This window comes from Kurthia sp. Dielmo, from assembly GCF_000307285.2.
GTDB lineage: Bacteria > Bacillota > Bacilli > Bacillales_A > Planococcaceae > Kurthia > Kurthia populi.
Map to the genome: position 1 here is coordinate 296,520 of NZ_HE578957.1, position 40,447 is coordinate 336,966.

Below are 40,447 nucleotides of genomic sequence, written 5' to 3' on the forward strand. Positions count from 1 at the left end.
GCTCGCACTGCAATTTGATACAGAGCCAGACCTTGTATCATTCACAACATTTATGACAACGATTGTTAGTATTATTAGCATTCCGGTTGTACTCTTTTTCCTTGGTGTATAGCAGCAGCTGCTGTTGTACACTTTTTATTAGCTTAAAAGGAGGATGTTCATTGAAAGCAATTCCACCATCACTATTATTACTAACCGCCACCTTATTATGGGGTGGAAATTTTGTTATCGGGAAAGCTGTCGCTACTAACTTGCCACCATTCACGCTTGCATTTCTTCGCTGGTGTGTGGCCCTTATCATCTTTTTACCGATCGTTTGGAAGCCCTTAAAGCGTGATTTCAAACAAATCATTCAGCACTGGCCAATTTTACTCCTACTAGGATTTACTGGTGTCGCCGCCTTTAATACACTCGTCTATATTGGCGTTCACTATACGACATCGATTAATGCTTCACTTATGAATATGTTAACGCCGGTGTTCATTTATTTATTAAGTTTTATCTTTTTAAAGGAGCATTTAAATCGCTTTCAGTTAATCGGCACGGCCATGTCATTCATCGGCGTCTGCTTAATTATTTCACATGGTTCTCTTGTATCACTGCTTCATTTCACGTTTAATAAGGGCGACGTTATCGTCATTATTGCGGTCATTTTGTGGAGTATTTATTCACTTCTAGTTAAACAATACGCAACGCGCCTTCCCGGACAAGCGACCTTTTTTCTGTCGATTGTCATCGGCACGATGATGCTCGCACCATTTTTCATTTATGAGCAAATAACTGTCACAGCACCAATTGTCTGGAATGGCTTAAGCTTTTTTGCGATCTTTTACACCGGTATTTTCGCATCAATCATTGCCTTTTTAGCATGGAATACTGGTGTCGTTCGTTACGGAGCGAACCGCGCTGGTATTTATTTAAACTTCATTCCGGTATTTGCATCTATTTTCGCTGTGGCTTTTTTAGATGAATCCCTACTATGGTCCCAAATCGCTGGTGGCTTGTTTGTTATCGCAGGCGTTTATACAACGAGCTTGCATCTTAAAAAATCTTTCGCATCTTCTGAAAAATAATTTTTACCGCGCAAACCACCGCCCTACATACATTTGATGATTTTTCGCAAAAAAAATTTTCTATTATACAAACTTTTCATCGTGCCAAAACGTTTAATTATTACAAGAAAAGGTTATGAATAACTATAAGACAAGCATGACCTACAAGGAGGCGTTTAAGATGAAAAAAATGACAAAAACATTCGGTACTATCGCATTATCGCTAGGATTACTTTCAACGACCATCGCGACAGGCACTGCGAATGCAGCAACGTATGATACCGCATCAATTAAAGATTTCCGTACTGTACATACGCAGACTTCGGTATATTCTAAACCATCGCAAACAGCCAAAAAAGTAGGCTCACTTCGTTCAACGGAAGCAGTTGTTATTAACAAAAATGTGGCAAATGGTTGGACGAAAATCCGTTTCGGTTTTGAGACAGGATATGTGAAAACATCCGCGCTAAAAAAAGCGGCTGCGAACACGTCTACATCATACGCAAAAAATATTTCAAAAAAATATACGTATGCAATGCCACAAAACAAAGGCTCTGAATTCACAACACAATATGTTGCACAATTTAAAAAGGCAATGGCGTATAACGACTCATCTGTTAACTTCTGGTTCTATAATTCTGAGCCAGATGCACAAGGGGTAACAGAGTACGATACGGCGAAAGGTTTATACGTTGGGAACGTGGATACAGGCAAGCTAGAGCTAGCTGTCCCATACCCAGTGAAAAAAGGTACATCATTTAAAGGTTTTGATAATAAAAAATCCGTTGTATCTTCAACGACAGCTAACGTCAAATTATATGGTAAAACATATAAAAATGTTGTCATCATTAAAAATGGCGGCCAACAATATTACTACGCACCAAACAAGGGGCTAATCCAATTACGTGAAAATGGGAAGGCACTTGTTAAATTAGTAAAATAACGCAAAAACGTTAAAGAGGCTTGGTTGCGACCAGCCTCTTTTTTTGTTGCGCACGACGCCTCAATTGTACGCGCTGTGGTATAATGAGCACTATGTTTAAAGAAAGGCGTGAACACGTTGAAATTAAAAAATTTACCAAAAAAAATTGGTCACTATGATAAAGTTCACTTAATCTCGCATACAGATTTAGATGGCGTTGGACCCTCAATCGTCTTGCAAGCTTATGGCATTATGCACGAAGCTGATTTTGTTGAAACACGTAAAGTCGATGAAGCAGTCCTTGCTCGTTTAGAGGAGCTTCAAGATAATGAATTATTAATCATTACCGATTTAAGTGTAAGTGAAGAAGTCGCTGAAGCGATTACGAAAGTAAACAAAGAACCAAATGCACGCTTTGTTTGCCTTATTGACCATCATGCCTCTGCTCTTTATTTAAATGATTACTCATGGGCATCTGAGATTCCTCTATTAGATGACATTAAAATGTCTGCTACTACATTAATTTTCAAATACTTAGATGAGGCTGGCTATGTGGTCAATCCTCAGTCTCAAGAAGAAGATGCAGAAGTCATCGATTATAGCCCACAGCAAATTGCTGTATTCTTTGATCGTTTAGCACGCTTCGTTGAAAATGTACGTCTATACGATACATGGGATTGGCACGCATTAAAAATTCAAGAAGCTGCTGACTTAAATACGATTTTCTATGCACGTCGACGCCATGAATTCATTAAAGACCGTTTTAACTACATCTTAACTGGCCAACTATTTACAGAAGCCGATGACACGTACTTAACGTTCTCAAAAGATGAATTACGAAAAGTGTTGAAGAAAAAAGAAAAACAACTCGTTATTGTAAAAGACTATTCATTAGAAGGCCATGACACACCACTTAATATCGGTGTTGTTGAAACCGATTCGTATATTAGCGAACTTGGCAATCATTTAGCGGAAAAATTCGCTGAAGAAATTGATTGCGTCTTTATTGTTAGTCTCGTTAAAAATCGTGTATCCCTTCGTTCAATTGGCAAAGCAGTCAATTTATCAGAAGTAGCGAAGCACTATAATGGTGGCGGACACCCTAATGCATCAGGCTGTGACCTATCAGCACTTGGTATGGACTTTATCGTTGCCATCCAAAATGCACCGAAAGCTATTAAAAAATAGTAATTTTACAAAAAACGTCACTATCCCATTATTTTCATTCACATTTTGGACAAAATTTGATTTTAAGAGAAAACCGCGCTGCAATGCGGTTTTCTCTTATTTTTAGGTAAAATGAAACCGTTTACTTTTGTCAGAAAATAAAAAAATTATATGTTAGGGCTAGCGGAATGTGTCTATTTTGTGTAAAAATGTACGTAGGTAATTGAATTAGGATTTAATTACATCAATACGTGAATTCATCGGATGAATTAGCATATTTAAGTCATCCATCGTGGCATCCATATCTTTATACATAAAGAGGTCCACAGTAATTAATGACCGTGTCATTAAATATCTTTTTTAGGGGGAGTTATTGTGAAAGAACAAATCGCAAAACGCTTAGGCATTAAAGGATTAGAAGAAAAAGTAATGACTGCTAGTGAAGCTGCTGCACTTATCGTAGACGGTACTGTTGTAGGTATGTCAGGCTTCACACGTGCTGGTGACGCGAAAGTCGTTCCTATGGCATTAGTAGAACGCGCTAAAAACGAACAAATTAAAATTGATGTATACACTGGTGCTTCATTAGGTCCAGAAGTTGATAATCACTTAGCTGCTGCTGGTGTTATTAACAAACGTGGTCCTTTCCAAGGTGACCGTGTAATGCGTAACTTAATTAACACTGGTGAAATCACTTATGTCGATGCCCACCTTTCTCACAACGCTGAGTTAGTTCGTCAAGGTGTTATCGGTCCAATTAAACACGCAATCATTGAAGCTGTAGCAATCACTGAAGATGGTTACTTAATCCCAACAACTTCAGTTGGTAACTCACCAATCTTCGCTGATTACGCTGAAAACATCATCGTAGAATTAAACATTACACATCCAGAAACATTAATCGGTATCCACGATATTTATGTTCCAGGTGAACAAGGTAAACGTGAACCATTCCCAATCACAAACGCTGACCAACGTATTGGTACAAAAGGTATCAAAATTGATCCTGCAAAAATCCAAGCAATCGTTATTTCTGAAGAGCCAGATGCACCTTCATTAATCGTTCCTCCAGACGAAGAAACACAAAAAATGGCGGACCAATTATTAGAATTCTTCCAATCTGAAATCGACGCTGGTCGTTTAACAAAAGAATTAATGCCTCTACAATCAGGCGTAGGTTCTGTAGCAAACGCTGTACTTGATGGCTTTGCAAACTCAGATTTCGAAAACTTAGTCGTATCTTCAGAAGTACTTCAAGATGCTGTATTCAATTTAATCGATGCTGGTAAAGTACGCTTTGCAGCAGCAACTTCTATCACATTAACAGAAGAGTTACAAAAGAAAGTTTATGGCAACTTAGAAGCATACGCTGACAAGATCTTACTTCGTCCACAAGAAATCTCAAACCACCCAGAACTTATCCGTCGTTTGGGCTTAATCTCGATCAATACTGCACTTGAGTTAGATATCTACGGTAACGTAAACTCTACGCACGTATCAGGTACAAAAATGATGAACGGTATCGGCGGTTCTGGTGACTTCGCACGTAACGCGCGTCTTGGTATCTTCGTAACGAAATCATACGCTAAAGGCGGCGACGTTTCTTCAATCGTGCCAATGGTTTCTCACGTTGACCACACTGAACATGACGTTGATGTTATCGTTACAGAACAAGGTATCGCAGACTTACGTGGCCTAGCTCCAAAAGAACGCGTTCCATTAATCATCGAAAACTGTGCACACCCAGATTTCAAAGAACAATTATGGGATTACTACAACCGTGCAGTTGAAAAATTAGGTAACGTACAAACGCCTCACATCTTAGAGGAAGCTTTATCTTGGCACGTAAACCTAGCTGAAAACAAAACAATGAAAAAAGAAGTAACAAAATAATTTCTTTTTAGAGAGAAGCTGTCGAAATCGACAGCTTCTTTTTTCATGTACAATCCCCTACTATTTCAAGCGAAACGCTATCTTGAAAACATTGTGCATGTTATAATGGAACCATTGTGAAAAAGGGAGGAACATAACTACATGATTCAAGTAAGTAATGTAGGTCTTCGCTATGGCGATCGTAAGCTATTCGAAGATGTTAATATTAAATTTACACCAGGTAACTGTTACGGTTTAATCGGCGCAAATGGCGCAGGTAAATCAACATTCTTAAAAATTCTTTCTGGCGAAATTGAAGCGCAAGAAGGTAACGTTAGTATGAATCCAGGTGAACGTCTTACTGTTTTAAAACAAAATCACTTTGAATACGAAGAATTTACCGTTTTAGAAACAGTCATGATGGGTCACAAACGATTATATGAAGTTATGCAAGAGAAAAACGCCATCTACATGAAAGATCCATTCACAGATGAAGATGGTATCCGCGCAGCTGAACTTGAAGGCGAATTCGCTGACATGAACGGTTGGGAAGCGGAATCAGATGCCGCTATCCTATTACAAGGTCTTGGTATCTCAGATTCAATGCACTATATGAAAATGGCTGAACTGACTGGTTCTGAAAAAGTTAAAGTGTTATTAGCTCAAGCACTATTCGGCAAACCCGATGTACTGTTACTAGATGAACCTACCAACCACTTGGACTTAAAAGCGATCCAATGGTTAGAAGAATTTTTAATTAACTTTGAAAACACAGTCATCGTCGTATCCCATGACCGTCACTTCTTAAATAAAGTTTGTACACATATCGCTGACCTTGATTACTCAAAAATCCAAATTTACGTTGGTAACTACGATTTCTGGTATGAATCAAGTCAATTAGCACAAAAAATGTTAAACGATCAAAACAAGAAAAAGAAGAAAAATTAAAGAGTTACAAGCATTCGTTGCACGTTTCTCTGCTAATGCTTCTAAATCTAAACAAGCAACATCTCGTAAAAAAATGTTAGACAAAATCGAATTAGACGATATTCGTCCATCAAGCCGCAAATATCCATTCATTAACTTCACAATGGAACGCGAAATTGGGAATGACGTATTAACTGTAGAAGGTTTAGGTAAAACGATTGAAGGCGAGCAACAATTTAAAGATGTCCGCTTATCAATCAACCCTGAAGACAAAGTCATCCTTCTTGGTAATCCAATCGCGAAAACAGCATTCTTAAAAATTATCGCTGGTGAAGACGAAGATTACGAAGGTACATTCAAATGGGGTGTAACGACTTCTCAAAACTACTTCCCTCTTGATAACGAAGAATTCTTCCAAGGTTCTGAAAAAACACTAGTGGAATGGTTACGTCAATTCTCACCAGAAGACGAAACAGAAACATTCTTACGTGGTTTCTTAGGCCGTATGCTATTTAGTGGTGACGAAGTGAAGAAAAATCCTTCTGTTCTTTCAGGTGGCGAAAAAGTACGTTGTATGCTTTCTCGCATGATGCTTTCTCATGCAAACGTATTACTATTAGATGAACCTACTAACCACCTTGATCTTGAATCAATCCAAGCATTAAACGAAGGATTAATTAACTTTAAAGGTGCGATGATCTTTACATCTCATGACCATCAGTTCATCCAAACAATTGCGAATCGTGTAATTGAAATCCGTGAAGACGGTTCAATCTTAGATAAACAATTATCATATGATGATTTCCTTGATTGGAAAGAAGAAAACAAATTAAACTAAACGCTAAAAAAAGCACGTTCAACGCATCTAAACGTTGAACGTGCTTTTTTAATTTGTTATCGGTAGTTAAACTGATAAAAGCTTGGTGTGCGCGTTTCAAGCTCACAGACGCAGTGGTAAGGGTAGGTCACATGTAAAATAGACGCTTCCTCTACTGGTGCTCCATTATTTAATGCATTTAGCTTGCGCTCCATTTCAGCAAATGAACGTTTTACTGATGCTCCGCAATGTTTACAATAAATTTCTACTTCATAAACACCCTGACTTTCATAAAAGGCGGTATCTAAATAGATATTGGAAAAAGTCCCATTGCTTGATACTTTAACGAGTGGATGATTAAAAAATGCTTTCATTTTATTTGTCGTATCTTTAGCGATAGTTTTCACTTTGCTTTTCACTTCTAAGCGCTTCGTTAACTTCTCATCCGGTAATTTAATAAAGGTTACTTTTGAATCGAAGCTCATTTTAATTTCTGACATACAATTCCCCCTAACCATCCTTATTACTCTCATTATATGGAAAAGTAAAATGTTCTACAATGCTCTATACAAAATAAAAAGGAATCGCGTCATAACGCAACTCCTCGAATGATTTATGAAGCACGATGGCTACGACGACCTGTAAATAGATCGATAAAATAAGCCAGTGCAATAAAGCCATGTACAAACCAGCTAACAATCGGAATCCATGTAAATAATGTGGCAATAATCGCTAAAATCGGCACAACCTTTGAATCACCTGTTGCAAAACGGAAGGCTAAAATGACACAGTGAATAATAAATGCTGTTGTAATCGTTGCAAAGCCCGTTCCCCACGTCACGATATCACTCAAAACAGGGATGGCAAAAAAGAATTCATATAAAAAACCGACAATCGTTGGTAATAAAAACATTGCGTTCACTCCTTTTTATTCGCTATACATACTATACGAATGAAGTACTTAAAGGTTTCAATCAATTTCTGTTACAAACCCATATTTTGAAATACCGACGATATGCTCCGTTTCAATGTATTGTTCCACTGTTATGACACCGAGTGCAAGTAGAAACATCATTATGGCAAACATCCCTACTATAATTTTCTTTTTCATTGTTGTTCAACCTCTCTGCCTTAATAAGATAAGCATAGAACAATATTAAGTCTATTATGTGTCAATTGCTGAGAAATTTTGTATACTATTAGTAGAACGTGCAAGGAGGCTATTACAATGGTTCGCATTCAAACAGAACAACGTGAACAAATGCGTCAATTTCGTGTAGAAATGACACGTTTTATGATGGCGTATAAATTTGCGCTTGATGAAATGGATACGAAAGTTCGCATTTTAAAAGAGGAATTTCAGTTAATGCATGAATACAATCCAATCGAACATGTGAATACGCGCTTAAAATCACCCGAAAGTATTTTGAAAAAGGTTGCAAAACGCAATCTTCCTTATACACTAGATGCTATTAAAGAGAGTCTAACCGATATTGCTGGCATACGTATTATTTGCTCATTCGTATCAGATATTTATCGCTTAAAAGAAATGTTTGAGCGTCAAAGTGACTTAGAAATTGTTGAAGTAAAAGACTATATTGCACATCCAAAAGAAAATGGTTACCAAAGTTTACACATGATTTTAAAAGTACCGGTCTTCTTATCTGATCGTGAGGAACATGTCTGTGTAGAACTCCAAATCCGTACCATTGCAATGGATTTTTGGGCATCACTTGAGCATAAAATCTATTATAAATATAATAAGCAAATCCCTAAGCGCTTAACAGATGAATTGAAGGAAGCAGCTATTGCAGCAGCACAACTTGATTATAAAATGGAAAGTTTAAACCAAGAAATTAATATTTTAAAACAACAGGATCATGCAAATGAGGAACCTATCTCTAGTAACGGAGAAGCACTAAAAATTTTATCTGCATTAAAACAAATTGGTCTTTACGAACAAGCATAATAAAACACCGGTATTGTCTATTCAGACGGTGCCGGTGTTTTATTCGTCGTTTCATAAATGAATGGACGTGACGACCATTCTTGTCTATGTAATGCCCCGTCAAGGAGCGAAATCGATGTTATGCTTCCTCTAAAAAACGATAGCCTTGCTCATCCATCGCTTTTTTCAACGTTGTAAATGCTTTTGGTCCAATACCATGTAAACGTTGTAGTTTTGTTGCTGAAATGGACTGTAAATCTTCCAATTTATACAGTTCTGCCGTATGTAACGCACGAATTGCAGGGCGCGCAACACCTTCTGGCCAATGATTCATTGTACGAATATCCTCCTTTAAAATTAGGCATATGCCTACAACCCCAAGCTCAATTCGCAAAAACGTGCATATAAAAACAACGACCTACAAGAGTATGTCGTAAAAGTATATGTTTTTTTAGCTATACGTTAAGTTGAGAAATGAATTATTTAGTAGATAGTTATCTATGGGGATTTAATGGCGTCCACTGTGTTACTAGAACCCATTAAATAATGAATGTGTAGTATAACAAAATACTTCTTACAAGTTCACTATTTTAGCACATTTTTTCTATTTTACGAACAAGAAATGTTGTTTTTTTTGAAAAAAAATGGCTTTTTTTATAAAATGTCAAGATGTGTTCATAATTTTAGTTTTTTTTGGCAATCATTCTATTTTTACGTTCTTTTAGTGAATCCGTGAACTAGATAACAATATGTACACTGTTATTTTTTGACGCATAAGTTATCATTGATTTACACTAAAGAAGATAGAAAAAATTCGCTTCGTCCGTTAATAAATGATTGGAGGCTCCACAGATGAATATTTTTTGGTATGTGAATATTATTGCGATGATTGCTTATATTGCGTTATTTTATTATAAATGGAAAAAACCAGCTGCATTTTCACATAATGTATTGTATCTATTATTAGTTTTCGCAATCGTATCTTATTTTATCGCAGAAGGACCTTATCCACTTGCACGTGCTGTGGCATTTTTCGTATTATTAATACTTGATTTAACCTTATTATTACAGCAAAAGCAGCATAAACAACCATAAGAAAAAGCAGGAATGTACGTTCCTGCTTTTTCTTATGCGAACGCATCTTTAGAACGAATACTTGTAAAATACTTACTTAATTCTTCACTATAATGGGCTGCATCAATATAAGGTACAAATAATTCGTTTGCACGGCGTTTCGTGTCCTTTGTAGCATTTGAGGTAGCAATACATAGCGCATCACGACATTCAAAATAAGCGCGACCTGTTGCAAAATTTTCAATTTCTGTCATCGTCAATATTTGTGTTACGCCACCAAGCATAAAAGCAAAACGTCCTTCATTTGAATTCGCAATTAGATGCACACCATAATCTTCTGAAGGTGGTTTTTCGATATCATTAAAGCCAATTTGCTCTAAATAAAAAATCAACGCTTCAAGTGCCTGTTCATGTGTACAGTTTTCTAGCGATGCACGCATAATCATCAACGGTACTGAAGCATCTTTCTTAGTAGGCTTTGGCTCTTTAGGTAGTTCTTGTTTTTCACGTGATTGTCTCGTGCGAATTGAATTTTTATAAAGAACTCGAAGAGCATCTGCAAATAAATATACACCCGCCACAATAAATAAACTTAAAAGAATACTCGTCCATCGTGTCGTCCATGCATAATGCATTGCCTGCATTATTTTGTGTCCATACGTATTTCCCGACATAAAAAAAGCAAAGAGTAAAGGGCAAATCGCAGCATAGAATATTAATCCAAATGACAGTATTAACTGAAGCCATACTGAATGTAATGGTGTAGCAGCGCGCTTTATTTGCTCATCGCTCGTCAACATTGTTGACTCTTGGTGATGTATTGATTTTTGTTTGTTCATCAAGTTCACCCTTTACTTTATCATCCTCTCAAGTATACAAGACAAAAAATACGGGCTCATGAGATAAACAACTTAATTTTAAGGTTTTTTTAATAGTTATAAAAACATACTTATTTTATATTATTTACTTTTAAATGATACTTTTTAATCATTTTATGTTTTTTTATAAAAGTAACTATTAATAACCACATCATACGTATTCATTTTTTAGTTATTTATACCGTTTTTTAAATAACAGGCTTTTCTACGGTCAATTGCAGTGACTCGATTGTCAGTGGGAATGCATCAACTACTGTTTGTGATAATGTATAATTGGTCGCTACAATTTCTGGTAATTGCAACGCTTCTTCAATGACCTTTACATAATCTAATGGTAATGATGCGATATTTGCGATACTTGCTTGTAAACGCAATTGTTGCTTCGCATCTAAATACTGCTTTGTCATCGGCACAATTGTGGGTAAGAATTGATTTAAAAGGGCCTGTGCCTCACATAATCCATCAAAGCGCTTTAGACGATGAATCGCTTTAAAACGCTTTGTCGGGCCATTCGGAACAGCATAGTTAATCGCTTCTACCCGCTCACTTAAGCTTGCTAGCTCGGCATTTACGACTTCTTGAAGACGTTGCGCTATCAGTGGCAATGCCTCAATAACGGCCTCCTCACGACGTTTTGTACGCTTATAAGCATCAAGCATTTGCGCACGAATCACCGGTAATTCAGCACGAATACGTTGTAAGCGCTCATTATGCTCTTTTGTAAATAAATTCAGCATTAATTTACTGCGCGATTTGCGCTCTAGCGTCTCTAATTCTACCTTTACTTCATTATATTGTTGCTGCACACGGCGATAATAATGAACCGCTTCTAAATAGTCATTACTCACCGTGACAAATTCTAATAAAATATGTTCCTTAATAAATGATTGATGCTTAATAAACTGCACGACTTGGTATAAAGTTTGTGCGTTCATATATTGTGTCACAACTCGACCTGCACGTTGTTTTAATGCATCAAATTCCTCACTATCATGGGAAGGGACTTGTTCTAATTGCGTAATCTCACGCTCTAATTGCTGACGTGCTTCTAAATATGGATCTCGTTGTAATAGATTTGAAATTTCCGTATAAAAGCGTTCTAGCCATTGTAATAGGCGATCGGCTAATTTTACAATACGTATTTTATTGTATTGTTCATTTTCTAGTAATGTTTCTTGAATTTTCGCTGTGTCAGATTCGGCAATAACAGCTCTAAAAGGACTTTCTTCAATTGTTAAAGGTTCTTTACTAATCGCTAGTGGTTGAAAGCCCATTTTTGAAAGGCGCTTTAATAAACGCTTTTCAGACGGTGTCATATCTATCTCTTCTAGTAACCAGTAAATATCATCCGCGCGGCGTAATACACTTGGCGGAATAAATAGCGCATGCTCTTTTGACATCGCTGGCACATCAATGAGCGATACGTGCTCTAATAAATGTTCATTTAAAAAGACATCAACATAATCAAGTGCTTCCTGAAGTAAATGAGCACCTTCACTTGCCATCGATGTAAAGAGCGCTAAATGTCTCAAATCAAATGATGCTACTTGTCCATCTAAAAAATGGGCATCTAAACGCTCCTCTAAGCCAGCGCGAATAATTGAGACACTAACAACAGCGCCCTTCTCAAGTAATAGTGGCATTAACGGACGCTGCAGCTGATTATTAATGAATGTTGCTTGCCGTTCACTATCACTGCTTAGTACTAACACTTTTTTTGGTTGCTTTATATCATCGATAATAATACTTAAAATTTGTGCACTACGCTTTACATAGGATGTTTCTTTAATTAATTGATATAAGTCTTTTAACTGCTTGATGACATTATCAAAAAATTGTTTTTGTTGCTCATATATTGGCATATTTTCCGCGTTTGTTTGTTCAATCTTCATGTGCTATCTCTCCATCCATGCAAATCTCTATCTAATTAGTATGCGTAAATTCTTATTTATTTCGCACTACTTTATATCTACTTTATTTATCGGCATAATACGTCATACTTATTGTTAAAAAATTCATTTGGAACCTATATACCCAAAAAAATATTTTGAAACACGTATATTTTTAGTTCTTTCAAAGTCAAATGGATGTGTTTTTCCCTATTTATTTATTTTTTTATAAATAGAAAAAGAGTAGCAATCATTCTTAGTAGATGATTGCTACTCTTTTATTATTACGCGTGTGCGGGTGTATTTGCATGGAAGTTTGTACCGTCTGTTGTTGCTGTCACAACGCCAATACGAACAACGAAATCACCGAAGTGCTCTCCTTCTTCACGCTCTGTTGCATAACGGTTAAGCAATGTTGTGAGCTCTGCTAAAATACGTTCTTCATCGATATTTTCTAAATACATTTTACTTAGGCGGTCCCCGATGAATGAAGCACCCAAGTACATATTATAACGCCCTGGCCCTTTACCGATAAAGCCAATTTCAGCCATTGCGGCACGAGAGCAGCCATTTGGACAACCTGACATACGAATAACGATTTCCTCTTCGTGAAGACCCGCTTCATCGATGATGGCATCGATTTTCGTAATTAAACCTGGTAAATAGCGCTCTGCCTCTGCCATCGCAAGACCACATGTCGGCAGTGATACACACGCAATCGAATTACGGCGAATCGCTGAGTAGTGCTTACCATCTGTTAAGTTATAATCTTCAATTAATTTTTGAATGACGCGTTTTTTCTGTGGTGTCACGTTCGCAATCATTAAGTTTTGGTTCGCAGTCATACGGAATTCCCCAGTATGTACTTTGGCAATTTCACGAATACCTGTCATCAGTGGGTAACCGTCGACATCTTTAATACGACCATTTTCGATAAATAATGTGAAATGCCATTTACCGTCTGTGCCCTTCGTCCAACCATAATCATCTCCGCGGCTTTCAAATACTGCCTCACGTGTTGGTTCAACGTCATAACCTAAACGACGGTTTAACTCTTCTTTAAACCATTCGATACCTACTCGGTCAATCGTATATTTGAATCGTGCGTTTTTACGGTTTGTACGGTTCCCGTAGTCACGTTGAATCGTTAAGATTTTTTCACATGTATCAACGATTTTTTCTTTTGCCACATAGCCAATCGTACGTGCTAGTTGTGGATACGTTTCTTGTTCACCATGTGTCATCCCCATACCGCCACCGACAGCGATGTTAAAGCCTTGCAACTCACCATCTTCTACGATAGCAATCAAGCCAATATCTTGTGAATAAACATCGACATCATTGCTTGGTGGGACAGCTAAACCGATTTTGAATTTACGTGGTAAGTAATGCTCACCATAAATCGGTTCAATATCTGGTGTACCGGCTACTTTTTCACCGTCTAACCAAATTTCGTGATAGGCCTGTGTACGTGGCAATAAATGCTCACTAATTTGTGCGGCATAATCATAGATTTCTGCGTGTGTTGCGGATTGGTGCGGATTGACGCCATTCATGACGTTACGGTTTACGTCCCCACATGCTGCAAGTGAATCAAGCAATACGGAATCCATTTTTTGCATGAATGTTTTCACATTCCATTTTACAATGCCATGAATTTGGAATGCTTGACGCGTCGTCACTTTCAATGTACCATTCCCGATCGTATTTGCCGCTTCATCCATCATTAACCATTGTTCTGGTGTTGCCGTACCTCCTGGTGTACGTACACGCACCATGAATTGATACGATGGCTCTAATTTTTTCTTTTGACGTGTTAAGCGTTCATCACGGTTGTCTTGCATATAACTACCATGGAATTTGATTAGCTGTGTATCCATCTCTGGAATTTTCCCTGACAATGGCTCTTTAAACGATTGCTCGATTGTTCCACGTAGGAAATTACTTTCGTCTTTAAAAATTTCATTTGCACTCGGTTTGCCTTGCGGTGCTTCTACTTTCTTCGTCATGGTAAAGCCCCCTCTTAATAAACGTCGCGTTGGTAGCGTTTTTGTTGTTGATACTGCACTAATGTCTCTACTGCTTCCTCGCGAGAAATATTGCCTTGTTGTTCAATGATTTGTAACAATGCCTCATGTACATCTTTCGCCATTGCTTTTTCGTCGCCACAAACATAAATGACAGCACCTTGCTGCAGCCATTCGTATACTTCTTGTGCATGTTCTAATAAACGATGTTGCACATAAATTTTTTGTGCTTGGTCACGAGAGAAGGCTACATCCATTTTCGTTAATGTGCCGTCCTGTAAATAATTTAACCACTCTACTTGGTAGAGGAAGTCATAAACGAAGCATTGGTCGCCGAAGAATAACCAAGATTTGCCTTCTGCGCCTGTTTCTGCACGCTCCTCAACAAATGAACGGAACGGTGCAACGCCTGTGCCAGCACCAATCATAATAATCGGTGTATCTGCATCTTGTGGCAATTTAAAGTTTGGATTTTCCTTCGTGAAAATTGATACCGTATCGCCAATTTCTAGGCGTTCTGCAACTTGACCACTTGTAACGCCCGTACGCGCACGACCATTTGCCTCATACGCTACTTTGCCGATTGTTAAATGCACTTCATCTGGATTCGCTGTATAACTAGAGGCAATACTGTATAAACGGTGTGGAATTGCACGAAGCTGTTCAACGAATTGCTGTGGTGTCCAGTCAAATGGGCCATACTCTGTCACAAAATCGATTAGGTCACGGCCGTAGCTATATGCATGGAAATCACCTTCTAAAATCGGTGTAATGTCCGTTTTTGTAAACGCCGCTAGCTTTTGTACAAGCGGTTTTGACACAACCGTAATTTCAAGTGTATTCGTTAACGCTTCAAGTACAGTAACTGTCGTGTCTTGCACTGTTACTTGCGCTGTAGCATCAAAGCCTAAAACTTCTACTAATTGCGCCGCTAGTGCCGGGTCATTTTGTGGAATAATTCCAAGGCTATCACCCGGTTCAAACGTTAATCCTGAGCCTTCTAATGATAATTCGATATGATACGTTTCTTTATTTGAGCCATCCATGTTCAAATTGATTTTTTCTAAAATCTCAGCCTGGAATGGATTCTTTTTATTGTAGGTTGATGTTGGTGCCGGTGCTGTAACGGTCTGAGTGGCTACTTCCGTTTGGCCAGACTGCTTTAACAATGCTTGTTGTACAGTTGTAAGCCACGCTGCTGCATCATCCTCATAATCTACGTCACAGTCTACACGTGGTACGATTGCTGTAGCGCCAAGCTCACTTAGACGTTGATCAAAGTCAGCACCCGTTTTACAGAAGAATTCATATGAGCTATCACCTAGTGCTAGCACAGCATAATTTAGTTGATCTAGTTTCGGTGCGCGTTTACTATGCAAGAAATCATAGAAACCAATCGCATTATCTGGAGCTTCCCCTTCACCATGCGTACTCGCGATAATGAATAAATTATCCAGCTTTTTTAAATCTTTTGGCTTGAAATCGCTCATGGAAGCGACGTTAACATCTACTTGATTTTGTGCTAGTTCAGCACCAAAGCATTCCGCTAATTTTTGACTATTACCTGTTTGTGATGCATAAAGAATCGTTGCTGTAATCGTTTTAGGTTTGCTAACTTGCTGTAGACCTTCTAATACGGCTGTTGCTTGTGCTGCTACAGCCTGTGGTGCGCTTAAATAACCATTCAACCAAATTTTTTGATTATCTGTTAAATTTGGGAGTAGCTCATTTAATAGCTTCACCTGTTGCTCGGTAAATGGACTGTTTTCGACTTGTAAAACCATGAATAATCACCTCATTATTAATGTTGGTAGCATTGACTACCGCTTCATTTGTGCGCTCAACAAGTACGTCTAATACTTTGTTGCCATATCCTAAGCTTTCGCAAATAACGAGCTGTTGCTCAACCTCCGCCTCTGCAATTGTTTTTTCAATATGTTTGCGCAATAACCCTTGGAATAATAAATATGGAACGATAAAAATTTTCTTTGCTCGATTTTGTTGTAAATTTGCAACATAGTCTTCGAATTTTGGTCCATTGCCGTATAAAAAGGCAATATTGACATTGCGTACACCAAAAAACAATTTTAGACGTGTCGCAATTTCTGTAAAATCACGCAATACTGCTGGGTCGCTACTACCACGACCAATTAGCAATACTTCGGAATCTTCTGTTAATTTTTCATGTGATTCTTGAATGCGTTGAAATAGTTGTAAAATCAACCGACGATCAATCCCAAAAGGCTTCCCATATGAAAAGCGTACATGCGGGAAACGGGCTTTTAGCGGCTCAATTGCATCGGGTATATCCTCTTTCGCGTGATTGGCAGTTAACAGTAAAATCGGGACAATCGCAATCGATGTAGCGCCCTGTGCAACACAGTTTGCTACGCCCTGCTCAATTGTCGGCTCCGCAAGCTCTAAAAAGCACATCTCTTGAATCGGCAGACGTATGCGCTTTTTCACACGTTCAACGAATGCCCTCGCTTCCTCAATTCCTGCTGCTACCCTCGTTCCATGTGCTACATATAATACTGCTTGCATGCCTTTTCCTCCTTTACTTTAAAGCGGTTTGTAAAACGGGCTGTTCATTAAACCAAGCAATCTTCTCGCGCATACGAACCACTTCCCCGACGATAATCATGCTTGGATTTTCAATGCCTTCTTCATCGACAATACGTTCAATTGTTTCTAATGTCCCTGTCACGGTGCGCTGCTTATCATATGTTCCCCAATGGATTAGCGCCACCGGTGTTTGTGGACTTTTGCCGAAGCGTCGTAATTGTGAAACGATATATGGTAAATTTTTTACACCCATATAAACGGCTAATGTTTCGATATTCACTAGTGATTCCCATTTTAAATCATCATCTTTGCCTGCTTGGCGATGTCCCGTCACAATAGCAAAGCTGCCGCTTAAGTCACGATGCGTCACAGGAATACCTGCATACGCTGGTGCTGCGATACCTGATGTCACACCAGGTACAATTTCAAATGGAATGTTTTCGTCTGCTAGCACTGCTGCTTCTTCAGCACCACGGCCAAATACGAAAGGATCGCCACCTTTTAAGCGTGTTACGACTTTACCTTCTTTCGCGTAGCGTACGAGCGACTCATTAATATGTTCTTGAATCATCGCATGACGGTTTGGTAGTTTGCCACAAAACACAAGCTCTGCACCTGATTTTGCATATGTTAATAGTTCTTCATTTAATAATCGGTCATATAAAATGACATCTGCTTCTTTAATTGCACGTAAGCCTTTTAACGTAATTAGTTCTACGTCACCAGGACCCGCGCCAACAATGTAAACTTTCGTCATAGCGATTGCTCCTTTTCTATGCTGCAATTATGTAAGTGAACAAAAAAAGCCCTCATTTCTCCCATGGTACATGATTAATATCACATCATAAGTAAAATAAGCGCCTCTAGTTGTCTAGTCAGCTGTTCGATTTTTAATTCCTAGTAAACATGTAAAGATAATAAAATAAACTGTAAACAAAGTCAATAGCTAGGATTTATTTTTGCGTTTTACGTTGCTGTTGAAATCGCTGTTTTTCTACTCGATTAATTTGGACAATTACGCCGTCCTGAATTGTAATTTGCACTTCACCAAATTCAATTCCTTCAATTGCCTTTGCAATTGCTTCTAAACGCTCTGCATGTGTTGGTTGCGCCATGTTCGTGTCCTCCCCTTCAATCCTTAGTAAACGAATAGGTTTTAACAAGAATTGTTTCAATTCTATGCTGTAAGACAATAAATGTCAACTTTTTTTTGAGAATTAACAGAAAATTCATCAAAAAGCAGAGTAGTTTACATTTTTCTATATTGCTACGATAATAGAAGTGGAGGTGTTTACATAATGGATAAATTAGTTATTTTTGGCGCAACAGGTGGCGTAGGTCAGCATGCTGTCCGCCAAGCATTATCAGAGGAATATGAGGTTGTCGCATTCGTGCGCTCTCCTGAAAAATTAACGCTTGAGGATGAACATTTAACGGTCATTCAAGGAGATGCTTTTGATGCAGAGGCAGTCGCACAAGCAATCGAAGGCGCGGATATGGTTGTTTCTACACTTGGTACACCGAAGGATAGTGATATCGAAAATCCAATCTCTGTCATGGTGAAAAATATTGTCGCCGGTATGACTAAGCACAATGTGAAACGCATTGTGTATACAGCGAGTGCGGGTGTCGATGGTGAAATTCAAGGTGAACGTGGTCAACAAGTGATGACGTATTTAAAACCGTATTTAATCGATCATAATAAATCAATTGACGCTATTAAAGAGGCCGGCTTAACATATACGATTATTCGTCCAATGGGCTTAACAGATGATAAGCCTAAACGTCGCTATGCACTATCTTATGATGATGTACCTGAAGCTGCACAATCAATTAGCCGCGATGATGTGGCAAATGCGGTTATCATGGCCATCCCAAATGCCAATTTCATGGGCCAATCAATCGCTGTTTTCAACATCTAATACATGAATCCACACTCCCTAGCATGGTATAGTGAAGCTATATTCATGCTAGGGAGGTTTTTTTATGACAACAGCTTGCGTTATTATTGATGTACAAGGAAAAATTTTATCGGTAATGAATGACCCCGCACAAACATCTGAAAATCTAGTAAAGCTCCTTACGGGTGTCCAAACACTTGGCATCCCGACCATTTTACTTGAGCAATACCCCGATGGTTTAGGTCCAACAGATGAAGCCATTCAAACAGCTCTACCACATGTACAGGCTATTGCAAAAACATCGTTTAGTGCATATCAAAGCGAGGCATTTATTGCCGCACTTCAAGCAGTTGACGGTTTAGAGCGCATTATTTTATGTGGTATTGAAGCACATATTTGCGTTTATCAAACCGCGCGTGATTTACTGGAGGCTGGGTATATTGTCGAAGTCGTGGCAGATGCGGTCGATTCTCGCACAGCGGATAATAAACAAATCGGCATTGATCGGATGGCACAAGAGGGTGCGCTCATTACGAGCGTTGAAATGATTTTGTTTGATGTACTTGGTCATGCAAAGCATCCTCACTTTAAAACGATTAGTAAGTTAATTAAATAATAGAATAAAAAGATTCGGTTATTTCCGAATCTTTTTTAATTTTAATACCAAGTTTACTTGTAGGAATAATATTGTATATGTTATACTGACGCTACAATCATTCGAAAAGGGGTTTTTCACATGGCATTACATCCAGGTTCCGTTGACTATATCGAGGCACATAAAGGCGTACAATATTACGAGCAAACACCTGAAGAAGCACGCCGCGAGCGCGCACTCGCACCAAAATTTAGCGTGCAGGTTGCAGGTATTCAAACGGTTGAAGATCGTGTAATCCCTGTACGTGACGGCGAAATTAATGTGCGAATTTATACACCTGAGGGCCAAGGTCCTTTCCCTGTCATTGTGTATTATCACGGGGGTGGATGGGTATTTGGTAGCCCCGAATATGCAGATGGCGGCTGCCGCTATTTAACTGCTGCAACACAGGCAGTTGTTGTAAGCGTTGATTACCGCTTAGCACCTGAATATCCTTTCCCTACACCTGTAAATGACGCCTATGACGCCCTTGTGTGGGTACATGAGCATGCAGCACAATTACATATTGACCAGGAGAATATTACCGTTAGCGGCGATAGTGCTGGTGGTAATTTGGCTGCGGTTGTTAGTGCATTAAGTGCCGATTATGATGGGCCGCCGATTAAACAGCAGGCACTCATCTACCCAGTACTTGATACTGATTTCACTGTAGCAAGCTATGATACTTTTGGTGAAAACTATGGCTTAGATAAAGAAGGGATGATTTGGTTTACAGAACAATATGTTGATGCCGCAAATCAGAAAAACCCACTCGTTGCACCACTTCAAGCGAAAAATTTTGCACAGCTACCACGTACACTATTAATTGCGGCACAATATGATGTGCTCGTAGATGAAGGAATTCGTTATATTGACAACCTCCAGCAAGCTGGTGTACCGGCACAACGCATTGAACTTGAAGGGCTCATTCATAGCTTCTTTAGTAAAATTGAATTTTTCGATACTGAAACGAAAAAAACAGCCGAGCTAATTGCCAAATTTTTAACACCTTGTTAGTTAAAAGAGACCTGTATATATGCGGTCTCTTTTTTAGTGCAATTCTCATATTTTAATTGATATTGATTATCACTTTCATTTATAATAGAAGAAATTTTTTAAAGGAGGAATTTTTTCTATGTTAGGGATTTTATTTTATGCTTACGGTGCGCCGCAATCCATTGATGATGTGCCCGCTTATTTTGAACACATTATCGGTCGTACACCACCCTCTCCCATGATGGAGAATGTTACACAGCAGTTTAAAGATTTACAAACAGCGGACCCAATCACGCTGTACGCACCACGCATCGCAGAAGCACTTGAAACGGTACTCAACCAAGACGGCGCGAACACGGTGCGTGTCTACAATGCCTATAAGCATACAGCACCATTTACCGATGATGCGATTCAAGCGGCACGTGCTGATGGCTGTACAGAGCTTTTAACGCTGACCGTCAACCCTATTTACTCCGCTTCAGGTGGCGGTAGCTTCCACGAAGAAGTAGCCGAAAAAGTAACAGATATGCCCGTTATACCACTGAAAAATTATTATGAAGCGGCATCCATTGTTGAAATGTATGCACGTCGTGTAAAAGCTGCCTATAATTTCTTACCACGTGATGCAACGAAAAAAGTGTTTTATACCGTACATAGTCAAATTGTTGACCCAGAGCGTAATGCGCCATATGTTGCGGCATTTGAAGCATTCGCGAAACTTGTATCCGAGCAGGCCGATGTGCCCGACTTTGAAGCGGTATATCGTAGCGGTCGTAAGGGTTGGTTAGACCCAGATGTGAAAGAGGCGATTCGTCGCGATACAGCTGCTGGCTTTGATGGCTTTGTGACATGTGAATTATTATCGATTGTTCCAGATATGGAGTCTTTCTTTGAAATCGGACGTGACTGCAAAGTATTATGTGAGGAATTACAAGTTGCTTTCGTTCAAAGTGAATTCATCGGCGATAGTTTTGATGGTATCATGGCCCTTGCCAATGAAATTAAACAGCTTCATTATGCAAAAATTTAGATATTTCAAATAATTAAGTGGTACAATAAAGTGGAATTGATCGTAAAGGGGATTTTAAAATGTCAAAAGATAAAACAAATGTCGAGAGCTTCGACCTAGATCACACAAAAGTGCAAGCGCCCTACGTACGACTTGCTGGTACAAAAACGGGACAGCATGGCGATGTCGTAACGAAATACGACGTGCGCTTCAAGCAGCCAAATAAGGAACATATGGACATGCCTGCACTCCACTCACTTGAGCATTTAACAGCTGACCGTATTCGCAATCATTCGGACCAAATTATCGATTGGTCGCCAATGGGCTGTCAAACAGGCTTTTATGTATCACTCATTAACCACGATGATTATGAAGATGTATTAACAATTTTAGAAGCAACAATGAAAGATGTACTAGAAGCTGACAGTGTGCCTGCTTGTAATGAAGTTCAATGTGGCTGGGCAGCAAGCCATAGCTTAGAAGGCGCAAAACAATTAGCACAGCAATTTTTAGATAAACGCGATGAATGGACACAAGTATTTGCCACTGAATAACGAGCTATCAAAAAGCAGCACGTGCGATTATGCACGTGCTGCTCTTATTTATTTCGGACGTGCGCGTGTAAAAATATCGCCAAGCTTCGCATAATGATTACCTGCTAAACGGCTCACGGCTTGTAGTCCATGCTCATCGACATAGCCTTTTTCCACATCATAATACGCTTCCTCTATATGAAAGCGCTCGACTTTTACGATAAATAAATCAAATGTCGGATATTCATCAAGTGTAACCGCTTTTTCAAGCGTACATTCCATACGAAACGGTGCCTCTAAAATTCCTGGTACATCGATTACCTCACTAGCTACTTCCGTTAAATTCGTCCGCGCAAGCTCACTGTCATTATAGGCTAAACTAGCGGCCGTTTCATTGATCATATCTACATTTTGCTCACTCGTTAAATGCACGACTAATTGCTTTGTCGCATAAATATTACGAGCCGTATCTTTTGGTTGCCCGTCTTTTCGTTGTACGGATATGGAGATTAGCGGCGGATTGGCTGATACAATATTGAAATAGCTAAATGGTGCCGCATTAACAATTCCCTCTGATGATTTTGTTGTTACAAAAGCAATGGGACGCGGAATAATGGCCCCTGTCATTAACTTATAATTTTCGCGTTCTGTACGCTCGTTTGGATTTATTGAAAGCATATCATCACTCCTTTATATCAGCATAACAAAAAAGAAGAGAGACAGCTATTTAGTTGTCCCTCTTCATAATTTTTAAGATAGTTTTTGTAGTTCGCGGCGCAAGATTTTACCGGTTGCATTTTTCGGTAGCTCTTCTAAAAAGGCAACGCGACGTGGCACTTTATATTTTGCTAAATGCTCACGGCAATATGCGATTACTTCTTCTTCCGTCAAAGCATCCTCTGTTTTCACAACATACGCCATAACAATCTCTCCTTGCTCTGGGTCCGGCATCCCGACCGCAGCAGCCTCGGCGATTGCTAGATGCTCATATAATACCTCTTCTACTTCTCGTGGGTAAACATTATACCCACCGACAATAATCACTTCTTTTTTGCGGTCGACAATGTAGAAATAGCCTTCTTCATCACGACGCGCAAGATCGCCCGTATGGAGCCATCCATCTTTTAGGGCCGCAGCTGTTGCATCTGGCATTTTATAATACCCCTTCATGACATTTGGTCCCTTCACGACAAGCTCCCCAACTTGTCCGACCGGCACTTCATGACCATCTGGGTCCACAACACGATTTTCGACATTGACGATTGATAGACCAATTGAACCTGCTTTATTTGGTCGGTCAATTGGATTGAAGCACGTCACCGGAGAAGCTTCTGATAAGCCATAGCCTTCACGAATCTTCACATCATATTTCGCTTCAAAATCATGTAATAATGCGACTGGTAGTGATGACCCGCCTGAAATCCATAAACGAACACTTTGCATATCTTCCTTGGTCGCACCAGGGAATTGATATAAGAAATTAAACATCGTTGGCACACCAGCAAACATTGTCGCATTATATTTTTTAATAATACGCGTCACTTCTGCTGGGCTAAACTGTGGCACAATAAGCAATGTCCCACCTTGAATAAGCGGTGCATTTAATGCCACTGTTAAGCAAAATACGTGGAACATCGGCAGTGTCGTTACAACGCGATCATCATGACGAATATCTAAATATTTCCCAACATCACTTGCGTTAGCATATAAATTATCATGCGTTAGCATCACACCTTTTGGCTTTCCTGTCGTGCCGGATGTGTATAAAATAATTGCCGTATCGTCACCGACTGTCTCGATATATTCTAGTGGATGCGTTTGTTGCATAAATGACATAAACGGAATAAACTTTTCAGCCACTGGACTCGTCGCCCAGCTCGTATCCGGTGTTGTTTCACAAATGATATATGTTTCCATATGCGTGCTATTCTCTAATTTTTCAATAACTGGCACGACACGGTCTAATGCAACAACCACACGTACATCGCCATCATTTAAAATGTATGAAATCTCATCCGCTGTGTAGATGGGATTAATCGGAATGACGGTAATGCCTGCACGGAATGCCCCATATAACGCCACGATATAATGCGGTGAATTCCCTAATAATAGCGCTATATGGTCCCCTTTTTGTAAGCCTAGATGCTGAAGTCCTGCTGCAAAACGACTAATCTGTGCATCAAGCTCTTGATACGTCGTTCCTTGGTCCATAAAAACATACGCATGTTTATCCGCACACTCGCGGGCTGTTTCCGTAAAACGCGTTGATAAATTCATGTTTGTTCCCCCTTATATGGAATGAATGGCTATTCACATTCCATATTATAATCCAATTTACTAAAAAAGGAAAACGAAAAATATGTATTAAAGAGAATTTTTTTGATTATAAAAGAAAAAAACGAGAAATGCATAAAATACAGTCCTCGTTTTTTATTATTTTTCAATTAACTGACGTTGATGCCATTCAAACGTGCAAAAGTCCGATACTAAGTATGTTTTTTCATGGATAGCACGCGCTTCTTTCGTCATGCGCGCTAAATCCTTCGCTAAGAAACGGGCGCTTAAATGATTTAACAACAAGGTACCAACACCTGCTTGCTGCGCAACCGTTGCCGCCTCTATATTCGTCGAATGACCATATTGGCGTGCAAGCTTTGCTGTCGCATGGTCAAATGTCGATTCATGCACCAAGACATCCGCTTGCTGTGCTAATGCTAATGCATTGTCACATTGGCGTGTGTCGCCTAAAATGGTCACAATAAAGCCTGGCTGCGGCTCGCTTAAAACATCGACACTACGAACAGCGGTCCCGTCTTCTAGTACAATGTCTTGCCCAGCTTTTAAGCGGCCAAGTAGCGGCCCCTTTGGGACACCAAGTGCAGTTGCTTTTTTAATATCTAGTGCCCCTGCTAACGGCTTTTGCTCGATACGGTAGCCGAAGCAAGGGACTACGTGATGTAGTGGCATCGCATGTACGATAAATTGCTCGTTTTCAAACACAATACCTTCCTCTACTTCAACAAATTCAAGCGGATAGGTTAAATGCGTGCCAGTGACATCATTTGTCATCTCTACCCATTCTTTCAATCCTTTTGGCCCGTAAATCGTTAGCGGTGTATCACCACCTAAGAAAGAGCGCGAGCCGATAAATCCTGGCAACCCATAAATATGGTCGCCATGTAAATGCGTCACAAAAATCTTATCAATTTTACGTGGCTTAATGGTCGTTTCTAAAATTTGATGCTGGGTTGCTTCGCCACAATCAAATAACCATATCGTTCCTAGTTCATCTAATAATTTCATAACGAGCGCACTTGTCTTACGCTCCTTTGAGGGCATTCCTGCACCTGTCCCTAAAAATTGTAGTTGCATTGTCGTTCCTACTTTCTATGATCATCTAAAAAATCTTTTGAAAAACTCGTTGGTGCATCATATGTCGATTTTTTCACACGTACACCACGCACAATAATATCTTGTCCAAATTTATCGCGTAATTCATTCATAATATTCATAACTGGCTCATCTCGCACATGGTCCGTAAATGTAAATAAATCGAGCTGTTCCATACGTTGCTGACGATTCTCGACCTGGCTAATACTGACGCCAACTAATCGTAGCGGCGCACCATTCCAGTGCTTGGTTGCGAGCTCTTTCGCCTCACGTGCAATATCATGCTGCTCATAAATTGCATTGACGAGCGTCTTACTACGTGTCGTCTGCTTCCAATCGGCGCTACGAAGCTGAATGGATATGGTTTTCCCTGCAAGATTTTTTGCTTGTAGGCGATTGGCTACACGCTGTGATAGCTGTGAAATCACGTCATTTAGCTTGCGCTCAGACAAAATATTTTCTGAAAGTGTTGTCGAATTACCAACAGATTTCGTATCATATATCGAAGTTGGGTCAACTGCACGATTGTCGATACCATATGCCTTTTCACGCATCCGTACACCATTTTTTCCAAACCAAGCACGCATATCTACTTCACTCGTAGCCGCTAAATCCCCAATTGTTTTAATATTGTGTGCCGCGAGCTTTTCTGCTGTACGCTTGCCAACGCCATGCATTTCAATAACTGGCTTAGGCCATAAAACAGCTTCAACTTGACGCTTTCGAAGTACGGTAATGCCCATCGGCTTTTTCATATCGGATGCCATTTTTGCTAAAAATTTATTTGGCGCAATGCCAATTGAACACGGCAAATCAAGCTCCTTTTTCAAGCGCTGTTGAATGTCCTCAGCAAGATTTAACGCATCTGCTCCGTGGACAATCGCCGTCACATCCATATAGCCTTCATCAATCGATACCGGCTCTACCAAATCCGTATACTCCCGTAGTATCGTAAACATCGCATTCGATGCGGCGCGGTACCGCTCAAAATTAGGCTTTAGCATAATCAATTCCGGGCATTGCTTACGCGCTTCTGTTACGCGCATCGTCGTATAAACCCCTCGTGCACGCGCTTCATAGGAACATGTCACAACAACTCCTCGCCGCTCTTTTGGGTCACCACCAACTGCAATCGGTTTGCCTTTTAGCGCTGGATTAATTGCTTGTTCAACCGATGCATAAAAACAGTTCATATCAATATGGAATAAAATGGCCATAGAGATTCCTCCCGAACTTTTGTTCTTATTTTTATTATAACATTTGAAACTGCTTCGGTGTAATATCATATGCTTCTTTGAATTTTTGAATAAAATAGCTTGCACTTGAAAAACCAATTTCTAGTGCAATATCCGTTACGGCTTCATCTGTATGCTGCAGTAATTCCCTACTTTTCTCTAAACGATACTTTAAAATATATTGAAAAGGGGTCATCTGAAGCGATTTCTTGAAGAGACGAATCGTTTCACTAGTGCTTAAATACACGACGCCCGCAAGTTCATTAAGCGTTAGCTTCTCCGTATAATGGATATGAATATACGCTAGTAGTTCTTTTAAGCGCTCATCAAATGCCGGCTTTGTCACGCCTTTTTCAGCATGTGTACAGAGCAAATGAGCGACTTTAACAAAATCATCGTAAATGGTAAATTCATCGTCGCTCGCCATTGCATGTGCGATGATGGCTAAACATTCCTGTTGCCATCCATCATCTGTTAGTAATACATATCCATGCTTTGGCCCACGTTGTTCAAAGCATTGACGTAAAAAACGCGGCAATAAATCTGGTTGAATATTCCAACAGCGGTATCTCGCGTCGTCCGTTAGCGCATACGCTTCATGCACAACGCCTGAATGAATCCACAAACCTTGACCCGCTTCAATCGTATGTACATCTCCTTGAACATGCATTTCGACACTGCCCGCTTCAACAATTTGCATTTGCCATTCATCATGCCAATGAAGTGGTATATAGCCTACGCTATTTGCGACAATCAACGTATTATAAACAATCGATGGAAATTCTGGGTTGTCATACAGTACTTGTTCCTGACCGAAAGGATTAATCGGGATATTACGTCGTTGCATGTTGCTCACCTCAATATCTTGATAGTTTTTGCGGATAAACCGCTATTTTTTCCGTTATCATTCCATTATAGTCGATATATCTTGATAGAAATAGGTGATAATGTGAGGAATCAACGATTTCTTGGTATCGTACTCGCGCTAATTGGCGCAAGCTTATGGGGATTAAATGGTACGGTGTCACAATATTTATTTCAGCATCAGCATGTCGATGTCAACTGGTTTGTGACCGCCCGCTTACTCGGGGCAGGTGTTATTTTACTCGGTTTACAATTAATTCGTAAAAAGCCGATTATGGCGGTTTGGCATTATAAGAAATTCGCACTTCATTTAGTATTTTTTAGTATCGTTGGTATGCTTGGTGTGCAATATTCCTATATGGCGGCAATTGCGTACGGCAACTCTGCTGTCGCAACGCTACTACAATATACGGCACCCGTTTTTATTATCTTGTATTTAATTTTTTCTCGTCAGCAACCTTTTTTACGTATGGATGTTCTGATGATTATCGCTACACTTGTTGGCACATGGCTTTTGTTAACAGGTGGCTCTCTCGCTAATTTTTCGGTGCCGATGTCAGCCATTATTTGGGGCCTTATCTCGGCTGTAACGTTAGCATTTTATACACTGTATGCAAAAACGCTACTCGCGCATTTTTCAGCGCTTGTCGTTATCGGTTGGGCAATGCTCATTGCCGGCATTGGTATGAACTTTATTCATCCGATTTGGGCGGTCGGCACGATCGATTTTACATGGCAAACCAATATTGGCCTGTTCTTTACTATCTTCTTTGGTACAGCCATCGCATTTTGGTTTTTCTTCCAAAGCGTTGGATACTTATCGGCTAAAGAATCTACCTTACTCGGTACAGTAGAACCATTAATGGCGATTTTTAGTAGTATTATTTGGCTTGGTCTCGCATTTTCCGGTCTACAAATGCTCGGTGCGGCTTTAATTCTTGGCATTGTATTAATTATTTCATTAATGCCCAAATAAACTGTAACTTTTTGCTACACTTTCTCGTTAATTACTATATACTTAGTAACGAATGAGTTTTAGGAGGAGAAAGATGAAGAAGCTTGCATTAGCACTTGTCGCCATCGTTCTCGCTCTTGTTGTTTACAGTGTCGTATCAGCTACACAATCGACCGAAGAAGTGAAAAAAACTGTGCCAAAGAAACCAACAACACAAACGGTTTCTGTTACAGCCGATGACATTTCAAAAGGACAGCTTGTACTCATTAATGCCGATCATGAAGTCAATGACAAAGCAGTTCCGGAAGATTTAGTAACCTTATCGAAGCATCCAAAGCTTATTAAAAATTTTACAACAGCAGATGATTCGATTAAGATTTCTCGTGACATGCTAAGCGCTTTTCAGCAGATGATTCACGATGCGAAAAAAGACAATGTCACACACTTTGTTATCAATAGCAGCTATCGTTCGAAAAAGGTTCAAGCAGAACTTTACCGTACGAAAGGTGCAGACATTGCACTACCAGCCGGTGCGAGCGAACATAACTTAGGCTTATCAATGGATATTGGTTCAAGCCTTGGTTTAATGGAAAATGCAGAAGAAGGTAAATGGTTAGCAAAAAATGCCGCAAAATATGGCTTTATCTTGCGCTACCCTAGCGATAAAACGGATATTACAGGCATTCAATATGAAGCTTGGCATTTCCGTTATGTTGGCCTACCACATAGTTTAATTATGCAAAAGCGTGATTGGGTACTAGAAGAGTACATGAACTATTTGAAAAAGCATGACGCATTAAAAACAACAGTAAATGGCATGACGTATACGATTGAACATCATGATGTAAAAGCGACGGGCACAACAACAATTGAAGTGCCACTTGAACAAAGTTACACCGTTTCTGGCGATAACGATCAAGGAGTTATTTTAACTATTTGGAACCCACAAGAAGAACCACAACAACAAGAAGCGGCAAATCAAACAACGACGACAAAGAAACAACAATAAACGCATAAAAAACCCCAGAATCCGCTTCGTTTAGCGACTCCTGGGGTTTTATTTATAATATTTTTCCAAGTAGTTTGCGTTAAAAAATTAGTTTGCAGTTGTTGTTACGTTAACGATTGCTACTAATAAATCAGCTAATTTTTCTAATTCTTCTACTGGAATACGTTCGTTTGTTGTATGAATAAATTCATAACCAACCGCTAAGTTGACTGTTGGAATGCCGTAGCCTGCGATAACGTTTGCATCACTACCGCCACCTGATTGTGCTAATTTTGGTTCGCGACCGATAGCACGAGCTGCTTGTTGTGCAATTTGTACAACAACATCTTGCTCTGTGAAGCGGAAACCAGGGTACATATTTTTCACTTCTACCTCAGCAGCGCCGCCCATTTCTTTAGCTGCCTCTTCAAAAGCAGCTTTCATTGATGCCGCTTGTGCTTCTACTTTGTCTTGATCCAATGAACGACATTCTGCTAATACCGTTGCTTCGTCCGCCACGATATTTGTTGCTTTACCGCCTTCAAAGCGACCGATATTTGCTGTTGTATCGCTATCGATACGACCAAGTTTCATACGTGCAACGGCTTTAGCTGCAATTGTAATTGCTGAAATGCCTTTTTCTGGTTCAACACCAGCATGTGCTGTTTTACCTTTTAATGTGGCAAAGATTTTTGTTTGGTACGGTGCTGCGACAACAATTTCACCAATTTTGCCATCTGAATCAACTGCAAAGCCATATTTTGCATAGACTTTTTCATGGTCTAAGAATTTCGCGCCTTCAAGGCCTGACTCTTCACCAGCTGTAATGACATATTGAATGTCACCATGTGCGATTTTTTGTTCTTGAATGCGACGTGCAAGCTCGATTAATGCAGCAAGACCTGCTTTATCATCAGCACCTAAAATCGTTGTGCCATCTGAATAGATATAGCCGTCTTCTTTAATGATTGGTTTAATTCCAACGCCCGGAACAACAGTGTCCATATGGGCTGTGAAGTAAATCGCATCAATGCCCTCTGTGTTGCCTTTTAATGTCGCGATAATATTACCTGATGCATGGCCGTTTTTCGTATCGGCATCATCTACATAAACATCAAATCCTAGCTCTTTTAAAATGTTTTGTAATACAGGTGAAATTTTTTCTTCATGATACGTTTCTGAATCAATTTGTACTAATTCTAAAAATTGTTCTACGATTCGACTATTCAATGGTAAGACTCCTTTATATTCAACCTAGCATGTCCTGTTAGGCTTGTAGCTATGCTACGTTTCCACGTATCACTATACCACAAAATCCCTATTTTCGTTACTTTTCGCGCCCCATTAAGCGGTTTTTGCTGAGCGCATTTTTAATAATGGCGGTGCATTTCATCATGCCACCGTCTTGTTTACTTTTTTGACGTGTATAATCTTTTGCTAGCGCATGTAAAAATTGACGTACGCGTGGTGAATCCTTGCCTTCTTCGATTTGATGTTCAAAGCAATAATCGTTGAAGAATAAGTTTAAATAGCGCTGATTATTCGCAAAAATGAGCGGCTCTTTTTCACCATATAGGCGCGCATTTTCCTCATTGATAAAATCAATAATGCCTAGGACCGTTGCTGTTGCCCCTTCGTAAAGGGATAAGTAATTACGCAGTCCCTCTTCAAGCGTACATTGTAGGTGATAGACGCGAATCGCCTGTAATGCACGTTCAATATCTACATTCGGGATATAAATATATTTCATGCCCATAATGTGAATATTTTGCTGTTCTTCAACTATCGATTGATTATGCATTAATAACTGATAAATTTGGTCAAATTGCTCATAGGATAATAGCGCATAGGCATCTAAAAAGCGCGCGACATCACCTTGAATATCTTGACTAATTTCTTGCATTTCTTGCGCTAATAAGAAATTATTAAATGTTGTTAACTGTTGTTTTTCTACCGGTAATAGCGTAGGCATTAATAATTTCGTTTCACGAATAAAGCGCATACCCGATAGCTCGACATCGCCTTCATGGAAATAAAAAGCACGTGGTTGACGCGATTCTATTTCTTCTAATGTCATATGTACGTCTGTGATGTCTTCTTGAATGTGATTGTAAATATCAATGGCCACACGTGAGAAAATAAATGTTAGATTACTGCCTTCAAATGGACAGCTTTCATCTTGATAATGTTTATAATAAAAGAACACAATTGTTTGGAAAAAGTCATAGGCATTGCCTAGTGGGACCTTTGTAAACTGTGCAAAAAACTCAATGGCACGTGCATTAAGTGCTCGCTGCTCCTTCGTCTTACCATCTAGCAATTCATTGTAAAAATGAATCGTTTCGATGACATCGATATATGGCTTATCAACGCGAATATCAATATAGCGATGATCGAGCTCAATTGCGATAGCATGTCCTTCTCGTTCAAGCGTTACTTGAGGCTCTTCTTCTTGTAAACGTTTTTGTTTATTCCAAAAGCTCATCCATGCACCTCCTGTTGTCATTCCTTCATTCATCTTTTTCTATTATACAAAATAATACAGTACCTGCCCTCGTTTAATTATATAAAATCATGACTTTTTTCTGTAGCGGGTACTAAGCCACCGCCTGTTGCCCATACGAGATGTTGTGCTGTCGGATAACGTGATGCTAGTAAAACAGCACCTTCAAACCCTGCTGCTGCAGACGGTTCCACATAAATGCGTTCAGTTGTCCATAGTAGCTGTTGTAGCTCGCGCAGTCGTGTATCTGACACTGTTAGCACCCCATCTAGTAGCGGCTCCATTAAACGGCCTACAAAGCGCGATGCACGTCCAACAGCTAAACCATCTGCAATCGTTTGATTTGTTAGGCCAATATCTTCTACACAAATAGCATCATGCTTGCCTGTAGCCATACCAAGCAACATACAAGGCGATTCGACCGGCTCGACCATAAAACATTTCACCGCTGCGCCAAATTGTGCCTTCAAGCCATAAATAACGCCACCTGGCCCGCCACCGACACCACATGGAATATAGACGACAAGTGGTGACGCTGTAGTTGGTTTTTGTGGCAATTGGCTTACGAGCCGACGTGCAGCGACGGCATAGCCTGCAAATAATTGCTGCGAGTTTTCATCATCGATAAAATGACTATATGTGTCGTCCTCTGCTTGCTTGCGCCCTGTTTCAACTGCTACGCTATAATCGCCTGCATGCTCGACGACTTGAACACCTTTTTCTCGCAGCATATCCTTCTTCCACTGCTTAGCATCATGTGACATATGTACAACAACTCGAAAACCTAGCTTCGCACTCATCATACCAATCGATAAGCCAAGATTACCTGTTGATCCGACAACAATCGTATGGTTTGATAGCTCATCAATGATTGCTTGCTCTGCAAAAAGCGTATACGAATCTTTTGTCGTAAGTAGTCCTGCTTGTAGCGCAATGGACTCGGCAAGTACCAATACTTCATGTATACCCCCGCGCGCCTTAATAGAACCACTTACTGGTAAAATATCATCACGTTTTACGAAAAGAGATGCCTTAAACTGGTGTCCGAGCTGTTCGAGCGACGCAAGTGGTGACTCAATGATGCCATTTGTCGCGCTTGTTTCCGGAAAGGCGAGCATAAAATACGGCGCAAAACGCTGTAATCTTCGCTCTGCCTCATCAATTAATGCGGCATCAAATAAAAATGTCGTTGGCTGCTGTTCCACTTGTGGATTGTCCCAAATGACTTGCTGCCGTTGCTGTAATTGTTCAATAATTGTCATAAAACCCCTCCTACTAGTTAGTATACGAAATTTTAATACGCATGTCCTTTTTTACCATATAGACTAGCGAGCTAAATGTTTTATTAATTAAATAAAAAAACATCGAACCTACTAAGAGGCTCGATGTTTTACGGCGATTCGACTTATAGTGGAATATTGCCGTGTTTTTTCGCTGGACGATCTTCTTTTTTGTTGCGTAACATTTCAAGTGATTGCATTAACTTAATACGTGTATCACGTGGATCAATCACGTCATCTACTAAGCCGTAGCTCGCTGCAACGTAAGGATTTGCGAATTTTTCTTTGTATTCTTCGATTTTTTGAGCGCGCAATGCTTCTGGGTCCGCTGATTTCGCGATTTCACTCGCATGGATAATGTTTGCGGCACCTGCGGCACCCATAACAGCGATTTCAGCGTTTGGCCAAGCGAATACCATATCTGCACCGATTGCTTTTGAGTTAAGTGCCACATATGCACCACCGTAAGCTTTACGCAGAATAACAGTAATTTTTGGTACAGTTGCTTCTGAATATGCATAAAGGATTTTCGCACCGTGACGAATAATACCGCCATGCTCTTGTTTAACGCCTGGGAAGAAACCAGATACGTCTTCAAATGTGATGATTGGCACATTGTAGGCGTCACAAGTACGTACAAAGCGTGCTAATTTATCAGATGAATCGATATCTAAACCGCCTGCTAGTACTTTTGGTTGGTTACATACAAGACCTACTGATTCACCATCGATGCGTGCAAAGCCGACTACGATGTTTTTCGCGAAGTCTTTTTGTACTTCCATAAATGTACCTGGGTCAGCTACTTGTTCAACCACTTTACGTACATCATATGCCTTTGTTTGATCCGTTGGTACGATATCTAAAAGCTCTGGACGTTCGTGGTCTTTTTCATTAAATTCAACACGCGGTGCTTTCTCTGTGTTGTTTTGTGGTAAGTAGCTTAATAATTGCTTGATTTGGTCGATTGCTTCTTGTTCGCCAGGAGCTCGGAAGTGAGCATTACCGCTTACTGCATTATGTACTTTCGAACCACCAAGACCTTCAGCAGAAATTTTTTCACCCGTTACTGTTTCAATAACTTTTGGACCTGTGATAAACATTTGAGATGTTTTATCAACCATTAAGATAAAATCTGTGATGGCTGGAGAGTACACTGCACCACCAGCACATGGTCCCATAATTACGGAAATCTGAGGAATCACACCTGAGAAGATTGAGTTGCGGTAGAATACTTTACCGTAACCATCAAGTGATAATACGCCTTCTTGAATACGTGCGCCACCTGAATCGTTAATGCCGATGAATGGTGCGCCATTTTTCGCTGCTAAATCCATTACATTCGCAATTTTGTTGGCGTGCATTTCACCAAGAGCGCCACCAAATACTGTGAAGTCTTGAGAGAATAAATAAACTGGACGGCCGTTTACTTTACCATAACCTGTTACAACACCATCGCCAGGGCCCTCTAAGCCTTGCATACCGAAGTCTACTGTACGGTGTTGTACGAATGGATTGATTTCTACGAAAGTACCTTCGTCTAGTAATAAATCAATACGTTCGCGAGCTGTTAATTTACCTTTAGCATGTTGTTTTTCAATGCGGGCGTCACCGCCACCCATTTCGATTGTGCGTTTTTTATCATATAATTCATTAATTTTATCATACATATCCATAGTTTCTGATTGCTCCTTTTCTTAGCCTCGATCTACTAATTCATAAAGAACACCGAAAGATGATTTCGGGTGAATAAACACTACTTTTGCGCCGCCAGCACCAATTTTAGGTTGTTCTGAAAGGAGGCGTGCACCTTCTGCTTTCATACGTTCCATTTCTTGTTCAATGCCTTTGACTTTTAATGCAATATGGTGAATTCCTTCGCCACGTTTTTCTAGATAGCCGTGAATCGCAGATGACTCAGAAAGCGGTTCCAATAACTCGATATGCGTATTGCCGCCATCAAGAAAAGCAACCTTCACTTGTTCTGATTCTACTTCTTCGACTTTCTCCAAGTTCATGCCTAACACATCAGTGTAATATGCAATACGCTCGTCAATATTTCGAACGGCGATGCCAATGTGATCTACATTCTCCACGAGTCCCCAACTCCTTTTTGTTGTATAACACAAGTGTAACGAATTTCTTTAAAATCCTCTACTGAACCCCTTCATTTGAAAATTGATAGAAAATTTTAAATCATACAAATGTATATCCTTATGTTAGCTTAATTCTAAAAAAAATCTAGTTTTATCGTAAAAAAGAGCATTTTTTGTTTTTTATGCACTATTTTAGAGCCATGTTTTTGCAACATAGCAACCACATGTGCAAATTTTCAGTTTTTTTAATCTGTACTATAACTATTTTCCATCGTTTCTCAAAAGATTTTTTATTTACATTATTTATTATTATTTTCAACTACTTCTTTTCAACAATTAAACTTTGCGAATAAAATAAAGATTTGGTACACTATGGTCAACAGAGTGAAGGAGTCGACGTTATGAGCAATAAGAAATTCCAAAAAGCGGTTATCATTTTAATGGCTGTCATTATGGTCGTATCTACCGTTGCATTCGGTTTAACGATGTTACTGTAATCATTCAAACCCCGCTACTACAAAACACTGGGCCAATAACATCCTATCCCCAGCAAAAAAACATGAGCATAACAAAAGAAGGAACCGCCAACGCGCGGTTCCTTCTTTTTTGTGTGAGCTGATAATCAAACGATTCACCCTTAATTAAAAACAGGTTTGCCCTTTTTAATTTTTAAGCCTTTAAAGTTTTGCTTGATTGATAAATATTGATCCATTTCCTCAAGAAATTGATACAGTGAGGCCATCGCCACAAACTCTTCATGCGTTTGTGGCAGTGGTAGCTCCTGAAATTCTTTCTTCACTTGAGATAACTTTCCACGATATTTTACAGCCGTATTCCCTGAGTGCACATTATTCGATAAATCATCCATAAATTCGGCAATCACATGTGCTTGTGTCACAATTGTTGGCAGATTGGTGATTTTCGGCAAAATACGCTCAATAATTTCAAGCTGCTGCTCTCGAATATCAAAATAGCGATAAAACAAGTTTTCTTTACGTGTGATGTGATTTTCAACATCTTGGTAGGCAAGGGATTTCCCTTTATTGACTGCCTCTGTAGCAAGCAATAACTCACGCCCATTCCAATTCGTATCCCCTTCACGTAAATATTTAGCAATTTCACTAAAAATCGTACTATAATTTTTTTCAATTTCGATACGATATGTATTTAATTCGCGCTCAATATCCGGCATTTGCATATTCACAAGGAAGCCAACCCCAAACCCAACAAGCATAATGAGTAATTCATTTTCAAGCAGTGCCAGTGTAAAATGCTGTTCATTAAAAATATGCAATAAAATAACGGATGATGACACAAAACCGGGCGTTACTTTTAGCATTACCAAAATAGGTAATAGAAATAGCACGAGAAGTCCTAAAACCAATGCGTGGTAGCCTAGAAACGTAAAGAACACATAACTCATCGCGAGCACGAGGAATGAGGCAACAATGCGCGTATAAATCGCATGAATTGATTTACGTTTCGTTGTTTGAATACTTAAGATTGTTAAAATACCTGCGCTCGTATAGTATTCTAAATTTAAAAAAGCAGCGAGCCAAATGGCAAGTGCGACGCCAACTGCTGTTTTGACAGTCCGAAATCCTATTTTAAACTTTCTCATAATCTACCCCTCCTGCATTCAAAATGGCTTCAAACGCACAAAAACCGCGCCTATGCACGGTTTCTGAATTTCGCTCATAATTACATTTCTTCGCAATAATCTTCGAAGTAGCCTTGTAAGTTTGTCACAACATTTACAGGGTCGTGACCTTCGATTTCATGACGAGGAATTTCAGCAACGGCTTGACCATCTTTCATTAAGACAAACGATGGAGATGATGGGATATGGTCCTCACCAAATAGCATACGTGCCATTGCTGTTGCTTCTTTATCTTGACCCGCGAAAACTGTCACAAAGTGATCAGGACGTTTTGGGTAGTTTTGTGAATAAACAGCTGCTGGACGTGCGATACCGCCTGCGCAACCACATACTGAGTTCACCATAAATAATGTTGTTCCCGGTTGTTTTGCTGCTTCGTCCACTTCTTCTGCTGTGCGTAATTCTGTATAACCATTCTCCGTTAACTCTGAACGGCATTGATTAATCATTGATTGATATAATAAATCGTATTCCATTGCCATATTAATTAGCCCCTTTCACTATCTTCATCTTACTATAACAGCCTCTGCACTCGATTTCAAAGGTTCCTACTTGGAATGAGTGTGGTTCTTATTATTTTTATCGTAAAATACCATTGCGACAATAAATAGCGTCATGACAATGAACACAAGTGCCGCATAATGTGGCTGATAACCGTATACCGGATAGCTTACGAAGAGCCCGAGTAATGAGACGACAGCAATCACGGTTAAAATTTTGGCGACATCATGAAATTGCATATGTTTTTTTGTTGTCATCCTTCAAAACTCCTTTAAATTTCTATAAGTGCCTTTATTTTAACATGCTCAAATTCACTTGAAAATGAATGTTTTTTAATTTTTTAAATATTACGAGAATTATTCGAAAATTAAAGGCTTCTACGTTATAATGAACATAAGGTGCATGCACCGATGATTTTGGAATAGAAAGGATGAATTTTATGCAAACACGTATTGAAACGATTGCCGACGAAGTGCTTCGCGGCTTAAACGTTTATGAAGGAAGAATCGCTGATATTTCAGAGCAGTGGCAAGAGCTTGCGGATGTATTAGACGATTATGAAGTAAACACGGATGTACTCTATGGTGTTTGCATTTCATTTACCGAAGATGGCATCGATTATTTAGCAGCTGTCAAAGAGGAAAATATGCCAAAAGAGGTAGAATCAATTGCGGTGCCGATTCCAAGTGGACGCTATCTTGTAGGTACCATTCATCAGCTCAACGAAATTGAGCCGACATTCCAGGCACTCCATAGCCATCAAGACTATACGCATCGCCCAGGTATTAGTTTTGAAAAATACATCGGCAAGAACTTAGACCATATTGAAATTTGGGTCCCCGTTGAATAACGGCCCTAGATAAGGAACAGGCATACTATATGCCTGTTTTTTTACGGTATAAAAGCCGCAATAGAACCTAGTAGGCATGAAAACGTCCTCTAAAAAAAGGAGGGCTTCCGCGTGAAAAAAATAATGCCGATCATCGGCGTACTTTGTTTAGGTATTGCCTTATTTCTGTCTTCCTACGCCTCTGAAACGAGGCCAGATGCCATTCATATGAAACAAATTACGCTAGATAAAGATACGCTAAGTATAAAAGCAAATTATACCGACAACAGCGCGCATTTCAAGCGCTACACGTATCATATCGATGGTGATACACTCTATATCGAAATACAATCGTCGCATTTCGTTGGTGCGGACACCATCGACTTTACACTGAAGGATAAAAAATTAAAAACCATCCACACCGTTTATTTAAAAGATAAGACAAACGAGAAAAAAATTTATGCCAAATAAAAAGAGCTTCTCACAACGTGTTGTAAGAAGCTCTTTTTCTATGGTTTAAACAGTGTCTCAATTCCTTGAGCAACGGTTAAATTCCCTTTTAAAATTTCTTGCTCTAAGCTAGCGACAGTATCCTTACGACCTGCTGTGGCATAAAAATCATCGACTAATTTGTCTAAAATCATTTGGCGGAACCAGTCGGTCGTTTGACTGTTGCGTCGCTCATTCCATACATGGTTTTCAAGCGCCGTTTCCTTAAAATCATCTAGCGTCTTAAACACCTTATCAAAACCAGTCTTTTCATAAGAAGAGGCCGTTAGTGTACGAGTCGTCCAGCCTGGTGTTGCTGGCTGAAGTAGATGCAAGATTTGTTTGTATTCCATTGCTGTTTTCTTAGCATTTCGAAGATTATCACCGTCTGCTTTATGCACTAAAATGCCATCTGCAAGCTCCATAATCCCCTTTTTCATGCCTTGTAATTCATCACCTGCACCGGTTAATACAAGCAATAAGAAGAAATCGACCATATTACGTACAGCCGTCTCACTTTGTCCAACACCCACTGTTTCAATCAAGATAATATCATAGCCTGCTGCCTCACAAAGGAGCATCGTCTCACGTGTTTTGCGGTGCACACCACCGAGCGTACCAGCGGACGGACTTGGACGAATAAACGCATTTTTTTCACGCGATAATTCCTCCATACGTGTCTTATCTCCTAAAATACTGCCGCCTGTGACACTTGATGACGGGTCAATAGCAAGCACCGCTACTTTGTGACCTTCATCACAAAGCATTTTACCAAACGTTTCAATGAACGTACTCTTGCCGGCTCCAGGTACACCGGTAATGCCGATGCGGATACTATTTCCTGTATACGGCAATAAACGTTTTAAGAGCTCTTGACCGAGCACCTTATCGTCTGTATTTGAGCTTTCGAGTAACGTAATGGCTTTCGCTAAACGAATCCGATCGCCTGCACGGATATCCGCTACCGCAGCATCGAAATCAATTTCTTTTTTCTTTCGTCGAACGAATTTACGACGTGTTGTCGCCTGCATGCCATCATGACTAGCTGCAACCCCTGGCTGGACAAATAACGCCGACTTTTTATCGTTCATTATTCAGCCTCGTACCCTAATTGTTCGTAGATTAGCTCAATAATTTTTTGAGAAGCGATTGGCAATACAGTACCAGGGCCGAAGATTGCTTTTGCACCGCTTTCGTATAAGAAATCATAATCTTGTGCTGGCACAACACCACCAACGATGACAATAATATCTTCGCGGCCTAATTTTTTCAGCTCCGCGATTAATTCTGGTACAAGTGTTTTATGACCTGCTGCAAGTGACGATACACCGACAACATGTACGTCATTTTCAACAGCCATAACTGCTGTTTCTTCTGGCGTCATAAATAATGGTGAAATATCGACGTCAAAGCCAAAGTCTGCGTAAGCTGTCGCAACAACTTTCGCAC

General features: G+C 39.7%; 40 protein-coding genes and 3 pseudogenes. 18 read left to right on the forward strand and 25 right to left on the reverse strand.

Annotated features, from left to right (window positions below):
- The 6 genes and pseudogenes from KTHG_RS22260 to KTHG_RS06385 form a co-directional block, all read left to right on the forward strand.
- A pseudogene (locus KTHG_RS22260) lies at window positions 1–112 on the forward strand (AEC family transporter); the annotation flags it as partial.
- A gap of 49 nt (window positions 113–161) precedes the next feature.
- A complete protein-coding gene (locus tag KTHG_RS06365; protein WP_139992285.1) occupies window positions 162–1,073 on the forward strand; it encodes a DMT family transporter in 912 nt (303 codons plus the stop codon).
- Window positions 1,074–1,233: 160 nt separating this feature from the next.
- Complete coding sequence (locus KTHG_RS06370; RefSeq protein WP_139992287.1) at window positions 1,234–1,995, forward strand: SH3 domain-containing protein; 762 nt, start codon at window positions 1,234–1,236, stop codon at window positions 1,993–1,995.
- 108 nt (window positions 1,996–2,103) lie between these two features.
- Entirely contained in the window at window positions 2,104–3,162 is a 1,059-nt protein-coding gene (locus KTHG_RS06375; RefSeq protein WP_233600541.1) for a DHH family phosphoesterase, read from the forward strand.
- A 354-nt stretch (window positions 3,163–3,516) separates the two neighbouring features.
- Entirely contained in the window at window positions 3,517–5,034 is a 1,518-nt protein-coding gene (locus KTHG_RS06380) for a succinyl-CoA:acetate CoA-transferase ScpC (RefSeq protein WP_139992289.1), read from the forward strand.
- 141 nt (window positions 5,035–5,175) lie between these two features.
- A pseudogene (locus tag KTHG_RS06385) lies at window positions 5,176–6,778 on the forward strand (ABC-F family ATP-binding cassette domain-containing protein).
- Between the two features lie 56 nt (window positions 6,779–6,834).
- Here the strand turns inward: KTHG_RS06385 and KTHG_RS06390 are convergent.
- Both KTHG_RS06390 and KTHG_RS06395 read right to left on the reverse strand, forming a co-directional pair.
- On the reverse strand, window positions 6,835–7,257 hold the full coding sequence (locus tag KTHG_RS06390) for a hypothetical protein (protein ID WP_139992291.1): 423 nt from the start codon (window positions 7,255–7,257) through the stop codon (window positions 6,835–6,837).
- A gap of 113 nt (window positions 7,258–7,370) precedes the next feature.
- Window positions 7,371–7,670, reverse strand: a complete 300-nt coding sequence (locus KTHG_RS06395) for a hypothetical protein (protein ID WP_126990209.1) — start codon at window positions 7,668–7,670, stop codon at window positions 7,371–7,373.
- 315 nt (window positions 7,671–7,985) lie between these two features.
- Between KTHG_RS06395 and KTHG_RS06400 the strand changes: the two genes are divergently transcribed.
- Window positions 7,986–8,726 carry a GTP pyrophosphokinase gene (locus tag KTHG_RS06400; protein WP_126990210.1) on the forward strand — a complete coding sequence of 247 codons (741 nt, stop codon included), beginning with the start codon at window positions 7,986–7,988 and terminating at the stop codon, window positions 8,724–8,726.
- A 118-nt stretch (window positions 8,727–8,844) separates the two neighbouring features.
- Here the strand turns inward: KTHG_RS06400 and KTHG_RS06405 are convergent, their stop codons facing one another.
- Window positions 8,845–9,039 (reverse strand): helix-hairpin-helix domain-containing protein, encoded by a 195-nt coding sequence (locus KTHG_RS06405; protein ID WP_126990211.1) that lies wholly within the window; start codon window positions 9,037–9,039, stop codon window positions 8,845–8,847.
- Window positions 9,040–9,557: 518 nt separating this feature from the next.
- Here KTHG_RS06405 and KTHG_RS06410 point away from each other — a divergent pair.
- The gene (locus KTHG_RS06410) at window positions 9,558–9,800 is read left to right on the forward strand and encodes a hypothetical protein (RefSeq protein ID WP_126990212.1); all 243 of its coding nucleotides are present in this window, start codon (window positions 9,558–9,560) and stop codon (window positions 9,798–9,800) included.
- Between the two features lie 32 nt (window positions 9,801–9,832).
- Here KTHG_RS06410 and KTHG_RS06415 read toward each other — a convergent pair whose 3' ends face one another.
- From KTHG_RS06415 to KTHG_RS06445, 7 genes are all read right to left on the reverse strand, one after another.
- Window positions 9,833–10,618: a hypothetical protein gene (locus KTHG_RS06415; RefSeq protein WP_139992292.1), complete on the reverse strand. Its 786-nt coding sequence runs from the start codon at window positions 10,616–10,618 to the stop codon at window positions 9,833–9,835.
- Between the two features lie 227 nt (window positions 10,619–10,845).
- Window positions 10,846–12,549: a hypothetical protein gene (locus KTHG_RS06420; RefSeq protein ID WP_139992294.1), complete on the reverse strand. Its 1,704-nt coding sequence runs from the start codon at window positions 12,547–12,549 to the stop codon at window positions 10,846–10,848.
- 281 nt (window positions 12,550–12,830) lie between these two features.
- The gene (cysI, locus tag KTHG_RS06425; protein ID WP_139992296.1) at window positions 12,831–14,555 is read right to left on the reverse strand and encodes an assimilatory sulfite reductase (NADPH) hemoprotein subunit; all 1,725 of its coding nucleotides are present in this window, start codon (window positions 14,553–14,555) and stop codon (window positions 12,831–12,833) included.
- 14 nt (window positions 14,556–14,569) lie between these two features.
- Entirely contained in the window at window positions 14,570–16,357 is a 1,788-nt protein-coding gene (locus KTHG_RS06430) for an assimilatory sulfite reductase (NADPH) flavoprotein subunit (RefSeq protein ID WP_139992298.1), read from the reverse strand.
- A complete protein-coding gene (locus KTHG_RS06435; protein ID WP_139992301.1) occupies window positions 16,299–17,117 on the reverse strand; it encodes a sirohydrochlorin chelatase in 819 nt (272 codons plus the stop codon). The genes KTHG_RS06430 and KTHG_RS06435 overlap by 59 nt, the downstream gene beginning before the upstream one ends.
- A gap of 13 nt (window positions 17,118–17,130) precedes the next feature.
- A complete protein-coding gene (cobA, locus tag KTHG_RS06440; protein WP_139992303.1) occupies window positions 17,131–17,895 on the reverse strand; it encodes a uroporphyrinogen-III C-methyltransferase in 765 nt (254 codons plus the stop codon).
- A gap of 196 nt (window positions 17,896–18,091) precedes the next feature.
- Window positions 18,092–18,253: a YezD family protein gene (locus KTHG_RS06445; RefSeq protein WP_126990219.1), complete on the reverse strand. Its 162-nt coding sequence runs from the start codon at window positions 18,251–18,253 to the stop codon at window positions 18,092–18,094.
- A gap of 183 nt (window positions 18,254–18,436) precedes the next feature.
- On the opposite strand from KTHG_RS06445, the gene KTHG_RS06450 reads away from it, so the two are divergent.
- The 5 genes from KTHG_RS06450 to KTHG_RS06470 all read left to right on the forward strand — a co-directional run bounded on the left by KTHG_RS06450 (window position 18,437) and on the right by KTHG_RS06470 (window position 22,232).
- Window positions 18,437–19,060, forward strand: a complete 624-nt coding sequence (locus tag KTHG_RS06450) for an NAD(P)-dependent oxidoreductase (protein WP_139992305.1) — start codon at window positions 18,437–18,439, stop codon at window positions 19,058–19,060.
- Between the two features lie 64 nt (window positions 19,061–19,124).
- The gene (locus KTHG_RS06455) at window positions 19,125–19,655 is read left to right on the forward strand and encodes an isochorismatase family protein (protein WP_139992307.1); all 531 of its coding nucleotides are present in this window, start codon (window positions 19,125–19,127) and stop codon (window positions 19,653–19,655) included.
- 120 nt (window positions 19,656–19,775) lie between these two features.
- Window positions 19,776–20,690 (forward strand): alpha/beta hydrolase, encoded by a 915-nt coding sequence (locus tag KTHG_RS06460; RefSeq protein WP_139992309.1) that lies wholly within the window; start codon window positions 19,776–19,778, stop codon window positions 20,688–20,690.
- 118 nt (window positions 20,691–20,808) lie between these two features.
- The gene (locus KTHG_RS06465; protein WP_139992311.1) at window positions 20,809–21,699 is read left to right on the forward strand and encodes a ferrochelatase; all 891 of its coding nucleotides are present in this window, start codon (window positions 20,809–20,811) and stop codon (window positions 21,697–21,699) included.
- Between the two features lie 59 nt (window positions 21,700–21,758).
- Window positions 21,759–22,232 (forward strand): S-ribosylhomocysteine lyase, encoded by a 474-nt coding sequence (locus tag KTHG_RS06470; protein WP_126990224.1) that lies wholly within the window; start codon window positions 21,759–21,761, stop codon window positions 22,230–22,232.
- Between the two features lie 48 nt (window positions 22,233–22,280).
- Here the strand turns inward: KTHG_RS06470 and KTHG_RS06475 are convergent, their stop codons facing one another.
- The 5 genes from KTHG_RS06475 to KTHG_RS06495 all read right to left on the reverse strand — a co-directional run bounded on the left by KTHG_RS06475 (window position 22,281) and on the right by KTHG_RS06495 (window position 27,683).
- Entirely contained in the window at window positions 22,281–22,889 is a 609-nt protein-coding gene (locus KTHG_RS06475) for a flavin reductase family protein (RefSeq protein ID WP_139992313.1), read from the reverse strand.
- A gap of 72 nt (window positions 22,890–22,961) precedes the next feature.
- Entirely contained in the window at window positions 22,962–24,488 is a 1,527-nt protein-coding gene (locus tag KTHG_RS06480) for a fatty acid--CoA ligase family protein (protein WP_139992315.1), read from the reverse strand.
- Between the two features lie 156 nt (window positions 24,489–24,644).
- Window positions 24,645–25,583 (reverse strand): ribonuclease Z, encoded by a 939-nt coding sequence (gene rnz, locus KTHG_RS06485; protein WP_139992317.1) that lies wholly within the window; start codon window positions 25,581–25,583, stop codon window positions 24,645–24,647.
- A gap of 8 nt (window positions 25,584–25,591) precedes the next feature.
- Window positions 25,592–26,818 (reverse strand): DNA polymerase IV, encoded by a 1,227-nt coding sequence (locus KTHG_RS06490; RefSeq protein ID WP_139992319.1) that lies wholly within the window; start codon window positions 26,816–26,818, stop codon window positions 25,592–25,594.
- A gap of 34 nt (window positions 26,819–26,852) precedes the next feature.
- Complete coding sequence (locus KTHG_RS06495; RefSeq protein WP_139992321.1) at window positions 26,853–27,683, reverse strand: helix-turn-helix transcriptional regulator; 831 nt, start codon at window positions 27,681–27,683, stop codon at window positions 26,853–26,855.
- Between the two features lie 102 nt (window positions 27,684–27,785).
- Here KTHG_RS06495 and KTHG_RS06500 point away from each other — a divergent pair, with 102 nt between their 5' ends.
- Together KTHG_RS06500 and KTHG_RS06505 are read left to right on the forward strand one after the other, a co-directional pair.
- On the forward strand, window positions 27,786–28,676 hold the full coding sequence (locus tag KTHG_RS06500; protein ID WP_139992323.1) for a DMT family transporter: 891 nt from the start codon (window positions 27,786–27,788) through the stop codon (window positions 28,674–28,676).
- Window positions 28,677–28,749: 73 nt separating this feature from the next.
- Window positions 28,750–29,442, forward strand: a pseudogene (locus KTHG_RS06505) (M15 family metallopeptidase); the annotation flags it as partial.
- Between the two features lie 309 nt (window positions 29,443–29,751).
- On the opposite strand, the gene KTHG_RS06510 reads toward KTHG_RS06505, so the two are convergent.
- From KTHG_RS06510 to mce, 5 genes are all read right to left on the reverse strand, one after another.
- Window positions 29,752–30,873 carry a M20/M25/M40 family metallo-hydrolase gene (locus KTHG_RS06510; RefSeq protein ID WP_139992327.1) on the reverse strand — a complete coding sequence of 374 codons (1,122 nt, stop codon included), beginning with the start codon at window positions 30,871–30,873 and terminating at the stop codon, window positions 29,752–29,754.
- A 97-nt stretch (window positions 30,874–30,970) separates the two neighbouring features.
- Complete coding sequence (locus KTHG_RS06515) at window positions 30,971–32,128, reverse strand: hypothetical protein (protein WP_126990233.1); 1,158 nt, start codon at window positions 32,126–32,128, stop codon at window positions 30,971–30,973.
- 77 nt (window positions 32,129–32,205) lie between these two features.
- Entirely contained in the window at window positions 32,206–33,408 is a 1,203-nt protein-coding gene (locus KTHG_RS06520) for a D-serine ammonia-lyase (protein WP_139992329.1), read from the reverse strand.
- 143 nt (window positions 33,409–33,551) lie between these two features.
- Window positions 33,552–35,099 (reverse strand): acyl-CoA carboxylase subunit beta, encoded by a 1,548-nt coding sequence (locus KTHG_RS06525; RefSeq protein WP_126990235.1) that lies wholly within the window; start codon window positions 35,097–35,099, stop codon window positions 33,552–33,554.
- A 21-nt stretch (window positions 35,100–35,120) separates the two neighbouring features.
- Window positions 35,121–35,519, reverse strand: a complete 399-nt coding sequence (gene mce, locus KTHG_RS06530; RefSeq protein WP_126990236.1) for a methylmalonyl-CoA epimerase — start codon at window positions 35,517–35,519, stop codon at window positions 35,121–35,123.
- Window positions 35,520–35,920: 401 nt separating this feature from the next.
- On the opposite strand from mce, the gene prli42 reads away from it, so the two are divergent.
- Window positions 35,921–36,016 (forward strand): stressosome-associated protein Prli42, encoded by a 96-nt coding sequence (gene prli42, locus KTHG_RS21110; protein ID WP_158620982.1) that lies wholly within the window; start codon window positions 35,921–35,923, stop codon window positions 36,014–36,016.
- A 140-nt stretch (window positions 36,017–36,156) separates the two neighbouring features.
- Here the strand turns inward: prli42 and KTHG_RS06535 are convergent, their stop codons facing one another.
- The 3 genes from KTHG_RS06535 to KTHG_RS06545 form a co-directional block, all read right to left on the reverse strand.
- Window positions 36,157–37,140: an aromatic acid exporter family protein gene (locus KTHG_RS06535; protein WP_139992331.1), complete on the reverse strand. Its 984-nt coding sequence runs from the start codon at window positions 37,138–37,140 to the stop codon at window positions 36,157–36,159.
- Window positions 37,141–37,220: 80 nt separating this feature from the next.
- On the reverse strand, window positions 37,221–37,661 hold the full coding sequence (locus KTHG_RS06540; protein WP_139992333.1) for a BrxA/BrxB family bacilliredoxin: 441 nt from the start codon (window positions 37,659–37,661) through the stop codon (window positions 37,221–37,223).
- A gap of 66 nt (window positions 37,662–37,727) precedes the next feature.
- Window positions 37,728–37,937: a hypothetical protein gene (locus tag KTHG_RS06545; protein WP_126990239.1), complete on the reverse strand. Its 210-nt coding sequence runs from the start codon at window positions 37,935–37,937 to the stop codon at window positions 37,728–37,730.
- Between the two features lie 182 nt (window positions 37,938–38,119).
- On the opposite strand from KTHG_RS06545, the gene KTHG_RS06550 reads away from it, so the two are divergent.
- Window positions 38,120–38,530, forward strand: coding sequence for a GyrI-like domain-containing protein (locus KTHG_RS06550; protein ID WP_126990240.1), 411 nt, complete (start codon window positions 38,120–38,122; stop codon window positions 38,528–38,530).
- 111 nt (window positions 38,531–38,641) lie between these two features.
- Window positions 38,642–38,980 carry a hypothetical protein gene (locus KTHG_RS06555; protein ID WP_126990241.1) on the forward strand — a complete coding sequence of 113 codons (339 nt, stop codon included), beginning with the start codon at window positions 38,642–38,644 and terminating at the stop codon, window positions 38,978–38,980.
- Window positions 38,981–39,018: 38 nt separating this feature from the next.
- On the opposite strand, the gene meaB is transcribed toward KTHG_RS06555, so the two are convergent.
- Window positions 39,019–40,089, reverse strand: a complete 1,071-nt coding sequence (gene meaB, locus KTHG_RS06560) for a methylmalonyl Co-A mutase-associated GTPase MeaB (RefSeq protein WP_126990242.1) — start codon at window positions 40,087–40,089, stop codon at window positions 39,019–39,021.
- On the reverse strand, window positions 40,089–40,447 hold a 359-nt coding region (locus KTHG_RS06565), incomplete at its 5' end, for a cobalamin-dependent protein (RefSeq protein ID WP_186439513.1). The genes KTHG_RS06565 and meaB, both read right to left, overlap by 1 nt.

Coding starts and splice junctions, on each gene's coding strand:
- KTHG_RS06370 (WP_139992287.1), top strand. CDS start 1,234: ATGAAAAAAATGACAAAAACATTCGGTACTATCGCATTATCGCTAGGA.
- KTHG_RS06390 (WP_139992291.1), bottom strand. CDS start 7,257: ATGTCAGAAATTAAAATGAGCTTCGATTCAAAAGTAACCTTTATTAAA.
- KTHG_RS06395 (WP_126990209.1), bottom strand. CDS start 7,670: ATGTTTTTATTACCAACGATTGTCGGTTTTTTATATGAATTCTTTTTT.
- KTHG_RS06400 (WP_126990210.1), top strand. CDS start 7,986: ATGGTTCGCATTCAAACAGAACAACGTGAACAAATGCGTCAATTTCGT.
- KTHG_RS06405 (WP_126990211.1), bottom strand. CDS start 9,039: ATGAATCATTGGCCAGAAGGTGTTGCGCGCCCTGCAATTCGTGCGTTA.
- KTHG_RS06410 (WP_126990212.1), top strand. CDS start 9,558: ATGAATATTTTTTGGTATGTGAATATTATTGCGATGATTGCTTATATT.
- KTHG_RS06415 (WP_139992292.1), bottom strand. CDS start 10,618: ATGAACAAACAAAAATCAATACATCACCAAGAGTCAACAATGTTGACG.
- KTHG_RS06420 (WP_139992294.1), bottom strand. CDS start 12,549: ATGAAGATTGAACAAACAAACGCGGAAAATATGCCAATATATGAGCAA.
- cysI (WP_139992296.1), bottom strand. CDS start 14,555: ATGACGAAGAAAGTAGAAGCACCGCAAGGCAAACCGAGTGCAAATGAA.
- KTHG_RS06430 (WP_139992298.1), bottom strand. CDS start 16,357: ATGGTTTTACAAGTCGAAAACAGTCCATTTACCGAGCAACAGGTGAAG.
- KTHG_RS06435 (WP_139992301.1), bottom strand. CDS start 17,117: ATGCAAGCAGTATTATATGTAGCACATGGAACGAGGGTAGCAGCAGGA.
- cobA (WP_139992303.1), bottom strand. CDS start 17,895: ATGACGAAAGTTTACATTGTTGGCGCGGGTCCTGGTGACGTAGAACTA.
- KTHG_RS06445 (WP_126990219.1), bottom strand. CDS start 18,253: ATGGCGCAACCAACACATGCAGAGCGTTTAGAAGCAATTGCAAAGGCA.
- KTHG_RS06450 (WP_139992305.1), top strand. CDS start 18,437: ATGGATAAATTAGTTATTTTTGGCGCAACAGGTGGCGTAGGTCAGCAT.
- KTHG_RS06455 (WP_139992307.1), top strand. CDS start 19,125: ATGACAACAGCTTGCGTTATTATTGATGTACAAGGAAAAATTTTATCG.
- KTHG_RS06460 (WP_139992309.1), top strand. CDS start 19,776: ATGGCATTACATCCAGGTTCCGTTGACTATATCGAGGCACATAAAGGC.
- KTHG_RS06465 (WP_139992311.1), top strand. CDS start 20,809: ATGTTAGGGATTTTATTTTATGCTTACGGTGCGCCGCAATCCATTGAT.
- KTHG_RS06470 (WP_126990224.1), top strand. CDS start 21,759: ATGTCAAAAGATAAAACAAATGTCGAGAGCTTCGACCTAGATCACACA.
- KTHG_RS06475 (WP_139992313.1), bottom strand. CDS start 22,889: ATGCTTTCAATAAATCCAAACGAGCGTACAGAACGCGAAAATTATAAG.
- KTHG_RS06480 (WP_139992315.1), bottom strand. CDS start 24,488: ATGAATTTATCAACGCGTTTTACGGAAACAGCCCGCGAGTGTGCGGAT.
- rnz (WP_139992317.1), bottom strand. CDS start 25,583: ATGCAACTACAATTTTTAGGGACAGGTGCAGGAATGCCCTCAAAGGAG.
- KTHG_RS06490 (WP_139992319.1), bottom strand. CDS start 26,818: ATGGCCATTTTATTCCATATTGATATGAACTGTTTTTATGCATCGGTT.
- KTHG_RS06495 (WP_139992321.1), bottom strand. CDS start 27,683: ATGCAACGACGTAATATCCCGATTAATCCTTTCGGTCAGGAACAAGTA.
- KTHG_RS06515 (WP_126990233.1), bottom strand. CDS start 32,128: ATGAGCTTTTGGAATAAACAAAAACGTTTACAAGAAGAAGAGCCTCAA.
- KTHG_RS06520 (WP_139992329.1), bottom strand. CDS start 33,408: ATGACAATTATTGAACAATTACAGCAACGGCAGCAAGTCATTTGGGAC.
- KTHG_RS06525 (WP_126990235.1), bottom strand. CDS start 35,099: ATGGATATGTATGATAAAATTAATGAATTATATGATAAAAAACGCACA.
- prli42 (WP_158620982.1), top strand. CDS start 35,921: ATGAGCAATAAGAAATTCCAAAAAGCGGTTATCATTTTAATGGCTGTC.
- KTHG_RS06535 (WP_139992331.1), bottom strand. CDS start 37,140: ATGAGAAAGTTTAAAATAGGATTTCGGACTGTCAAAACAGCAGTTGGC.
- KTHG_RS06540 (WP_139992333.1), bottom strand. CDS start 37,661: ATGGCAATGGAATACGATTTATTATATCAATCAATGATTAATCAATGC.
- KTHG_RS06545 (WP_126990239.1), bottom strand. CDS start 37,937: ATGACAACAAAAAAACATATGCAATTTCATGATGTCGCCAAAATTTTA.
- KTHG_RS06550 (WP_126990240.1), top strand. CDS start 38,120: ATGCAAACACGTATTGAAACGATTGCCGACGAAGTGCTTCGCGGCTTA.
- meaB (WP_126990242.1), bottom strand. CDS start 40,089: ATGAACGATAAAAAGTCGGCGTTATTTGTCCAGCCAGGGGTTGCAGCT.